Raw genomic sequence first — 55,316 nt, forward strand, 5'->3', positions numbered from 1 at the left:
CCGCGGTTTTGGCACACGCCCGTGCTAAAAACAAGAGTGCCGAAAATCGTGGACGCCGCGCAGCGCCGGCAGGAGATCGTTGGCGCCGTCTGCAGAATCGTCGCCACGGACGGCCTGGAGCGGGCGTCCCTGCGGGAAGTGGCGGAGGAGGCCGGCCTCGCGGTGGGCTCCGTACGGCACTACTTCGACAGCAGCGACGACCTTCTGGCCTACTCCTTTACGGCGGTTTCGGACCGCCTGCTGACGCGCCTGCACGCCGGGCTCACCGGGCTGGGCACTGCAACCGATGACTCGGACAAGAGTCGGGCGGTATTAACACTGCTGGGCGAATTCCTGCCCCTGGACGAGGAGCGCGCCATGGACGCGTGCGCGTGGCTGGCATTCAGGAACGCGGCCAGGATCCGGCCCTTCCTGGCCGCCGAGGCCGACAGGAGCCACCGGGCCGTGGCCGCCGTCGTCGGCCAGGTGATCACCGGGCTTCTGCGGGGGGACGATGCCACCGGCGCCGATGCCGGCGTGCTCGCTGCCGGACCGCAGCTGGTGACGGCGGCCGAACACCTGCTGGCAACACTGGACGGGCTGGCCATGCACGCCCTGCTGCAGCCGGGCTGGATGTCGCCGGAAATATGCCGTGACGTGCTCGAATCCCACATCGAAGGGCTTCGCAGGAGTGTCGGTGCCAGCCATTAACCTCCCCGGGCCGGGGGAATAGACTGAAAGCCGGAGAGCGGGTTGCCGGCACGACGGGGTGGAAAACAAGATGCCAAGGAGGCATACGCATGCAGCACACAGGCGGTCCAGGCTGGCGAATCACTATGGACACGTCGGGGCCCATGCTCATTGCCCTTTATATACGTGATGTTGCCGGGCTCGACGGCGCGGGCTTTCCGGCGCTTTCGCATGCCGCACCGAAGGTCCGACATGTGGACCATGCCCACCTCACCGCCGAAGTAGGCGGCATCGGCGCCCTGAAAACGGAGTGGGAAGCCTGGTGGGAACAGCTGCTGAAGGCCCACCCGCAGATGTCCCCGGAGCTGTCGCCCCCGGGATTCCGGTCCTTCGCCAACTCGCCGGCACTGCGCAAGGTCCTGCAGGCGCACTTCGGGGCGGCCCTGACCTGGGCCCGGGAACGGCGTGCGGAGTACGCCGAGCTGGAAGCCGAACGCGTGGCAGGAGGCTCCGCGCACCTGCTTGAGGACATCGTGGAGGACAGGCTCCTGGAGGTGGGCCGGGACTCACGGGACTTTGCGCTGACGATCATCGAGCTGCCGCTGGATGAGCAGCGGGCCTGGTACCTGGAGCCGGACAAGATCATCATGAGCCACGAGCTGCTGTCCCAGCCCGAGGTGTTCCGCAGCTACGTGCAGCCGGTCGTGGAGATCCTCGTCTAATCTTCAGGGCCGGCCCGAGGGCCAGAACCACAGATTCAAGACCGCAGAGTCAGGAACCGTCGGCGGCCACCGTGATGGCCACCCGGCCGCCGGCGTCCGGTGCATCCTGCCACCCGTTGCGGGCATTCCTGTCCCACCGCTTTCCGGCCACGTCAACGCGTTCCACGGAGAGCTCTTTGGCATTTGCCACCGCCCAGTGGGCCACGGACCAGGCATAGCTGTCGGTGACGTCGACCTGCACTGTCCGGCCGGCGGCGGCGGTGGGAATGCTCCCGTAGGCGGCTTCCAGCTGCGTGAGCACGGCGGCGGTGGTGCCGGCGGTGTCGGGTGAGCGGAGGGTGCAGTTCAAGGCAGCGGGCGTCTCTCCCGTCAGGGCCGAGGCGAAGGACCGTCCCATCGCCTCGTGCTCGGCATACGCAGCCGGGTAGGCGGAACGCTGGACCCGCTGGGCGGCATCGGTGATATCCAGGGTGGCGTAGCCGGGCACCTTCACGAGGGCATCGTAGAAGGCATTCGTGGCGTAGATCGGGTCCATGACCTGTTCCTGGGTGCCCCAGCCCTGGGACGGGCGCTGCTGGAAGAGGCCCCTGGAATCCGGACCGGCGAGATCGCCGTGGCCGATGTTCCGGAGCTTGGATTCCTGCATGGCGGTGGCCAGGGCAATGCTGGCTGCCCGCGGCGGCAGTCCGCGGCGCACGGAAACAGCCGTGATCAGGGCCGCGTTGGCAGCCTGGTCCGTGGCCAGGTCGGCCCGCTGCGAACCGGCGGCGGCGGTGCATTCCTCGGTGATCAGTTGCTCGGAGCGCTGCAGCAATGAGACCGCGGTATAGATGCCGCCGGCGACCAGGGCGAGGGAGAGGCCGGCAATGACAGCCCCGCGCAGCCTGCGTCTGCGTGTCACGTGGTTACTCCAGCAATCCGCCGGCACGCCCGTCGGGGCGTGCCGGCTATGTCCTCACGGTTGGTTGGCGTGCGGTCAGTTGGCGTGCAGGGCGTCGTTCAGTTCCACGGTCTGGCCCTGGCGGGGCAGGACTTCAACTTCACCGGTGGTGGAGTTGCGGCGGAAGAGCAGGTTCGGCACGCCGGACAGCTCAATGGCCTTGACGATCTTGCTGGTGTCCTCGCCGTCGGCGTCCTTGGGACCGGCAAGGCGGACGCGGGTGCCTGCCGTGACGTACAGCCCGGCCTCCACCACGGAGTCGTCCCCAATGCTGATGCCGACGCCGGAGTTGGCACCCAGCAGAACGCGCTGGCCCAGGGCTACCTTTTCCTTGCCGCCGCCGGAGAGGGTGCCCATGATGGAGGCGCCGCCGCCGACGTCGGTGCCGTCGCCGGCCACAACACCGGCGGAAATCCGGCCCTCAACCATGGAGGTCCCCAGCGTGCCGGCGTTGAAGTTCACGAAGCCCTCGTGCATGACGGTGGTGCCCTCGGCGAGGTGGGCACCCAGGCGAACGCGGTCGGCGTCGGCAATCCGGACGCCCGAGGGAACGACGTAGTCCACCATGCGCGGGAACTTGTCCACGCCGTAGACGGTGACGGCACCGCGCTTTCGCAGCTTGGCGCGGGTCAGTTCGAACCCGTCCACGGCGCACGGGCCAAAGTTGGTCCAGACGACGTTCGGCAGCTTGCCGAAGATGCCGTCCAGGTTGATGCTGTTGGGCCGGACCAGGCGGTGCGAGAGCAGGTGCAGGCGCAGGTAGGCATCGGCGGTGTCGGCGGGGGCCTCGTCCAGGTTGATCTGGACGAACACCACCTTCTGCTCGGTGCCGCGGTCGGCGTCGGTGCCGGCGGCTGCGATTTCCGTCAGGGTTTCGTCGGCGTTTTCCACCGCGCGGAGGCTTTCCGCGGCCACACCGAGGGCGGGGGCGGGGAACCAGGCATCCAGCACGGTGGCTTCGCCGTTCCGCGTGGCGATGGTGGCTACGCCGAATCCATAGGCCGAACGGGATTCGTCGGACAGTGTCTGGGCAGCGGGCACGGCGGAAGAAGCGGTTTCAGTCATGCGCCAAGTCTATCGAGACGAGGTGCACGCGCCGAAACCGGTCCGCGCCTTTGCAAGTCGCATTTCGTGGCGTTCCCGGCCCTGGAAACACCCTTGGAACGCCCTGCGCTGCCACCCGGTTGGGACGGGCGGGCGCGGGATACAGTGGGATGGTGATTGCCGAAACAGCCCCCGTAACCCTTGACCTGCGCCAGGACGTGGCACTGCTGACCTCCGCGCTGATCGACATCAACAGCGTCTCAGGCAACGAGCGCCAACTGGCCGATGCGGTCGAGTCAGCGCTCCGCCAGCTGCCCGGCCTCGAAATGGTGCGTGACGGCGACTCCATCATCGCCCGGACCAACCTCGGCCGGAGCGAGCGGGTCATTCTGGCGGGCCACCTGGACACCGTGCCGCTGCCCGTCACGGAAGACTCGCTGGGAACGGTGCCGTCCACCTGGCCGTCTGGCGTCCCCGGCGACGGCGTCCTGTACGGCCGCGGCGCCACGGACATGAAGGGCGGCGTTGCCGTACAGCTCGCGCTGGCGGCGTCAATGTTCGACGGCGGGGCGGAACCGAGCAAGGACGTCACCTTCGTGTTTTACGACCATGAGGAAGTAGAGGCGGTCAAGAGCGGGCTGGGCCGCCTGGTCCGCAACCACGGCGGACTCCTGGGCGGCGACTTTGCCATCCTCCTCGAGCCGACCGACGGCACCGTGGAGGGCGGATGCAACGGCACCATGCGCTTCCACGCCACCACCTTCGGCGAGGCCGCACACTCCGCCCGGGCCTGGATGGGCAGCAACGCGATCCACGCGGCAGCGCCCATCCTGGAACGGCTCGCGGCGTACAGCCCGCAGACCGTGGCCGTGGACGGGCTGGACTACCGCGAAAGCCTGAACGCGGTGAAGATCCACGGCGGCACCGCCGGCAACGTCATCCCGGACCGTTGCGTCGTGGAGATCAACTACCGCTTCGCCCCGGACAAGACCCCTGACCAGGCCGAAGCGCACGTGCGTGAGCTGCTGGACGGGTTCGACGTGGTCCGCACGGACAGCGCCGCCGGGGCCCGGCCGGGACTGAACCACCCTGCTGCCGCGTCCTTCGTGGCCGCCGTGGGCGGCGAGCCGAAACCCAAATACGGCTGGACCGACGCCGCCCGCTTCAGCGAACTGGGCATTCCGGCCGTGAACTTCGGGCCCGGAGATGCGCTCCTGGCACACAAGGACAACGAGCACGTGGAGGCCGAAGCCATCCGCACCTGCCTGCGGGCACTGCAGACGTGGCTCTCCTGAGCGTGCCGGCCTGAGCCGCCAACGCTGGACACAAGCCGATAAGCACGAAGGGTCCGCAGCCGGATGGCTGCGGACCCTTTGCCGTAAATGACTGCCGGTTATGTCACCACAGTTTGCTATTTGACGACCGTGGAGACGCCGGCGGTGGGGGCTTTCGCCACTCCGCCGGCAGCCTTCTTTGACCCGTGCCGCTCGATCCAGATGGCAAGCCGGGACACTGCCAGGTTAATGGCGATGTAGATGGCCGCTGCCACGAAGAATACCGGGAACAGGAACTGCGGGCCCAGGAAGTCAGCCATCACCTGGACTGCGCGCAGCAGTTCGCCGTAGGCCACGATGTATCCCAGTGACGTGTCCTTCAGCAGGACCACCAGCTGCGCCACGAGGGACGGCAGCATGCGGCGGACCGCCTGGGGCAGTTCGATGGTCAGCCGGGACTGGAAGCTGGTCAGTCCGATCGCCAGCCCCGCTTCGCGCTGGCCGCGGGGGAGGGACTGGATGCCTGCGCGGATGATTTCCGCGAAGATCGCCGCGTTGTAGAGGACCAGACCGGCCACCACGGCAATGAACGAGCTGGTGGCGAAGACCAGCAGCACGAACAGCATCATCAGGACCACCGGCATGCCACGGAGGAACTCGAGCACGATCCGGGTGGGAATCCGGATCCAGGCGACGTCGGAGATGCGCATCAGGCACAGCAGGAGTCCCAACGGAAAGGCAATGACCGCCGCAATGGCTGCCGCGCTCAGCGTCGCGCCGATGCCGTTGAAGATCAGCGTCCAGACATCCGCCTGGCCGAAGATCGCCCAGCGCTGCGCCTGGAAGATGCCCTGCTGGGCGAGGGTCATGATGGCCCACACCAACAGGGCCGCGATCAGCACGACGCCGATCACGGACCCGATCAGCGAGGTGCGGCGGGCCTTGGGGCCGGGGACGTCGTAGAGAACCGAACTCATCGTGCGATCGCCACCTTTCGTTCGACCTGGTGGGCGAGGTAACCCAGCGGCACGGTGATCAGGAGATAGAAGAAGGCAACGCCGACCAGCACCCACATGACGGCATCGCCGTGGTCGTTGGCCAGCTGCTTGCCGTAGCCGAACAGCTCCAGCACGTAGAAGGCACCGGCCACGGACGAGTTCTTGACCAGCGCGATGAGGATGTTGATCATCGGCGGGATCACGGTGCGCAGTGCCTGCGGGAGGATGATGAGCGAGAGCACCTGGCCGAACTTCATGCCGATGCTGCGGGCCGCCTCGGCCTGGCCGACGGGAACGCTGTTGACGCCCGAGCGCACCGCCTCGGCGATGAACGCGGAGGTGTAGGCGCTCAGGGCGATGATGGCTGCGACCTCGAACTGCTGGAAGGTCACGCCCAGCCGGGGCAGGACGACGGCCGCGAAAAAGAAGGCGATGGTCAGCGGGGTGTTACGCACCACCTCCACATAGAACATGCTGAAGCCGCGGAGGGCAGCCACGGGGGAAACACGCGCCGCGGCCAGCAGGGTGCCGACAACCAACGCGATGATGCCGGAAACGGCTGCCAGGAACAGGGTTCTGAGAAAGCCGTCCCAGTATTGGGGGAGGCTTTCAATGATGACGTCCATAGGGTCCTTTAGCTGCGTTCAGGGGAATGTGCGGAAAACGGAAGCGGCGGTTACCGGCAGGCTGTGGCATGCACAGCAGCCGGTAACCGCCACGATCGTTTTAGTAGCGGTCGATGGCCGGAAGCTCCGGTGCCGTCTTGATGACCGCGCCGGCCGTGTCTTCCCAGGCCTTCTTGTAGGAGCCGTCCTTGGCGAATGTTTCCAGCTGGTCGTTGATCCAGTTGCGGAACTCGGTGTCGCCCTTCTTCAGGCCGATGCCGTAGGGCTCCTTGGTGAAGGTCTGGTCGGATGCCAGCTTGAACGCGTCCGGCTCCTTGTTGACGAAGCCTGCCAGGATGACGTTGTCCGTTGTCACGGCCTCAACCTGCTTGTTGCGCAGCGGCTCGAGGCAGGCGGAGTAGGTGGCGGCCGGAACCAGGACCGCGCCGTACTTCTCCACGATGGTGGAGGCCGGGGTGGAACCCGTCACGGAGCAGACGTTCTTGCCCTTGACGTCCTCGGGCTTGGTGATGGATGTGTTGTCCTTGTTCACCATCAGCGCCTGGCCGGCTTCATAGTAGGGGCCGGCGAAGTCAACTTCGGTCTTGCGCTTGTCATTGATGGTGTAGGTGGCCACGATCAGGTCCACCTTGCCCTGCTTGATGAACTGCTCCCGGTTCGCGGAGACTGTCTCGACCCATTCGATCTTGTCTGCGGGGATGCCCAGCTTGGCGGCCAGCAGCTTGCCGATTTCGACGTCGAAACCGACGGGCTTGCCGTCCAGGCCCTTCTGGCCGAACAGCGGCTGGTCGAACTTGGTTCCGATGGTCACTTTGCCGGCCGAAGCGAGCTTTTCCATGGTGGTGCCTGCAGCGAAGCTGGGCTTCTCGACCGGCGAGGGGTTGGAGCCGGTCCCGGTGCCGCCGCCGCCGCAAGCGCTCAGTGTCAGAGCGATAGCCGCGGATGCTGCTGCCAGAAGGGATTTCCTTCGGGTCAAAAATGCCTTCATGACATTCCTTTCATTGGGCGGCCGCCCGTGACGGCCTGGGTGCGAAATCGGGGGTCTTGAAGTTGGGGATTGCTGGATCGGTTTGTCAGTGCGTGAGCAGCTTGGACAGGAAGTCCTTGGCTCGGCTGCTCTGGGGATTGGTGAAGAACTCCTCGGGAGTGGCGTCCTCCACGATCTGTCCGTCAGCCATGAACACCACGCGGTCAGCGGCCTTGCGGGCGAAGCCCATCTCGTGGGTAACCACGATCATGGTCATGCCCTCCTTGGCCAGCTGAATCATGACGTCCAGGACCTCGTTGATCATCTCCGGGTCGAGGGCCGAAGTCGGCTCGTCAAAAAGCATGACCTTGGGCTTCATGGCGAGGGCGCGCGCGATGGCCACGCGCTGCTGCTGGCCGCCGGACAGCTGGGCCGGGAGCTTGGGGGCCTGGTGGCCCACGCCCACCCGCTCAAGCAGGGCCATGGCCTCCTTGTCCGCCTCCGCCTTCGCGACGCCCTTGACCTTGATGGGGCCAAGCGTCACGTTTTCCAGGATGGTCTTGTGCGCGAACAGGTTGAACGACTGGAACACCATGCCGACGTCGGCGCGCAGCCGGGCAAGCTCCTTGCCCTCCTCGGGCAGGTGCTTGCCGTCGATGGCGATGTCGCCGTCGTCGATGGTTTCCAGCCGGTTGATCGCCCGGCACAGCGTGGACTTTCCCGAACCTGACGGGCCGATGACCACAACCACCTCGCCCTTGCGGACCTGGAGGTTGATGTCCTTCAGAACGTGCAGCTGACCGTAATGCTTGTTGACGGCATTCAGAGAGACGAGTGCATCGCCGGGCAGTTGAGTAGTCATAAAGATGAATCTAGCGAACATTGCTCGGTTATGACCGGAATCACTCCAACTTCCCGCTGATCGTAATTCAAGAGATACCTGCAGGTCAGCAGGTTAGCCTTGGGGGATGAGCATCAACGCAGATCCGTCAAAATCAGTACAGCCCCGCCGGAAAGGGCCCCTCGAGCTGCGCCGCAAGCAGGCCGCGGTGGAGATGTCGGATCAGCGGCTGCTCGACACCAAGGGGCCCGGGCACTTCATCCACACCGACCCCTGGCGGGTCATGCGGATTCAGAGCGAGTTCGTGGAAGGCTTTGGTGCCCTCTCCGACCTGGGCCAGGCCGTCAGCGTTTTCGGTTCCGCGCGCACCAAGCCCGGCAGCGCGTTCTACGACATGGGTGTCGAAGTGGGACGCAAGCTGGCCGAGGCCGGCGTGGCCGTCATCACCGGCGGCGGGCCGGGCTCGATGGAAGCGGCCAACAGGGGAGCCGTGGAAGGCAACGGCGTCTCCGTTGGCCTGGGCATCGAACTGCCGTTTGAGCAGGGCCTGAACCAGTGGGTGGACCTCGGCATCAACTTCCGCTACTTCTTCGCCCGGAAGACCATGTTCGTGAAGTATGCCCAGGGCTTCATCGTTCTTCCCGGCGGCCTCGGGACCCTGGACGAGCTCTTCGAAGCCATGGTCCTGGTACAGACCCAGAAGGTCACCTCGTTCCCGATCGTCCTGCTGGGCGCCTCGTTCTGGGGGCCGATGATCGAATGGATCAGGGGAACCCTGGTGGCGGAGGGGATGGTCTCGGAAAAGGACCTGGACCTCATTCAAGTGGTGGACACCCCGGAGGAGGCCGTAAACCTGGTCCTCCACGGCCACGTCCGCCCTCCGTCCACCAACGGCGACCAGCGGCCCGAATAGCAGCGCCCCGGTAAGCGGCGGCCGGGGCTGCGTCTGGCACGATGGGTGGTGTGAGTTTTTTCCTCGTTTTCCTCGCCATCGTCCTGATTGGAGCCACCGCCCTTATCGGGACCGACCTCGGAGCGGGCATGCTGCGGAGGAAACGCGCCCGTGCGCCTTTCGCCGGAGACGGGTTCACCGACGGGTTCGATGAACCCGTGGCGTCCCTGCCTCCGGTGCTGCTCCCCGACGACGCCACACCGGCTGACGTCGACCACGTGCGGTTTGCGCTGGGGCTTCGGGGTTACCGGATGGACCAGGTGGACCAGGTGCTGGACGACCTTCGCGACCAGCTGGCCGCCAGGAACGCCGAAATAGAAAGCCTCCGCGGGCAGTTGCGCGCCTCCACCCGCTTGCCTGCCGCCGAACAATTCACAGCCGTCGAACCGGCTGCCGAGCAGCGCGCCGTCGAACCGGCTGCCGGGCAGCCAGCCGTCGAACCGGCTGCCGAGCAGCGCGCCGCCGAGGACCGGACGGCCGCCAAGGACCGGACGTGAGCTCCCCGATGCCGCCTCCCGGCCCCGTGCCGCCTGCAACGGCCGAACCACCGCCGCCCGCGGACGGGACACGGCTGGACCGGGCCTTCCGGACTGCCTCGGCGCGGCTCGGCGGCCGCCTGGCCCGCTGGCCGTGGTGGGCCCAGGTGGCGGCGGTCTACGTGGCCGCCCGGCTGGTCAGCGCCTGCATCTTCATGTCGGCCGCCCTGCACCAGGGATTCAACCCCTGGTTCCCGGCCAAACCCGACTACTGGAACTTCATCAACATCTGGGACGCGCGCTGGTACGAATCCGTAATCACCGCCGGATACCCGTCCGAACTGCCGCTGGATGCTGCCGGCAACGTGCAGGAGAACACCTGGGCCTTCTATCCGCTGTTTCCCACGCTGGGGCGGATGCTCTCCACTGCCACGGGCATGAGTCCCGCCGCCGCCCTCATATCCATTGCGATGCTCGCCGGACTGGCGGCCTCGCTGGTGGTCTGCCTGCTGTTCCGCACCCGGACAGCCCACTGGCCTGCCGTGTGGGGCACCGCGTTCTTCGCCACCTTCCCCGTCGCGCCGGTGCTCCAGGTGCCGTACGCGGAATCCCTGAACCTCCTGCTGCTGGCCGCCGCGCTGCTGCTGGTGGTCAGGCGGCACTACCTGTGGGCCATTCCCGTGGTTCTGGCCATGTGCCTTTCCCGGCCCACGGGCGTGCCGTTCGCTGCCACCGTCGGGATCCTGTTCCTGAACCGCGCCGGTGAGGCCTGGCTCGGGGCACGCAACAACGGGTCGGCCGACGCAGGGAGCCGGGTCCACAGCCGGAACGAACTGTGGTCCCTCGCCGGGCTCGCCGCCGTCAGCTGTGCGGGCGCCCTCGCCTGGCCCGCGATCGCGTGGGCGGCTACCGGCGACATCGCCGCCTATACCAAGACCGAAACCGTCTGGCGCGGGGACGACCTCGTGCCCTTCAAGCCTTGGTTCGATACCGGCGTCCTGCTGTTCGGGCCTGTGCTGGGACCCGTGGCCCCGTTCGTCTTCGTGGCCTTGTTCGGGCTGTTCATGGCCTCCCCGCCGGTGCGCCGGCTGGGAACGGAACTCCGGCTGTGGTGCGTGTGCTACATCGGATACCTCGTGGTGTTCCTGCACCCGCAGACCAGCACCTTCCGCATGCTGCTGCCGCTGTTTCCGCTGGCCCTGGCCGCCGCGCTCGTTTCCCGGTCGCGCGCCTACCGCTGCGCCGTGATCACGATGTTCATCCTGCTTCAGATCGTCTGGGTGGTTTGGCTGTGGGCGTGGGCACAGCTGCCGGGCGGCGGGGACTATCCGCCGTGACAGGCGGGTTTCCCAGATGGGTTTTCCCAGATCAGCCCGCGGCAGGGCGCAGGAATCCACACGTGAACGAATTGTCCATCGATTAGCTACAGACGGGTAATTACAGGATAATAGGTAATAAGCAAGGACAAAAAGCATTCGGATTGTTCAGCCATGGCGGCTGCCGAAAGGACCGCCAGAGCGGCTTTGTTTTGACCACGCGGACTCAGCCCGGCCGGGCTGCTCGGTCCTGGGACTACTGGAGGGGATATTCCTCATGGCGGCTATGAAACCACGCACCGGCGACGGCCCTATGGAAGTAACCAAGGAGGGCCGCAGCCTGATCATGCGTGTGCCGCTCGAAGGCGGAGGCCGGCTCGTGGTTGAACTCAATGCCACAGAGGCGGCCAACCTCAAGGACTGCCTCGTCGGCGTCACCGAATAAGGGCAAGGCAGGGCCCGCAGCCGGAAGGCTGCGGGCCCTGCCTTTTTCGTATGTCTGGCCGGCTTATCTCTTCACCGCCACCAGCAGCCCGTCACCGGTGGGAAGCATGGCGGACGCCAGCCGGTCGTCGTCGCGTACGGCCTTGCCCACCTGGCGCAGCACAACGGTGGTTGCATCCCGGGCCGCAGGGTTGGACACCCGGTCCTTGTCCAGGGCGTCATTGACTATCAGCAGGCCGCCGGTCTTGAGCAGGCGCACGGCCTGCTCCACGTAGCGGGGAAAGTTGGGCTTGTCCCCGTCGATGAATACGAGGTCATAGGCGGCGTCCGTCAGCCTCGGCAGGACATCGCCTGCACGGCCGGAGATGGTGCGCGTACGGTTGGCCGGGCTGCCGGCTTCCTGGAACGCCTCCCGCGCGGCCTTCAGGTGCTCCACGTCCACGTCAATGGTGGTGAGCACGGCCTGGGGGCCGAGGCCGCGCAGCAGGCAGACGCCGGACACCCCGGCGCCGGTACCGATCTCGACGGCGGTCTGCGCCTTGGATGCCGCGGCCAGTACAGTCAGCACGGCGCCAACGCCACGGCCGATGGGTGTCACTCCAAGCTCGAACGAACGCTCCCGGGCACGAAGCAGGACCTCATCCTCGGCAGGCAGATCTTCTGCATAGGACCAGCTCGTGGACTTATCGGCGCTCATGGATTTCGCTTTCTGGGCGGCAGGGGGCATGTTCTTACAGCGTACTTGGTTGGACGGCACCCGACGGGCAAGTGACGGCGGCGACGCCTGTGATGGCGCATACTGTCACCCGGTGCGGTGAACCGCGGGGACAGTTCCCCGGAACCCGGCGCAAAATTCGGGTGAATAAGTTGCGCTTTCAGCAAAGGGGGGCTCCGCAGTCAGGAAATTCCCAGCCAACTTTGACATGATAATAATCCGCTCATCCAAGTGGTGATCGGCGCCGAACCAATGATGTAAAGCACGTCAGGCGTTATTACATCCACGAGGGGAGTGGACGATGTCAGCATCCATTGCGGCACCTGTCCCTACAACTGAACAGCAAGCCGCCGAGTGGGCCGTGCCCACGTGGGAGGAAGTGGTCACCAACCACTCCGCCAAGGTGTACCGGCTCGCTTACCGGCTCACCGGTAACAAGTATGACGCCGAGGACCTCACCCAGGAGGTGTTTGTCCGCGTCTTCCGTTCCCTGGAGAACTTCAAGCCGGGAACCCTGGACGGCTGGCTGCACCGGATCACCACCAACCTCTTCCTGGACCAGGCGCGGCGCAAGAGCCGCATCCGCTTTGACGCGCTGGCCGAGGACGCCGAATCACGGCTGCCCGGCCGGGAACCGGGCCCGGAGCAAAGCTTCGAGCTCAACAACCTGGACCTCGACGTCCAGGCCGCCCTCGAGGAACTCCCGCCGGACTTCCGTGCCGCCGTCGTCCTGTGCGACCTTGAAGGACTGTCGTACGACGAAGTCGCCGAGGCCCTGGGCGTGAAGCTGGGCACGGTCCGGTCACGCATCCACCGCGGCCGGACCATGCTGCGTGAGAAGCTTGCCCACCGCGATCCGCGGCCGCAGCAGGCACGCAAGCCGCGGCTGAAGATGCCCCGCATCGCCGGCGTTCTCTGATCGGCGACATGCGTCAGCTACATCGCTTGCTGGAGGGGCTCAGGAAGAAGACAGCGTTCTCGCCGCTTGCCGGCGGACGGCACCCGCGGACGCCGGACCATGTCCGCGCGTGCGCCGAATGCGCCAGCGCGCTGCACCGGCAGCGCCAGTACATCGAGCGGCTCCGTACTGCCGCGGTCCCGGCCGCCAGTGACGAGCTGACCGCCCGGCTCCTGCTCCGCACCCAACAGCTGGCCATGGCGCCGGTCCCCGTCTACCGGCCCAGCCGCATGAGGCTGGCCGGGCTGGCCGGCGGAGTAGCCGTGGTGGCGGCTGGGGCCGTGGCCGCCGGAGCGTATACGGTGGCCGGGGAACCCAGGCAGTACGCCGCGGGCACGGCCTCGCTCTACGGCCAGTCAGGGCATTCCCCGGGAACGGACAGCCGGCTCGCCGCCCTGCGGTCCTCCGGCTGGACCTGCCCCGAACTGCGCGCCCTGGGCTTCCACCTTGTTTCGGCCAGCACAACGGTGCTGGCGGGCCAGCCCACAGTCGAGCTGCGCCTCACGGACGGGCAGCACACGGCACGGATCCTGGAACAGCACCAGGGAACGCCGGCGGCGCCCTGGCCGGTCAACCCGCTGACCGGCCACCCGGCGGGAAGCGACGGGTACATCGCCGCGGACCTGCCGGGAACGACGGCGGACGGCCAGGTCTGGGTCAAGGCGGGGCAACCGTGGAGCGCCATCTACCAGACGCCCCGGAGCACCTTCACCTACGTGTCGGACCTGCCTGCCACCTCGGCCGACGACGCCGTGGCCATGCTGGCCGGGGCCGGAGGTGCGGCCGGTCCGGGGCTGGCCGCAGGGACTGACGCGGCCGGCGTCAGCGCCGGAGCCCAGGGACCCGCGCAGGAGACCGCTGTTGACCGGGTGGAGCGCGGCCTCCGTAAAATAGCGCGCCAGTTGGGCCTTTGAGCCGCCTCCCCGTCCCCGCAGAACGGCCCGGCAGGACGCTGGCCGGGATGAAATCGTCACTGCCTCCCCGGAGAGGGTAATCTTCCTAAAGTGTTTGGAATCAACGGCCCGGAGTTTATCCTTCTGCTGCTCATCGGCATTCTGGTGATCGGCCCCCAGAGGCTGCCCGAATACACCCAGAAGCTGGCAAACCTCGTCCGTGAAGTGCGGCGGATGGCCTCCGGCGCGCGGGAGCAGATCAAGGAAGAAGTCGGCATCGACATCGATGACGTCGACTGGAAGAAATACGACCCCCGCCAGTACGATCCGCGGCGCATCATCAAGGAAGCGCTCCTCGAGGACGACACCAAGCCGGTCAGTTCGGCCGGGCCTGCGGCAGTGGCCGGGGCGGCATCTGCCGCCGCTTCCTCTACAGAGGAGCGGCCGGCCCGCGTCATCGAAAGCCTGGGCGTGGGCGAGCGCGCTCCCTTCGATTCCGAGGCGACGTAGCCCGGGTTTCGCTCCCCGCTCAACCAGCTTGGCTGAAAATCAGCGCGGCTGGACGTCCAGCTTCATCCCGGCCAGTCCCCGCGGCCTGGCCGCGAGCTTCCCGGCGATGCCGGAGAGTGCCGCCGCGGCCGGTGTGTCCGGGCCGCCCAGGACGATGGGCTTGCCTGCGTCGCCGCCTTCGCGCAGGAGAATGTCCAGCGGAATCTGGCCCAGCAGCGGCACGTCCGTGCCGGTCGATGCGCTGAGGCGCTCGGCGAGCACTTCGCCGCCGCCGGTGCCGAACAGGTCCATCCGGCCGCCGTCGGGCATTTCCAGGAACGACATGTTCTCGATGACTCCGGCCACCGTCTGCCCTGTCTGGGTGGCGATGGCGCCGGCACGCTCGGCCACGTCGGCCGCGGCGGCCTGGGGGGTGGTGACCACCAGGATTTCGGCCTTGGGCAGCAGCTGTGCCACCGAGATGGCGATGTCGCCGGTGCCCGGCGGGAGGTCCAGGAACAGGGCATCCAGGTCGCCGAAGTAGACGTCCGTGAGGAACTGCTCAAGCGCGCGGTGCAGCATGGGTCCGCGCCAGGCCACGGGCTGGTTTCCGGTGACGAACATGCCAATGGAAATGACCTTCACGCCATAGGCCACCGGCGGCAGGATCATGTCGTCCACGCGGGTGGGGGCCTGGGTGATCCCCATCAGGGCCGGCACCGAGAAGCCGTACACGTCCGCGTCCACGATGCCCACACGCAGCCCCTGCGCGGCGAGGGAACAGGCGAGGTTGACGGTCACCGAGGACTTGCCCACCCCGCCTTTGCCGCTGGCCACCGCAAAGACCTTGGTGAGGGACCCCGGCTGGTTGAACGGGATGCCCCGCTCGCCGCCGGGGCCGCGCAGCTGCTCCTTCAGCGCGTCGCGCTGCGCCTGGGTCATGACCTTCAGGTCCACCTCGACGGCGGTCACGCCGGGTACGCCAAGCAGCGCCGCCTCGGAGTCCCGGGTGATGGTGTCGCGCAGGGGGCAGCCGGCAATGGTGAGCAGCACCGCCAGCCGGACGGTCCCGTCGTGGGAAACCTTCACGGAGTCCACCATGCCCAGTTCGGTGATGGGGCGCCGGAGTTCGGGGTCGATGACGGTTGCCAGGGCAGCGTTGACTGCCTGAACGAGGGTGGTGCTCATGCCGTGGTGCTCAGCTTTCGGGAGAAGTGGGTCGGTGGGCTGGCCGGCCCTGGCGCGTTTTTTCAGACTTGATCTTGGGGATCTGCTGCGTGCGGGGGTTGCGTTGCTTTTCCCGCTTCTCCTTCAGCTTTTCCCGGACCAGTTCGCGCGGCGATTCATGGCTTCCGGGCCCGGACGGCTCGTGCGTGCGGAGCTCCTCCTGGGCTTCCAGCAGGTCCTCCAGGAGGCTGCGCAGTTCCGCCCGGACGTAGTCGCGGGTGGCGACCTCACGGAGAGCGATCCGGAGCGAGGCCAGTTCCCGGGTCAGGTATTCAGTGTCCGAGAGGTTGCGTTCGGCCCGCTGGCGGTCCTGCTGCAGGGATACGCGGTCGCGGTCGTCCTGGCGGTTCTGCGCGAGCAGCAGCAGCGGCGCGGCATAGGACGCCTGCAGGGACAGCATCAGTGTCAGAAGCGTGAACCCGAGTTCGACCTTGTCGAACTGCCAGGCCGTGGGAGCGAAGGTGTTCCAGGCCAGCCAGAAGACACAGAACACGGTCATGTAGAGCAGGAACTGCGGCGTGCCCATGAAGCGCGCGAAGCCCTCCGTCGCATGGCCGAAGGCATCAGGGTTCGGCGAGAACTTGGGCAGCATGCGCTGGCGGCCGCTCAGCGGCGTGTCCAGGCTGCCCTGGGCTGCCGGCTTTCCGCCCGGACGGGTTCCCTTTGACGTGTTCTCAGCCAATGCGGCCACCAAGCTTCCTGACCGGTGCCTCGCCGTCGTTGGCTCGCCAGTCATCAGGCAGCAGATGGTCCAGGACGTCGTCCACCGTCACGGCGCCCACCAGCCTGCCGGCCTGATTGACCACCGGCAGTGAGTTCAGGTTGTACGTGGCGAGCGTGCGGGCCACCTCACTGATGTGGGCATGGTCCGAGAGCGGTTCCAGGTTCTTGTCCACGAGGTTGCCCAGCGACTCGAACGGCGGGAAGCGCAGCAGTTGCTGGATGTGCACCACGCCGAGGAAGCGGCCGGTGGGGGTTTCCAGCGGCGGACGGGCGATGAAGATGGACGAGGCGAGCGCGGGGGAGAGCTCCTCGCGCCGCACGTGGGCGAGTGCCTCTGCCACCGTGGCTTCGGGCGGCAGGATGACCGGAACGGGGGTCATGAGGCCGCCGGCGGTGTCCTCGTCGTATTCGAGCAGGCGCCGGACGTCCTCGGCGCCCTCGGGCTCCATCAGCTGAAGGAGTTCCTCGGCCTGGGCGGAGGGCAGCTCACCGAGGAGGTCGGCGGCGTCGTCGGGGTCCATCTCCTCCAGGACGTCGGCGGCGCGCTGGACGTCGAGGGCGGAGAGGATTTCCACCTGGTCGTCCTCGGGCAGCTCCTGCAGGACGTCCGCGAGCCGCTCGTCCTGCAGTTCGCTGGCCACCTCGAAGCGGCGCTTGTCGCTCATTTCCTGGAGCGCCTCGGCGAAGTCCGCGGGCTTGAGGTCCTCGTGGTTGGCCACGAACTGGGTGGCTGCCTGCGGTTCCGTCTTGGCGCCCTGGTGCGCGTCGGCCCAGTCGATGATCATGGTCTCGTTGCGGCGCAGCCTGCTCAGGGGCGCCAGTGAATGCCCGCGGCGAACGAACAGCTTGCTCACGAACCAGTCGCCCGAGCGGTGCTGGTCCATGGCGATGTCCTCGATGGTGGCGTCGCCGCTGCCGTCCGTGAGGGTGACCCGGCGGTCGAACATTTCGGCCACCACCAGCGTCTCGGCGCCGCGCTGCTCGAAGCGCCGGAGGTTCACCAAACCGGTGCAGATGATCTGGGTCTGGTCGATGGAGGTGATCCGGGTCATGGGAACGAAGACCCGCTTCTTGCCGGGAACTTCGACGACGATGCCCACCACGTGCGGCGCGCCCCGGGTTCCGCGGGAGAGCACGACGACGTCACGCAACCGTCCCAGACGGTCGCCCAGAGGGTCGAAGACGTCCAGTCCGAGGAGGCGCGCGACAAAGACGCGGGTAGGATTCGTGCTCACCTCTACAGGCTACCGAGTCTGCTCTCTTTTAGCTGAATTTTCAGCTCACACCCATCCTTATAGGCAAGAATGAAGACATGGCGAATATTTTTGGTGCTCCCAAGGCTGGACCCAACGGCTCGGACGAATCGAAGACGGTCCCCACGGGGGATACTGTCGGCTCGTACACCTCCTACCTGGACGCCCAGAAGGCCGTGGACTACCTCGCCGACCAGCAGTTCCCGGTGCACCTGGTGTCCATCGTGGGCAACGACCTCAAGATGGTGGAGCGGGTGACGGGGCGCCTCAGCTACCCGCGGGTGGCGCTCTCCGGTGCGCTGAGCGGCATGTGGTTCGGCCTCTTCGTTGGCGTCATGCTGTCCTTCTTCACGCCAGCCGGCGGGACGTTCTCCATCATCAGCTCGGTGCTGATGGGTGCCGCGTTCTTCATGCTGTTCGGGATCGTCACCTATGCCATGCAGCGCGGCAAGCGCGACTTCACCTCCACCAGCCAGGTGGTCGCCACCAACTACGACGTGGTCGTGGCCTTCGAGGCGGCCCATGAGGCCCGCCGCCTGCTCCAGCAGCTGCCGATGACGCCGACCGACGCCACCCCGGGCGGGCACCCGGCGCCGCACAGCCAGCACGATTACCAGAACCAGCACGACTACCAAAACCAGCCCTACCAGCAGCCGGGCCGGCACCAGGGACCCCCGCAGGGACCGCAGCGGGGCCCTTCCCAGGGCCAGGCGCCGCAGCGCCCGGCGGGCTGGAACGACCCCTACGGCCAGCGCAGCCAGGACGCCAACGGGCAGTACGGTGCAGGCCAGCACGTGCAGGGCGGACAGCCGCAGGACCCGCACCAGCAATACGGGACGCAGCAGCAGGGCCAGCCGTACGGCGCGGAGCAGGGCCAGGCAGCAGAAGGAACGCCGGCAGCAGGCCAGCGCCCGGCCTCGGCCGTCCGCTACCCGGACCTCCCGGACGGCCGGCCGCAGTACGGCGTACGGGTGGACCCGAACCAGGCGGAGCAGGGCCGGGACGGACAGCAGCAGTAGCCCGGTCAGCAATTAGGCCGGTCAGCAATTAGCCCGGACCAGCAATAAGGCCAGGCCAGCAATAAGGCCAGGCCAGCAGGAAGGGACGGCCACCGGATCATCCGGTGGCCGTCCCTTCGTGTGTTAGACCGCTTAATCCCTGGCGTCGATTTCCTGGTAGATGCCGGCCATCCAGGCCTCGACGTCGTCCGCGGTGCGGGGCAGCGCCGCGCTGAGATTAACAGGGCCCTCGGCGGTCATCAGGATGTCGTCCTCGATGCGCACGCCAATGCCGCGGTACTCCTCCGGGATGGCGAGGTCCTCCTGCTTGAAGTACAGGCCGGGTTCGATGGTGAAGATCATTCCCTCGCGCAGCACGCCGTCCAGGTAGAGTTCCCGCCGGGCCTGGGCGCAGTCGTGGACGTCGAGGCCGAGGTGGTGGCTGGTGCCGTGCGGCATCCAGCGCCGATGCTGCTGGCCATCCTCGCCCAGGGCCTCCTCGACGGAGACCGGAAGCAGGCCCCACTCGGAAAGCCGCTCCGCGAGAACCGTTGTGGCGGCGGTATGCACGTCGCGGAACTTCACGCCGATCTGGGCGGCCGCGAAGCCTGCATCGGCCGCATCCAGGACCGCCTCGTAGATCTTGCGCTGCACGTCCGAGAACTTGCCGTTGGCCGGAAGCGTGCGCGTGATGTCCGCGGTGTAGAGCGAATCGGCCTCAACGCCGGCGTCCAGCAGGAGCAGCTCGCCGGCGTTGACCTTGCCGGTGTTGCGGGTCCAATGGAGCACGGTGGCGTTGTTGCCGGAGGCGGCAATGGTGTCGTAGCCGAGTTCGTTGCCCGCCTCCCGGGCCCGGGCGAAGAAGGCGCCTTCCACCACGCGTTCGCCGCGGAAGTGCGTCAGCGCGCGGGGCAGGGCCTTGACCACTTCGGTGAAGCCCTCCACCGTGGCGGCCACCGCGAGCTGCATTTGCTCGATTTCCCACTCGTCCTTGGTCAGGCGCAGTTCGGAGAGGGCTTCGGAGAGCTTCTCATCGAGGGCGTCCAGCACTGCCAGGTCCAGGTTGTCCGGATCCTTGGCGGTGTTGTAGCGGGCCGTGTCCACGAGGGCGTCGATGTTCTCATCCACCTTGCGCACCAGGCGGATGGAGATACCGCCGATTTCGGGGGCGCCGACGTTCTTGGTGACGGCCACCTCGAGTTCATCGATGTGGGCCGTGGGGATTCCGAGCCGTGCCTCAAACTCGTCCAGCGTGGGCCGGGGCCCGATCCAGAACTCTCCCGACCGCGCGTCGGCGTAGAACTGTTCGGTGTCCCGTCCGGCCAGCGGCCGGAAGTAGAGCGTGACGCGGTGGCTGCCGCCGTCGTCGCCCTTTCCCTCCTCGACTGGCTCGAAAATGAGCACGGCGTCGGGCTCATGGTCCAGCCCGAGGCCCGTGAGGTGGGCGAAGCCGGAGTGCGGGCGGAAGCGGTAGTCACAGTCGTTGGAGCGGACCTTAAGGGGCCCGGCCGGAACCACCAGGCGTTCGCCCTTGAACTGGTCGGAGATGGCCCGCCGCCTCCTCGCGGCGTGGCTGGCGACGGCGTCCCGTTCAGGGGTCACCTGAGGCGCGGGCGCCCAGTTGCTGGCCATGAAGGCCTTGAAAGCCGCGGAACTGGGCCGCTGGGAGCGGTTGTTGAGTCGCTCTTCCAGGGGCTGGGAAGCTGTATTTTCACCGTTGTGGGTGTTGTCTGCAGAGTTCACGGTCCCATCGTCTCACCAGCCGAGCGGCTTAGGCCAACAACGGCGCGGGGGCAGATTCACGCCCGTCCCGGCCACACGAGCGCGCCATCTACTAGGCTGGGCTGGTGAGGATAGATCTGCACGCCCACTCGAATGTTTCCGACGGCACGGAAACGCCGGCTGAGGTCATGGCAGCCGCCGCGGCGGCGGGGCTGAACGTCATTGCGCTGACGGACCATGACTCCACGGACGGCTGGGAGGAAGCGTCCCGGGCGGCGGCTGACAACGGCGTGGCACTGGTGCCCGGCATGGAGATTTCCTGCCGGACGGAGAACGGGATCAGTGTCCACCTGCTGAGCTACCTGCACGACCCCGCGCACCTGGGCCTGCTCGAAGAGATCACGAAAGCCAGGGAAGCCCGCCTGACCCGCGCCGAACGCATGGTCACGCTGCTCGCCGAGGACTACCCCCTGACCTGGGACGATGTCATCCACCATGTGGCGCCGGGAGCCACGCTGGGACGGCCGCACATCGCCGATGCCCTGGTGGCCGCAGGTGTGGTGGCGGACCGTTCCGAGGCCTTCACCTCGATTCTCACCTCGCACTCGCGCTACTTCGTGCAGCACTACGCGCCGGAGCCGGCCCTAGCCGTCGAACTGGTCCGCGCCGCCGGCGGCGTTCCCGTCTTTGCCCATCCCGTTGCCTCCGCGCGGGGGCGCATCGTGGGCGAACCCACCTACCACAACATGATCGACGCCGGCCTGGCCGGGCTTGAGGTCAACCACCGGGACAACCCGGAGGAGGGCCGGGAATTCCTGCGGAAGCTGGCCGCCCGGCACGGGCTCCTGGTGACCGGGTCCTCGGACTACCACGGCCTAGGCAAGCCCAACCGGCTGGGCGAGAACCTGACCGCGCCGGACGTATTCGAGCGGATCGAGGAGCTGGGGACGGGCACCGCCGTCGTCCGTTAAACCCAACTGACTGATAGTTGTTGTCGTTTTGGGGCCTCAAAACGACAACAACTGTGAGCTAGTTGGGCGGGTAGGACGCGATCTCGGCGTGCGCCCCGAGCCGTTTGGCCATGACGTCGATGGCCGGCCGGTTCTGGTCCACGCAGACGAACCTGCGTCCCATCTTGGCCGCCACCGCGCCGAGCGTGCCGGAACCGGCGAAGAAGTCGAGGCACCAGTCACCCTGGCGGCTGGATGCGGCCACCACCCGGCGCACCAGGCCCTCGGGCTTCTGCGTGGGGTAGCCGGTTTTTTCCTTGCCCGTGGGGGAGACGATGGTGTGCCACCAGACGTCCGTGGGCAGCTTCCCCAGCTCACGCTTGGCCGGAGTCACAAGCCCCGGGGCCATATAGGGCTCCCGGTCCACCTCGGCGCTGTTGAAGTGGTACTTGGCCGGGTTCTTGACGTAGACGAGGATGTTGTCGTGCTTGGTGGGCCAGCGGTTCTTGGCGCGCGCACCATAGTCGTAGGCCCAGATGATCTCGTTGAGGAAGCACTCACGGCCAAAGATGGCATCCAGCATCACCTTGGCGTAGTGCACCTCGCGGTAGTCCAGGTGCAGGTACAGGGTGCCGTCGTCAGCCAGGAGCCGCCAGGCCTCCACGAGGCGCGGCTCGAGGAAGGACCAGTAGTCGCTGAAGGCGTCGTCGTAACGGTGCAGGGCGCCCTTGATCGTGTCGTAGGAGCGGCCTTTGAAGCCCACCCGGTCGCCATCGCCGTCGGCGTTCAGCACCATCTTTGTTTCCTGGCGCTGCTGGGCCCGGCCGGTGTTGAAGGGCGGGTCCACGTAAATGAGTGTGAAGGCGCCGTCCGGCAGCGTGGGGAGGAAGTCCGCGTTATCCGCGTGCACCACCAGGTTGCTGCCGTCCGGCGCCCAGACAGTTTCAGTCATTGAGGCTATGGGGCCTCAGTGCCGGGCTGCGATCCGGTTGCAGCGGATTCGCTGCCGGAGACCACTTCGCCGTTGCGGCGGCGCGTGCGGGTGCGGTTCCGGCGCGGGCGCGCCGGCTGCTCCCCTTCAACGGTCGCGGTGGCAGCGGGACCGGTTCCGGCGTCCGCACCGGACTCCGATGAACGACGGCGGCGCTCACCTGTTCGCTTGCCGGCGTCACCGCCGCGACGGCTGCCTTCCCTGCTGCCTCCATCCCTGCTGCCAGGGCGGGCGGAGTCGCGGCCGCCGGAGCGGGTGTTCTTCTTGCCGGTCTCGCCCAGATCCTCCAGGACCTCGGCGTCGACGCCGGCGAGGGTGCGCTTGCTGCGCGGCAGCCGGCCCTTGGTCCCTTCCGGGATATCCAGGTCCTCGTACAGGTGCGGCGACGAGGAGTACGTTTCGACAGGCTCGGGAACGCTCAGGCCCAGCGCCTTGTTGATGAGGCCCCAGCGCGGCATATCGTCCCAGTCGACGAACGTCACTGCCGTGCCCTTGTTGCCGGCGCGGCCGGTGCGGCCCACGCGGTGCAGGTAGATCTTCTCGTCCTCAACACACTGGTAGTTGATGACGTGCGTGACGTCGTCGACGTCGATGCCGCGGGCGGCGACGTCGGTGGCAACGAGGACGTCCACCTTGTTGTTGCGGAAGGCACGGAGCGCCTGCTCGCGGGCTCCCTGGCCGAGGTCACCGTGGATGGCGGCGGCGGCAAAACCGCGGTCCACGAGTTCCTCGGCAACCTTCGCGGCAGTGCGCTTGGTCTTGGTGAAGATGATGGTGCGGCCGCGGCCGCGGGCCTGCAGGATGCGGGCCACCACCTCGGTCTTGTCCATGCTGTGGGCGCGGTAGATAAGCTGACGGATGTCGCGCTTGGTCAGGCCCTCGTCGTCCGGATCGGCGGCGCGGATGTGAGTGGGCTGCGTCATGTACCGCCGGGCCATGGCAATGACCGGGCCGGGCATCGTGGCCGAGAACAGAAGAGTCTGGCGGACCGGCGGAGTGCCGGCAATCAGGGTCTCCACGTCGGGCAGGAAGCCGAGGTCCAGCATCTCGTCAGCCTCGTCCAGCACGACAATCTTGACGTTCTTGAGCACCAGGTGCTTTTGCTTGTAGAGGTCGATGAGGCGGCCTGGCGTGCCGACCACCACCTCGACGCCCTTCTGGAGCGCGTCGATCTGGGGCTCGTAGGCGCGTCCGCCGTAGATCGTGGCGATCCGGGCGTTGCGCTTGCGGGATGCGGTCTGCAGGTCGTTGGCAACCTGCACGGCGAGCTCACGCGTGGGTACGATCACCATGGCCTGCGGCGCGCCGGGGGCGGGCAGCTTATCGAAGCCGGCGTCGTCGCGGCCCACCACGCGCTGCAGCGCAGGAATGCCGAAGCCGAGGGTCTTGCCCGTGCCGGTCTTGGCCTGGCCGATGATGTCGTGGCCGGACAGCGCGACGGGCAGCGTCATGGCCTGGATGGGGAAGGGGTGCGTGATGCCGGCGTCGGCCAGCGATTCGACGATGTCGGCGCGGACGTCAAAGTCGGCGAACGACTTTTCGGCTATCTCGTGCGGCTTCTCGTCCGAGATGATGGTCTCTTCCGGCTCGATGGTTTCGGTGCCGGTGTCGTCGGAGAGAAGCTGGTGGGTATGCAATTCACTCACAGGGGAGTTTCCTTATTCATTTAGGCATTGGCGCCGCCTGCTCAACGGGGCGGGCGCGGGGGCCGTTCCGGAGCACGCTCAGGCGCGCAAGCAATTCCAGTGGAAGCCGATCGCGGGCTATCTAATTGCCGGCACTGGGGACCGGCGGGTGTGACTCAAGATCGCGTAGGGGCGGGCTTGTTGAATTCAAATCAAGGAAATCAACGACCGGGCATCCATTACTACCCACCCAGTCTACTGGCAAACCCGTGTTTTCCTTGACTCAGGCCCCCGCGGGGACCTGTGGCGGGCGCTGGAGCGGATCAGGCGACGAGCTCAAGGCGGATCTCGCGGGTGCTGATGTCCGAGGAGACCAGCCGGACGCGGACCCTGGTGCCCGGCTCCATTTCGCCCTCGCACCTGGCTGTCACGGCCGGTTCGGCAATTTGGACCACGCCGGAGGGGCCGGATCCGTTGCTTGCCTTGCCGTTCAGGCCCTTGCCGTTGTTGCCGTTGGGGGAGCCGTTCCCGTTGCTGTTCCCTGCGGCGTTGCCGCTAGCGGTCCCGTTGCCGTTTTTGGCCGGTTTTGACCCGGTGAGCACCACGGCATCAAACTCCTGCCCGATGTGGTTGATCAGCAGCGCCGCTTCCACGGTGTCCAGGGCAAGCCGTTCCATCCTTGCCGCCAGCTGGTCGGAGTACGCCATGATTTCGGGGAGCGAGGGGAGTGCCTCGCGGGCCCAGGCCGGCACCGGCCTGTTGTTGCTCAGGGCCTCGCAGATGACCAGGACAAACCGGTCCACGAGCCGGCGCAGCGGTGCGGTGGTGTGCGCGTACGCGGTGCCGATGGCCGACTGGACGGCGTCCTCCGGAACCGTTCCGTCGAAATGCGTATACGCGGCCCCGCGGAAGAGCATGCCGGCCGAATGCAGGATGGCCAATTGCCGGTGGTCGGTGGGATCGAGGCTGCGCAGGTACTCGCCGTAGGTCTCCTGCCCGTCCCACGGCTTGCCCAGCGCGGCCGTCTGCCGCTTGAAGTGGCTCAGCGAGCGTTCATCCGGGGCCGGCATGGTGCGCAGGATCCCCACCTTGCCGTTGAGCATCATCGAGGCGGCGGCCATCCCGGTCATGAGCGAAATCTGGGCGTTCCAGTCCTCCACCGGAAGCTGGGGGACCGCCACGATCCGGTAGCCGCCGTCGGGAAGCTGGACGATCTCCTGCTCCGGCATGTTAAGGCTGGCGCCGCCGCGGGCCCGCTCCAGGTCCACGCGCTTGCGGCCCACCTCGCGCAGCAGCTGCAGCATGGGCGGGGCCGTGCCGGCATCCAGGTCTGCCTGGACGTCCTTATAGTTGAGTTTGGCCCGGCTGCGCACGGCGGCCCGGCGCACCACGACGGACACCACCTCGGCGGCGGCGTCCAGTTCGAACTCCCAGACGAAGGCGGAACACAGCTGCCCGGCCAGCAGGCTGCCGGCATTCTCGCTGATGACTTCCGGATGCAGCGGAATCCGGCCGTCCGGGGCGTAGAAAGTCTGCCCGCGGCGGCGGGTCTCGGCGTCGAGCGCGCCGCCGGGCTCGACGAAGGACGGAACGTCGGCAATGGCGTAGAGGATCCGGTAGCCCCCGGCGCGGCGCTCGATGAAGAGCGCCTGGTCAAGGTCGGTGGACGACGGCGGATCGATGGTCAGAAACTCCACCCCGGTCAGGTCCAGGTCCGGGAATTCCCGGCCGGCCACGGCGGCTTCGGCCTCCTTGAGCACGTCCTCGGGGAATTCCCCGGGCAGCTCCAGTTCGGTCCGCAGCGCGCTCAGGGCATCCGCGAGCGCACTGGTCTGCTCGTGGACGCTGGGCGACAGCCGATGATGTGACACGAAAATCAGGTTAGCCCGAATTGCGCCGTTAGTCTTGGATTATGGGCACATCCTCGGCTGGCACCGCTCGCTATGACCGCTTTGTCGCAGACCTGTTCGGCGTGATGGCATACGGCGAACTGTCCGCGTTCGAGCGGCTCTCCTCCGACGCCCGTTACTCGCCCACGCTGCACGACCGCGCCGTGCTCGGCAGGATCGCCGTCATCGAATTCCGGCACTACGAGCTGGTGAGCGCCAAGCTGGCGGAGATGGGTGTCGACGTCGAACATGCGATGCTGCCGTTCCAGCTGGCCGTGGACCATTTCCACGAACGGACCCGCCCGGCGGACTGGTACGAATCCCTGATGAAGGCCTATGTGGTGGACACGGTGTCCGCCGATTTCTACCGGGCGGTGGCCCGGTTCGTGGATGCCGGAACGCGGGACGTCATCCAGCAGATCCAGTCATCCGATGAGGCCACGGCCGTACTCCGGGATCGGCTCAAGGGAGCACTGGCCGACGACCCCCGGCTCGCGTCCCGGCTTGCGCTGTGGGGCCGCCGGCTGCTGGGCGAAGCGATCACGCAGGCCCAGCGCGTGGGCCATGAACACGCCTTTCTGAGCGAGCTGTTTGTCGAGGCGGAACCGGGCGCCACGGACGCCACCGCACGCGAGCTGGTGCGGGGCATCACCGCCGAAGTCGCGGAAAACCATTCCCGGCGGATGGTCCAGCTGGGCCTCAGCGGGTAGCGGTCTCTCCTTTGGAGGCGGCGGCTTAGGAGACTACGGCCGGCGCCGTTGCGTCCAGGGCGTCCAGCAGTTCGCCCGCAGCGGCCGACGGATCTGTTGCCTCAGTGATGGCACGCACGACGACGATCCGGCTGGCTCCCGCCGCCAGGACCTGCTCCACGTTCGTGCGGTCAATCCCGCCGATCGCGAACCAGGGCAGCAGCAGTCCGCCCACCCGTTCCTCATTCGCGGTGCGGACGGCCTCCGCCGCGTAGCGCACCAAATCGAGCCCGACGGCGGCGCGCCCGGGCTTGGTCGGCGTGGCCCACAGCGGGCCCACACAGAAATAGTCCAGGCCGCTGCGCCCGTGGGCCGCGGCGACGGCGGCGTCCACCTGCTCCGTGCTGTGGGTGGACAGCCCGATGACCGTGGCATCGTGCAGCAGCTTCCGGGCGGCGCGAAGCGGCAGGTCCTTCTGGCCGATGTGGAACACCGGTGCGCCGGCGATGGACGCGATATCGGCGCGGTCGTTCACGGCCCACAGCCGGCCGTGCCTGCGCGCGGCGGCATGGACGATTTCCAGCAGCTCGAGTTCCTCGGCCGCCTCGATGCTCTTATCCCGCAGCTGGATGATGTCCACGCCGCCGGCAAACGCCGCGTCGACGAAGTCCGCAAAGTCCCCGCGCTCCTTGCGGGCGTCGGTGCAGAGGTACAGGCGGGCGGCGGTGTGGACAGAGTGCTGGGTCATGGCAACCACCTTAGTTCCTCTAAACTGGGCAGGTACCGCGGGAGCCGATTGCTGCTGTCATAAAAGACGCAGGGCTGAGAGGGCGTCAGAGCCGACCGCTTGACCTGATCCGGTTAGTACCGGCGTAGGGAAGGAATTGCGTGAACCCTGAAACCAGCGGCGCAAAACGTGCCGCCACTTGTCTTGAGGCGGATGTGGCCGTCATCGGCGGCGGCGTTGTAGGGCACGGGATCGCTTGGGAAGCACGGCGCTCCGGCCGTTCAGTGGTACTCATCGACGAAGCCCCCGGCAGCGGCGCAAGCTGGGCCGCGGCCGGCATGCTCGCCCCGGTCAGCGAACTGCATTACCAGGAGGAAGGTCTCCTGGAACTGATGCTGGAGTCCTCAGCACGATGGCCGGAGTTTGCAGCCACGCTCACCGCCGGCGAGGACACCGGATACCGGACGACGCCGACCCTTGCGGTGGGTGCCGATCCCGCCGACCGCCGCGCCCTGTTGGACCTGCGGGACGTGCAGCGGACCCACGGACTGGGTGTCGAACCGCTGACCATCCGCGAGGCACGTTCGAGGGAGCCGTTGCTCAGCCCCGGAATCTCCTGTGCCCTGGATATCCCGGCGGACCACCAGGTGGATCCGCGCCGGCTCATCCGGGCGATCGCAGCAGGGCTGGCCCGTCATGGCCAGGAGATTGCGGCGGCGGACGGATACGCGGTGCGGGAACATGCCGCCGGCCTGCTCTGGGACGGCGGGCGGGTCTGCGGAGCACGGCTTGCCGGCGGAGGCACCGTCAGAGCCGCCGAGACGGTGGTGGCCAACGGCCTGGCCGCGGCCCAGCTGCAAAACCTGCCCGCCGGCCTGCAGCTGCCGCTGCGCCCGGTCTACGGCGACATCCTTCGGCTTCGGGTGCCCGCACACCTGCAGCCCCTGCTCACCGCGACGGTCCGCGGCATGGTGCGGGGCGTCCCCGTCTACATCGTGCCGCGCCAGGACGGCACGGTGGTGGTGGGCGCCACCCAGCGCGAGGACGGCGTACCCGGCACCAGCGCCGGCGGTGTCTACCAGCTGTTGCGCGACGCCCAGGTCCTGCTGCCGGCCGTCGCCGAGCTCGAGCTTCTCGAAGCCACGGCGCGGGCGCGGCCGGGCACACCGGACAACGCGCCGCTGCTCGGCCGGGTGCCGGCCAGCGGGCCCGGTGCGGTGCAGGACCGCGGCACGGACGTGGCCGGCCTTATCATCGCCACCGGGTTCTTCCGCCACGGCGTCCTGCTGACCCCGGCGGCAGCAGTGATCTGCCGCCAGCTCATGGACGGCACCCGCGACCCGCGCTGGTCCGCGTTCCGCCCGGGCCGGTTTTCCCCCGGGCTCCAGGACACGGGTGAACCTGCCCTGCTGGAATCCGCCGCTGGACGCAGCCCGACCCCTGGCTGATCGCTGCCAGCCAATCTCCGCCATGACCCGCGTCACATTTGACCCGAACAAGGAACCAGCATGAACATCACTCTGAACGGTATCGATCAGGAAGTAGGCGAGGGCGCCTCGGTCACCTCGCTCGTCAGCCAGGTCACGGGGCGCCGCCTGTCCGCCAACGGACAGGCCGCCGACGGCCAGCGGCTGGGCGTGGCGGTGGCGCGCAATGCAGCCGTCGTGCCGCGCAGCCAGTGGCACAGCACCGCCCTCGCCGAGGGCGACGAGATCGAACTAGTCACGGCAGTCCAAGGAGGATGAGCACGATGGCAGAAACATTGGTCGAAACAGCAGACAGCCTGGTCATTGACGGGGTGGAACTGACCTCTCGGCTCATCATGGGCACCGGCGGCGCCCCGAGCCTGGACGGCCTCGGCTCAGCGCTGGTCGCCTCCGGCACCCAGCTGACCACCGTTGCGATGCGGCGCTACTCGCCGGCCGAAACGGGCTCGCTCTTCCAGCTGCTGGTGGACCACAACATCCGCGTGCTCCCCAACACCGCCGGCTGCTTCACGGCGCGGGACGCCGTCATGACGGCCGAGCTGGCCCGTGAGGCGCTGGAGACCGACTGGGTCAAGCTCGAGGTCATTGCGGATGAGCACACGCTGCTGCCTGACGCGGTGGAGCTCGTGGACGCCGCCGAGCAACTGGTCAACCGCGGCTTCAAGGTCTTCGCTTACACCAACGACGATCCCGTCCTGGCACTCCGGCTCGAAAATCTGGGAGCCTCGGCCGTCATGCCGCTGGGAGCACCGATCGGCACGGGCCTGGGCATCCTCAATCCGCACAACATCGAGCTGATCGTGTCGCGGGCCTCCGTTCCCGTGGTCCTGGACGCAGGGATCGGCACAGCCTCGGACGCGGCACTGGCCATGGAGCTCGGCTGCGACGCCGTGCTGCTGGCCACCGCCGTCACGCGCGCGCAGAACCCCCCACTCATGGCCGAGGCCTTCAAACATGCTGTCGCCGCCGGTAGGCTGGCGCGTGCGGCCGGGCGGATCCCGCGCCGTGAGCATGCCCTGGCCTCGTCGGCCATGGAGGGCCGGGCCGAGTTCCTCTAAGCCCGGCAAATCCCTGGCGGCCCGGCGGCGGCAGGCTCAACAGGTCCTGCTTAGGAAGTGCACCGTGGCCGCCAGGGAAGACATCCTCACCCGACCCCAGATCGACGAAGCGCTCGCGGGCCTTCCGGACTGGCGTTACCGGCAGGGCGGCCTGGTCACCGTCTATAAGACGCCGACGGCGGCGGCTGCGCTGGAGCTGATTGCCGCCGTCGGGCGTGTGGCAGAGGACATGGACCATCATCCGGACCTGGACTGGCGCTACAACCGGGTGTTCATCCGGTTCAGTTCCCACGACGTCGGTGGCGAGGTAACCACGCGGGACACGAGGGCCGCGGCAACGGTCAGTGCGGCCGCGTCGGCGGCCGGCGCCGAGGCCCAGCCCGGCCTGTACCGGTCGGTGGACATCGGCATTGACACGGCCGACGCCGCCGAGATTTCCGAGGTCTGGCGCGTGGCGCTCGGTTACCGGAAGGGCCGGTTCGGCGACCTCGTGGACCCCTACGGCCGCGGCCCCGGGGTGTGGTTCCAGGAGACCGCAACCCCCAACGACAACCGCCTGCATTTGGACGTTCACCGCTCGAAGGCCGAATCGGCACCCGTCCTGGAGAAGACGGCGGCAACCGGGGCCTTAATGAACAGTGACCACGCACCCAATTGGGTGGTGGTCACTGATGCCCAGGGGAACCGGCTGTGCCTGTGCACCGAGGAAGGCCATGGGCCCGACCTCAGCGGGTCTTAGATCTTCGGGGTCCTAGATCTTCAGGGCTGCTGTCAGCCGATGCGTGTCCTGTTTGGCCCGCGCACGGCCCAGGTAGACAGCCACTGCGAGGGCGGCAACGGTCCCGGCCACCATGGGAAGGACCCACGGCAGCCACGTCAGGCCCGGCTGGTAGCCCAGCCCTGCCCAGATGCAGATGATCCACGCCAGCATCCCCACCGCGACTGCGGTGCCCGCCGGCAGGAGGATGCCGTACTTGGTGTGGCGGCGGTCATTGGCCCAGACGATGAATCCGGCAGCGGCAGTCACCAGGAGCACGATGACGAGGGACAGCACGGCCCGGCCTACAGTGCGCCGAAGCCGACCCGGCGCACTTCCTCTGCGCCGATTTCGACGTAACCCAGGACGTTGGCCGGGATGATGACCTGGCGGCCCTTCTCGTCGTTCAGGCGGAGCTCGCTGCCCTTGGCGATGGCCTCGGCCACTACTTTGGCCACGGCGTCAGCATCCTGAGCCGATTCCAGCACAATTTCACGGCCGACGTTCTGAATGCCGATCTTTACTTCCACAGCAAGGCCTCCCAGCCAGTCAAGGTTGAAATTTCAAAGGTAGTTTCAGTTGTAGTCTAGGTCTCTTTGGGGAAGCGAGAGATTCCGCGCCAAGCTAAACGGTAAATGAGGTCACTGGCCACATCGAGGTCGAGGTTGCCGTCCGTCTCGAGCCAGTAGCGGGCACTGACCTGGGCCATGCCCGCCAGCCCCCGTCCCAGGAGCTGGGCTTCCAGCAGCGGCAGCTTGGTGTCCTCGGCGATGATCCGCGCAATGGCCTCGGCGAACGTCTTGTTGAACGTCTCCAGGCGAGAGCTGACATCGGCGTCGTTGATCAGGTCGGACTCGAACACGAGCCGGTGCGCCTGGTCGTCGCTGTCAATGAAGCGGAAGTAGGCGCGCATCACGGCCTGCACGCGCTCCTTGTTGTCCGTGGTGGAGTTCATGGCTCCGAGCATGAGCTCGGTCAGCGCCTCGAGGTGGGCGTCCAGCAGCGCAAGGTACAGCTCACGCTTCGACGGGAAGTGCTGGTACAGCACAGGCTTGCTGACGTGGGCCGTTTCGGCGATCTCGTCCATGGCGGCGCCGTGGTAGCCGTTGGCGACAAAAACCTCCTGGGCTGCGGCCAGCAGCTGGGCCCGGCGCTCGTCGCGCGGCAGCCTGGCGGAGCGCTGGCCGGCGGAGCGGGCCTGGCCGGGATTGGAATGCGCGGCCTGAGTTCGATCAACCGGTGCATGATGAACCACTGTTGGCCTTCTTTCCATTGCAGTTAACTTCACTTTACCCGGGGGTAATATGACCGCGCGGTATCTTCAGGCATACATTGAAGTATGGCTTCTCCGTCCACCGCAAATACAGTCCGCACGCACCCGGGCCCCCTGGTCGATCCCGCGCCCGGGCTTTCCACCGAAGAGGTGGAGCGGTATTCCCGGCACCTCATCATTCCCGAAATCGGGGCCCTCGGCCAAAGGCGCCTGAAGAACGCCCGCGTGCTGGTCATCGGCGCGGGCGGCCTGGGCGCTCCGGCGCTGCTTTACCTCGCCGCCGCAGGCGTGGGAACCATCGGGATCATCGACGACGACGCCGTGGACCTGAGCAACCTGCAGCGGCAGGTCATCCACGGCGTCCACGACGTCGGCCGTCCCAAGATCGAGTCCGCCCGGGACGCCATCGCGGAGCTGAACCCGCTGGTGGACGTCCGGCTGCACAACGTCAGGCTCGACGCCTCCAACGCCTTGGAGCTCTTCGCCGGCTACGACCTCATCCTGGACGGTGCGGACAACTTCGCCACGCGCTACCTGGTCAACGACGCCGCCGCCATCCTCGGCAAGCCGTACGTGTGGGGCTCGATCTTCCGTTTCGACGGCCAGGTCAGCGTCTTCTGGGAGCAGCACGGGCCCACCTACCGGGACCTGTATCCGGAGGCGCCGCCGGCGGGTTCCGTACCGTCGTGCGGGGAGGGCGGCGTGTTCGGCATGCTGTGCGCGGCGGTCGGATCGCTCATGGTGACGGAGGCCGTCAAACTGATTACCGGCGTCGGGCGTTCCCTGCTGGGCCGGGTGGCCCTGTACGACGCCCTGGGCGGCAGCTGGCGCGAGATCCGGGTGTCCAAGGACCCCGACGCCCCGCGGGTCACCGAGCTCACCGACTACGAGGCTTTCTGCGGCATCGCCCCGGCCGAGACAACCGACACGGAACACACCGTGACGGCCACGCAGCTGGCAACGATGCTGGCCTCGCGGCAGGCGGGGCTGAAGGACTTTGACCTCGTGGACGTGCGTGAATCGGGGGAGTTCGACATCGTCCGGATCGACGGCTCGGTGCTGATCCCGCAGGGGCGCATCCTGTCCGGCGAGGCCTGGGGCGAGCTGCCCCAGGACAAGGACATCGTGTTCCACTGCAAGGCCGGGACAAGGTCCGCAGCCGTACTGGCCGCCGCCCGGAAGGCCGGCTACCAGCGCGTGAGCCATCTGGACGGCGGCATCCTCGCGTGGGTCAGGGACGTGGAGCCGCAGAAACCTGTGTACTGAGGGAAACCTTCCGGGGGACATGTCCGTGGTTGGCACGGGTCAGAGCAGGCTCACGGGGACACCTTCGCCACCGTTAACAGCGGCAGGGCGAGGGCCTGTGGGGCGTTGTCCTCCAGGCCCGTGTACTCGATCTCCATGGCCACGGAATCGTGCGGAGCCAGATAACTGATCCAGACCTGTTCGGTGGCTCCGGCGGCTATCGTGCCGGGGCCGCGGTCGGCGTCCTGCGGGGCCACTGTGATGCCGGAAGGCAGCAGCTTGAGGCGCAGCTGGCCCGGGCTGAACAGGACCGGCTCGGGCCGGACATTGGTGAGCGCCACTTCGAGCACGACGACGTCGCCCCAGGTGAAGTTCCCGGGTTGCGGCCAGCCGGAGTCCAGGAGGGGGTCGCCGTGGTGGTCATCCACTCTGCTGCCCTGCCGGCTGGATACGCGCTGGATTCCGGGCTGACCGGCTGCGGCGGCCCGCCGCGTACCGTCCGTGACCTGCGATACCGCCGAGGCGAGCGGAGTGGCAGCGGGCTGGCCCTGTGCATCAAGCCTGGCCAGGCGTCCGGCGTCCACGAGTGACAGTGTGCCGAAGGCCGTGGAAAGCCCCGCTCCGCCGCCGGGTCTGCTGCGGGACACAATGCCGTAGGTCCCGCCGCCTACCAGCAGAAGTGCTCCGCCTCCCAACAGAAGTCCGAATTGCCGCCGGCTCAGAGGGGCGATGGCAGGGGCCGGTGAAGGAAAATTCATGACTGCTCCCCAATTTGGATTTCACGGGCAACGTCAATGCTGCTCGGGAAGCCTATGGAAAGCTTGCGGGGTCCTATTTGTCAGGACATATGCCGGTTAGGCGGTGTTCCTGCGTGACTCATCTTCCTGCGGCAGGTTGCCTTCGGCGACGGCGCTGTGGTCCACGGGGCACTCGGCCTTGGAAGCGGCGGCCGGCTGCTCCACGGTGATGCCGTACAGGGTTTCCAAAGCAGCGACGTAGTCGTCCTGCTGGCCGTTGGAGGCCAGTTCGCGCGCGCGCACCGTCGGGACATGGAGCAGCTGCTTCACCATGCGGCGGAGCGCGAACTCCACCTCCTCGGCAGCGGCGGTGCAGCCGTGGCGGGCCCGCACCTTTTCCATCTCCGCGTCCAGCACGCTCATGGTGTGGCGGCGGAGGGCCACAATGGCCGAGTCCACGGACCGCGCCTCGCGTTCCTGTTCAAACGCCTGGGCGGCGCCGGAAACCATGGTGCTGGCCTGGGCAAGGGACTCCGCCTGCTCCTGGGGCGCCGCGAGCCGCACGGACTCCAGCGTCAGCAGCTCCACGCCGTCGAGCTCTCCGACGGCGGGATCAAAATCGTGGGTGAGCGCCAGATCGATGGCGATCAGCGGCTGGGCGGAGCCGGCGCGGACGTGGGCGAGCTCGTCGGCTTCCACCCTCGTGTCCGAGCCGCTGCACCCGATCATGACGTCGGCAGCCGCGACGGCGGCGTGCAGGGAGTCGCCGTCGAGGGCGGTCCCGCCCCGCGTTGCCACGAAGGTGGCCGCGCGTCCCGACGACGAGAACACCGAGATGTCGCGGCAGCCGCGTTCGCGAAGGAGCGCCATGGTGGCGCCGGCGTAGGCGCCGGTGCCGAACACCACGACCTTCTTCTTCGACCAGTCGGTCTCTTCGGAAAGGTCGGTGGCGAGGTCGAGTGCCACCGAGACGATAGACAGGCCGCGGGAGCCGAGCGCCGTCTGCGCGCCGACGTCCTTGGCGGTCTTGGAGGCAGCCTGGAACAGACGGACCAGCCCGGCGCTGGCCGTGCCTTCATGCTGGGCGGTGATCAGGGCCCGGCGCACCTGCCCGGCGATTTCACGTTCGCCGACCACCGCGGAGTCGAGCCCGGAGCTCACTGCGAAAAGGTGCTTGGCGACCTCGGGGCCGGTGTTCGTGCTGAACGACCGGGACACCAACTGCTCGCTGAGCCCGCTCGATTCGCTGATCTGGCCCACCAGGGCAGCGCGTGCGGCCTCCACGTCGTCGGCGTGCGGCGCCTCGCCGTAGATTTCGTAGCGGTTGCAGGTGGCAAGGACAACCGCGCCCTTGACCGCCGGCGAACCGGCGAGGGCGGACGTGGCAATGCCAGAAGAACCGTTGCTCAGCTGAGCAACGGTTTCGAGGTCGATGTCGGCGTGTGTAGCCACCAATGAGAAAAGAACCACAGCAGGACAATCATAGCTTTTTCGCACCGGCGTAGAACAACCCTTCAAACGGATAGGGGCTTCCGGCGCCTGTGATTCTTGCCACCGGCCGACGCGGCCGCCGCGGGATGACACGCTGTCGTTATCTTTTGGGGGCGAATTTGGGCACAATCAAAGGCATGACTTCTAGCGCTTTAACACCCGCCGGTACCGGACTCGACGCAGGCCACCCGCTTCGCGACGGACGCACTGCGGACTCTCCGCTCATCACGGCGTACCGCGGCGGCACGCCCAGCCGCCGTCCGGTGTGGTTTATGCGCCAGGCGGGGCGTTCCCTGCCTGAGTACCTGAAGGCGCGCGAGGGCGTCGCCATGCTGGACTCCTGCCTGCGGCCCGAACTTGCCTCGGAAATCACCCTGCAGCCGGTGCGCCGGCACGATGTTGATGCGGGCATTTTCTTCTCCGACATTGTGATACCGCTGAAGCTCGCCGGCGTCGGCGTCGACATCGTGCCCGGTGTCGGGCCGGTCCTGGACAAGCCCGTGCGGACCGCCGCCGACGTCGCGGCCCTGCCCCGCCTCACCGAGGAGTCCCTGGAACCCATCAGGGAAGCGGTCCGGCTGACCGTGGACCAGCTCGGCAAGACCCCGCTGATCGGCTTCGCCGGCGCACCCTTCACGCTGGCCGCCTACATGGTGGAGGGCCGGCCCTCCCGCGACCATCTTGGTCCGCGCACGATGATGCACGCCGACCCGGAGACCTGGACGGCGCTGGCCAACTGGGCCGCGGACGCCTCCGGCCTGTTCCTGCGCGCCCAGCTGGAGGCCGGTGCCTCGGCCGGCCAGCTGTTTGACTCCTGGGCGGGTTCACTCGGCCTGGCGGACTACACCCGCTTCGTCGCCGCGGCCTCATCCCGCGCGCTGGACCACGTCCGCGACCTTGGCGCCCCGCTGGTCCATTTCGGTACCGGCACCTCCGAACTTCTCGTGGCCATGCGCGACGTCGGCGTGGACGTCGTCGGCGTGGACTACCGGCTGCCGCTGGAGGAGGCCAACCGCCGGCTGGGAGGCACCGTTCCGCTGCAGGGCAACATCGATCCGGCGCTGCTGTCCGCCCCGTGGGAGGTCCTTGAGGCGCACGTCCGCGAGGTCATCGCGTCGGGCGCGGCAGCTCCCGGCCATGTCCTGAACCTCGGCCACGGCGTGCCGCCGGAAACGGACCCGGACGTCCTGACGCGCGTCGTCGAACTCATCCACTCCATCTCTCCGGAGTAGAGGGCCGTGGCTGCGGGCAGTCAGCCGGCTTCCGGACGCACGGCGCTGGTGGTGGGCGGCGGCATCTCCGGGCTCCTGGCCGCCCGGGAACTGGCCCGGGCAGGCTTCAAGACCACTGTGCTGGAAGCTGCCGGCGCGTGGGGCGGCTGCGTGGGCCGGCATGACGTCGCCGGGCTGACCCTGGACAGCGGTGCCGAGTCGTTCGCCACACGTTCCACTGCGGTGGCCGACCTGGCGGCCGAACTGGGGCTGGGCGGGCATATTGTTGCCCCGCGGCCCGGCGGTGCCTGGGTGCAGCTGCCGGGCGGACCTCGTGAACTTCCCAAGACCGGCGTGTTGGGCATCCCGGCCAATCCCTGGGATCCGGAGGTCCGGCGCTCGCTGGGCCTGGGCGGCTCGCTCCGCGCCTCGCTGGACAAGCTGCTGCCCGCCTCCGTAGGGACCACCGCCGAGGTTTCCAGCGTGTCCGCGCTGGTGCGGGCCCGGATGGGACGCCGCGTCCTGGAACGGCTGGTGGAACCCGTGGTGGGCGGCGTGCATTCTGCTGATCCCGGACTGCTCGACGTCGATATGGTCGCCCCCGGGCTGCGCGCGGGCATCACCCGGCACGGTTCGCTGGCGGCCGCTGTGGCCGCCCAGCGCAAGGGGGCCGAAACCCGGGCCACGCGAGCGCTGGGTTCCGCAGCGCAGACTCAAGGCAAACCCGCCAAGGCGGGCTCCGCCGTCGCCGGCCTGCGGGGCGGCATGCACACCCTCGTCACGGAGCTCGTGGCGGACCTCCGGGCACGCGGCGTGCGGCTGCTGGCCGGTACGGCGGCCACCGCCGTTGCGCGCACACCGCATGGCTGGGAGGTATCGGCGGGGGAGGGAAGCTTTGCGGCCGACGTCCTGGTGGTCGCCCTGGACGGGCCGTCCGCCGTACGGCTCCTCGGGGAAGCGGTCCCCGCCCTCGCCGGGCACCAGCCCGGACCCGGACCCCTGGTCAAGCTTGTGACACTCGTCGTTGATCTCCCCGCGCTGGACCGGCGGCCGCGCGGCACCGGAATCCTGGTGGCGCCGCAAACGGAGGGAATCCGGGCGAAAGCCCTCACCCACGCCACCGGCAAATGGGACTGGGTGGCGGAAGCGGCCGGACGCGGCAGGCACGTGCTGCGGCTCTCATATGGGCGCAGCGAGGGCGGATCCGCCGTTGCGGCCGCTGCTGGGCCGGGGCCGGAACCGGCGTCTGACGAAGAACTGCTTGACATGGCTTTGCAGGATGCGTCAGCGCTGCTGACTGTGCCCGTCACACGGGAGGCGCTGGTGGACTGGGACGTTGTCAGCTGGGCCGGAGCCCTGCCGTTTGCCGCTGTGGGCCACCGCCAGCGCGTTGCCGAAGTGCGGCAGGTGTGCGCGGGCATTGACGGGCTACTGCTGGTGGGCGGCTGGCTGGCCGGCAATGGGCTGGCCGCTGTGGTGGCCGACACGAAAAAGCAGCTCGCCGCCTTCCTGGCGTAGCGCGGCCGCGCCTGGCGCGGGTCGCCCGCAGACAGGTTCCCTGCCCCCGCGATACCTGCTGGCTGGCCTGACCGCAAGTTTTCCCCGGCGCGAAAATGTGTTTAGGGTCGATGACTATGGTCAATCAGAAGTCCGATGGTTTTCGTTCGCTGACTGGTTTCCATGGGGGTCTTCGGCGCGGCACGGCAGCAGCTGCGTTCGGAGCGGTACTGGTCTTGTCCGCAGGTGTGCCTGCATCCCACGCTGCTGCCTCCGAACTTCCGGCGTCCGACCTGCTGGGGGATTCGGGCCAGTCCGGCACTGCCGGGACGGGGCTCAGCGCCACCGTAGATGCCGCCGGCCTTGAGGCCTGGGCGGCGGCCGCGCTGTCCAACGATCACAGCCCGGGTGATCGCAGCAGGGATGATCGAAGGTCAGGGGAACCCCGGCCCTCGGAACAGCCCTCGCCATCGGTGCCGCCGTCGCTGGCGCCCGTGGTCCCGATTCCGACGCCGGATCCCTCAGTGACCATCTCAGCCGGTCCGGCGCCCGCCGTTCCCGTGCCTTCGCCTTCTGTTCCGGTCCCGTCCGTTCCGGTTCCGACCTCGCCGGTTCCCTCAGTTCCGGTCCCGTCAGTGCCGCTACCGACCACTCCCGCCCCGTCATCTCCCGCACCGGCGTCCCCCGCCCCGGCGCCAAGCCCGTCCGGAAGTTCGGCGCCGGCCCCGACCCGGTCGGCGAGCCCGGCAGCCCCGTCCTCGCAGGGAACGGCATCGCAGCAAACGGCATCGCCGTCGGGAACGGCAGCAGGAACCGGAGGCTGGTCCGGGTCCTCAACCGGCACCGGCAGCACGCCTGCCGGCACGGCCCCGGGCACTGCCCCCGGAAGCACCGGGACCGGAACTGCCGGGTCCCAGGCGCCGGCGGGCGGCGGCTCGGTAGACAGTGCAGCTGCCACGGAAACCCCCTCCGCGGACGGCACCCCGTTCGCGGAGATCGCGGGGCTGTCAGGCGGAGCCGGCCTGCGGGGCCGCTCGGCCGCGGGCGTAGCCGGCGGTGTCTGGGGTTCCGCGGAGCTTTCGGGACCCAACAACATGGCCACGATCAGCTCGCCCTTCACGCGCGGACCGGCCGAAAGCGCTGTCATGGGCGTTTCGCGCAGCGGCACCATTGAGCCTCAGGTGTGGTGGGGAGCAGGGCTGCTGGCCCTTGCCGGCGCGGCAGGCGTGGCGGCGGTCCGGATCCGGCGGTCGCTGTGAAATAAACCACTTCTACGCGGTGTAGAAGTTGAGTTTTTCGACTTAGGCCGCATCGAAGGGGCAGGATAGTAACCATGAGCCACACTCCTGCCGAATCTGTCACTAAAACCGAAGAATCAGCCGAGCAGTTCTTCACCCTCTGGACCGTTTTCAAGCGCTCCGCCGAGGTCCTCCGCAGCGCCGATGCTGCCGAGGACTTCGACGCCCTGGTGGCGCGCCTGGCCGAGGGAGGGGTGACCCACCGCGGAAGCTACGACGTTTCCGCGATGCGCGCCGATGCCGACGTCATGGTCTGGCTCCACGGCCCCAAGCCCGAGGCCCTGCAGCAGGCCATCCGTGACATCCGCCGCAGCAAGCTGTTCGCAGGGACCGAACTCGTCTGGTCGGCCATGGGCGTCCACCGTGAAGCTGAGTTTGCCAAGAACCACACCCCGGCGTTCTCCCGCGGTGTCGAGCCGGCCGAATGGCTGTGCGTCTACCCGTTCGTCCGCTCCTACGAGTGGTACCTGCTGCCGGACAACGAGCGCGGCAAGATGCTGCGCGACCACGGCCTGCTGGGCCGCGACTTCCCGCAGGTCATCTCCAACACCGTGTCCTCGTTTGCCCTCGGAGACTGGGAATGGATCCTCGGCCTGGAGGCACCCGAGCTCGTAGACCTCGTGGACCTGATGCGGCACCTGCGCTCCACCGAAGCGCGCAACCACGTCCGCGAGGAAATCCCGTTCTACACCGGCCGGCGCATCACCTCCGGCGAGATCGCCGAGGTCCTCGCATGAGCCCGCTGGATCCCCAGGAAGGCGTCGTGAACCCCGTCACCGAGGCCGGCCGGATGGCGCCCAAGGAATACGACGGCATCCTCCTGGCCTCCTTTGGCGGCCCCGAAGGCCAGGACGACGTCATCCCGTTCCTTCGCAACGTCACCCGCGGCCGGGGGATTCCCGATGAGCGCCTCGAAGAGGTGTCCCACCACTACCGCGCCAACGGCGGCATCAGCCCCATCAACCAGCAGAACCGCGAGCTGAAGGCAGCCCTGGAAGCTGAACTTGCGGCCCGTGGCATCGAGCTGCCCGTGCTGTGGGGCAACCGCAACTGGGACCCGTACATCCCGCAGACGCTCCAGGACGCGTACGACGCCGGCCACCGCCGGCTGCTGATGCTCACCACCAGCGCGTACTCCTGTTACTCCAGCTGCCGCCAGTACCGTGAGGACATCGGCATGGCCCTGACCGAGACCGGGCTCGACGGCAGGCTGGAAGTGGACAAGGTCCGCCAGTACTTCGACCACCCAGGCTTCGTGGAACCCTTCATTGCCGGGACCGCCGAGGGAGTCGCCAAGGTGCGCGAGCAGCTGGCCGCCGCCGGTAAACCTGACGCCCCCATCCACGTCCTCTTCGCCACCCACTCCATCCCCACCCGGGATGCCGTGGCCGCCGGACGTTCCGGGGATGAACCCCGCGAGTTCGCGGAGGATTCCGCCTACGTGGCCCAGCACCTCGCCAACGGCGCAGAGATCATGCGCCGGGTGGAAGCCGATTCCGGCCTGTCCGCCCCGTGGTCCCTCGTCTACCAGTCCCGCTCCGGCGCCCCGCACATCCCGTGGCTCGAGCCGGACATCAACGACGCCATCGGGGACCTCGCCAAGCAGGGCGTCGCGGGCATCGTGATCGTGCCCCTGGGCTTCGTCAGCGACCACATGGAGGTCGTCTGGGATCTCGACACCGAAGCGCTGCAGACCTGCCAGGAGCTGGGCCTCGCCGCCACGCGCGTGCCCACGCCTGGGACGCACCGCCGTTTCGTCGAGGGGCTCGTGGAGCTGATCTGCGAACGCACCGTGGCCAACAACGTCGCCGACCGCCAGGCCGTCACCGGCCTGGGCCCCTGGTATGACGTTTGCCGTCCGGGCTGCTGCGAAAACTTCCGCGGCGAAAAGCCCACTATCGCCGGCGCCGACACCACCGTCGGCCAGGGACATGATCCCTACCCGGCCGCCGGACAGGACATGAAGTGACGGTACGGATCGGCACTAGGGCGAGCAAGCTCGCCCTGACCCAGACGCAGCAGACCGCCGACCGGCTGGCCGCCGTCGGGGGTTTCGACGTCGAACTCGTCCATGTCAGGACCGACGGCGACGTCCTCACCGGCTCGCTGTCCCAGATGGGCGGAACCGGCGTCTTCGTCGCCGCGCTGCGCGACGCGCTGCTGCGCAACGAGTGCGATGTCGCCGTCCACTCGCTGAAAGACCTGCCCACAGGTTCCGCCCCGGGCCTGGCGCTGGCCGCAACCCCGCCCCGGGTGGACGTCCGTGACGTGCTCTGCGCCCGGGACGGCCTTAAGCTGGCAGACCTGCCCAAGGGCGCGCGCGTGGGCACCGGCTCGCCCCGCCGGGCCGCGCAGTTGCGCGCCGTCCGCCCCGACCTGGACATCGTGGACATCCGCGGCAACGTGGACACCCGGCTGGGCCGGGTGCCCGGCCTGCCGGGCAACGCCACAGACGCGGTGGTTGACGGGAAGTCGTGCGACCTCGACGCCGTCATCCTCGCTGCCGCCGGGCTGGAGCGCATTGGCCGCCTCGACACCGTCACCGAATACCTGGAGACGGACGTCATGCTCCCGGCGGCCGGGCAGGGATCGCTGGCCATCGAATGCCGCACCGCCGAGGCCCCCCGCCGTGCCGGCTCCACCGAGGGGTCCCAAGGCGTGCTCGCCCAGGCGCTGGCCGCCCTCGACGACGCCGACACCCGGCTTGCGGTCACGGCCGAACGTGCGCTGCTGGCCCGGCTCGAGGCTGGCTGCGCCGCTCCGGTGGGCGCCTACGCCTACCGCAAGGGCAGCATGCTCCACCTGGAAGCCGTGGTGTGTGCCGTCGACGGCACCGCCTCGGTCCGCGACAAACGGGCCACGGACGGACTCACCGAAGTGGGCGCCACCCTGCTCGGAATCGAACTGGCCGAGGTCCTGCTGGCAGCGGGGGCTGCGGATATCGCGGACCTGACGGCGTCCTGACCGCAGCCGGCCGCATGGGAACGACGAACGGACAGTACCCGGCGGGCGGACGCCCGCTGGAAGGGTGCCGCGTCCTGGTGACGCGAAGCCCCGACCGGTCCGGACCCCTCGCGGAGGCGCTGCGGCAGACCGGCGCCGTTCCCCTGCTGCTGCCCCTGACGGCCGCCGAACGCGCCCCGGACCAGGCCGCGCTGGACGACGCCTTTGATGCGCTGGGTGCGGGCCGCTATGAGTGGCTCGTGGTCAGCAGCGCCACCACCGTCCTGGCGCTGCAGGAAAAGGCGGCAGAGCGGGCCGTGGAACTGCGCGACTGGCTTCCGGCCGGCATCCGGGTCGCCGCGGTTGGCCCCGCCAGCCGCAGGGCGCTCCAGGCAGCCGGGATCGACGTGCACTTCGAGCCGCAGCATGACCACTCAGCGGCCGGGATCGTCAGCGGATGGCCGGGCGGTCCCGCGGACGTGCTGCTCCCGCAGGCCGACATCGCCGCCCCGGCACTATCCCGAGGACTGGAGGCTAAAGGCGCCCGGGTCCGCACCGTGGTGGCCTATTGCACGGTGGACTTCCCGGCCGAGCCGGCGCGGCGCCTCAGCCGGACTGTTGCTGACGGCAGCGCCTCGCTGCCGCTGCTGACGCCCGCCGAAGCGAAAGCGGAGGTCGACGGCGGCACGCTGGCCGCCGTCGTCGCCTCCTCACCCAGCGCCGTGAGGCGCATTGGCGCAACCCTGGCGCCCCTCGGCTCCTGCCGTCTCGTGGCCATCGGCCCGGCCACGGCGGCCGAGGCGGAAGCCCTCGGACTCGCGGTGGCAGCCACGGCCCGGGAGGCCACGCCGGAAGGGCTCGCCGCCGCCGTCATCCGGGCGCTTGCCCCCTAAGCATCCACTCATCAACAGCAGGCCCACAGTGAAGGACAGGACATGAGCTTTCCGCACCACCGCCCCCGGCGGCTCCGCACCACCCCCGCCATGCGCAGGCTCACGGCCGAGTACCGCCTCGCCCCGGCAGACCTGATCCTTCCGGCGTTCATCCGTGAGGGCCTGTCGGAACCCAACCCGATCGTCTCCATGCCGGGCGTCGTGCAGCACACGACGGACACCCTCAAACGGGCAGCGGCCGAAGCCGTGGAACTGGGCGTCGGCGGCATCATGCTGTTCGGCATCCCGGAGACCCGGGACGCGGAGGGAACGGCGTCCCTGGACCCGGACGGCGTGCTCAACAAGGCCATCCGGGACGTCCGCGCGGAGGTGGGGGACAGCCTCGTGGTGATGAGCGACGTCTGCCTCGACGAATTCACCGACCACGGCCACTGCGGCGTCCTCGACAGCGACGGCTATGTGGACAACGACGCCACGCTGGAGATCTACGCGAAGATGGCGGTGGCCCAGGCCGACGCCGGCGCCCATGTGCTGGGCCCGTCCGGAATGATGGACGGACAGATCGGCGTGATCCGCCAGGCCCTGGAGGACTCCGGCCACGTGAACACCGGCGTGGTGGCCTACGCCGCGAAGTACGCCTCGGCTTTCTACGGCCCGTTCCGGGAAGCAGTGGACTCGCAGCTCAAGGGCGACCGCAGGACCTACCAGATGGACGCAGCCAACCGCCGGGAGGCCATCCAGGAGGTGGAGCTGGACCTCGCCGAGGGGGCGGACATGGTGATGGTCAAGCCGGCCATGAGCTACCTCGACATCCTGGCCGACGTCGCTGACATGAGCCCCGTGCCGGTGGCCGCCTACCAGATCTCCGGCGAGTACGCCATGATCGAGGCGGCCGCGGCGAACGGCTGGATCGACCGGCGGGCTGCCATCACGGAGTCGGTCCTCGGCATCCGCCGCGCCGGGGCCAACCTGGTCCTCACGTACTGGGCCAGCGAAATCGCCGGCTGGCTCAAGGAATCATGATGCCGGCCGCGCGCCAGCCCGCCGGACCCACCGCTCCGGTGGGTCCTGGGCGGATCCTGCTGGGCCTGAACACGTTCGGCGACGTTGGCGTGGACGGGACAGGCGAGCCGAAACCGCATGCCCGGGTGCTGCGGGAGCTGCTGGACCAGGCGGTCCTGGCTGACGCCGTCGGCCTTCATGCTTTTGGGGTGGGGGAGCACCACCGCCGAGACTTCGCTGTGTCCGCCCCCGAGGTGTTCCTGGCGGCCGCCGCCGCCAGGACCACCAGCATCCGGCTGGGCTCGGCGGTCACCGTGCTCAGTTCCGACGACCCCATCCGCGTGTTCCAGCGCTTCTCCACCGTGGACGCGCTGTCCGGCGGCCGCGCCGAGGTGATGCTGGGCCGCGGCTCATTCATCGAGTCGTTTCCGCTGTTCGGCCTGGACCTGGCGGACTACGAGGTGCTGTTTGAGGAGAAGCTCGAACTCTTCGACAGGGTGCGGGCACAGAAGCCGGTGCACTGGGAGGGGCGCACGCGGCCTTCGCTGGCCGGGCTGAGCGTCTACCCGCCGCTGGAGCACCACCTGCTGCCGGCCTGGATCGGCGTGGGCGGCACCCCGGAGTCCGTCCTGCGGTGCGCGCAGTACGGCTACCCGATCATCTTTGCCATCATCGGCGGCCAGCCCCGTTCGTTCGCCCCGCTGGTAGACCTGTACCGCGAAGCGATGGCCAAGTATGGCCAGCCCATGCAGCAGATCGCCACCCATTCGCCCGGCCACATTGCCGAGACCGACGAGGCGGCCCGCGATGAACTCTTTCCGCACTGGCTTGCCCAGCGGAACAGGATCGGCGCCGAACGGGGGTGGGGCCCGGGGAACCGCCGCGAGTTCGACGCCATGTGCGGACCCGAGGGCGCGCTGTACGTAGGGTCTCCCGAGACGGTGGCGCAGAAGATTGCGCTGCTCAAGCGGAACCTTGGTGTGGACCGCTTCGACCTGAAATACGGCAACGGCACGCTGCCGCACGAGTCCATGATGCGCTGCATCGAACTCTTCGGCACCGTGGTGGCACCGCGGGTGGCCGAGCTCCTGACCGGCAACCCCGTCCGGTGACGCTGTCCGGCGACACTCCCGCAGACTGAAAGAATGGGACCCATGACTTCCAGTACCCCTCGCAACGAGGAACTTTTCGACCGCGCCCGCCAGCTGATGCCCGGCGGCGTGAACTCCCCGGTCCGCGCCTTCGGTTCCGTCGGCGGCACGCCCCGCTTCATGGTGGCGGCCAGGGGCCCGTACCTGACCGACGCCGACGGCAACGACTACGTTGACCTGGTCTGCTCCTGGGGCCCGGCCCTGCTGGGGCACGCCCACCCGGCCGTCCTCGAAGCCGTGCACGCCGCCGTGGACCGCGGACTCTCCTTCGGAGCGTCCACCCCGGATGAGGCCAACCTCGCGGCCATCGTCAAGGAACGCGTTTCCGCCGTCGAACGGCTCCGCATGGTGTCCACCGGAACCGAAGCCACCATGACGGCCATCCGGCTGGCCCGGGGCTTCACCGGCCGCAACCTGGTCATCAAGTTCGCCGGCTGCTATCACGGGCACCTGGACGGGCTGCTCGCCTCCGCCGGCTCCGGCGTAGCCACCCTTGCCCTGCCCGGTTCCGCCGGCGTCACGGCAGCCACCGCTGCCGAGACCCTGGTGCTGCCCTATAACGACCTCGACGCCGTCGAGGCGGCCTTCGCCGAGCATGGGCCCAACATCGCCGCCGTCATCACCGAGGCCGCGCCCGCCAACATGGGCGTGGTCACGCCCGGCGAGGGCTTCAACGCCGGCCTTTCGCGGATCACCACAGCCCACGGCGCCCTGCTGATCGTCGACGAGGTCCTGACCGGCTTCCGCACCGGCTACTCGGGCTACTGGGGGCTCACCGGGGGCGCCGCGGACGCCACGGAACAGTGGACCCCGGACCTGCTGACGTTCGGCAAGGTGATCGGCGGGGGCATGCCGACGGCGGCCCTCGGCGGCCGTGCCGACGTCATGGACCACCTCGCGCCGCTCGGTCCTGTCTACCAGGCCGGCACCCTGTCCGGTAACCCGGTGGCCATGGCAGCCGGCGTCGCCACCCTGACGCACGCCACCCGGGACGTGTACTCCTTCGTGGACGCGCGGTCGCTGGAACTGTCCGGCGCCCTGTCCGCGGCCCTGGACGCGGCAGGCGTGGACCACTCCATCCAGCGCGCCGGCAACCTGTTCTCGGTGGCCTTCGGCACGTCCGAGCACGGCGTCCACAACTACAGCGACGCACTGAAGCAGGAGTCGTTCCGCTACGCGCCCTTCTTCCACTCCATGCTGGACTCGGGTGTCTACCTCCCGCCGTCCGTCTTCGAGGCCTGGTTCCTGTCCGCGGCGCACGACGACGCCGCGATGAACCGGATCTTCGATGCACTGCCAGCCGCAGCGGAGGCCGCCGCCGCGGCGAAGGCCTAAACCGCCGTCGGGCTTTTCCCTCACAAAAAAACTCTGGCACCCGCCGCGGCGGGTGCCAGAGTTTTTTGCTGTTGCGGGGTTCCGGGCGGCCTCTAGAGGACGTCCGAGAGGAAGCCCTGCAGCCGCTCGGTCCGGGGGTTTTCAAAGACCTGCCCGGGCGGGCCCGACTCCACCACCACGCCGCCGTCCATGAACGTCACGGTGTCCGAGACGTTGCGCGAGAAGCCCATTTCGTGGGTCACCACCACCATGGTCATGCCGCCCTTCGCGAGGTCCGCCATAAGTGCCAGGACACCCTTGACGAGCTCGGGGTCGAGGGCGGAGGTGGCCTCGTCGAAGAACATGACTTCCGGCTTCATGGCGAGGGCACGGGCGATCGCCACCCGCTGCTGCTGGCCGCCGGAGAGGGTGGCGGGGCGGACATCGGCCTTGTGCTTGAGCCCGACGAGGTCGAGCTGGCTCAGGGCCTCCTCGCGCGCCTGCTCCTTGGGCAGCTTCCGCAGCTTGCGCAGGGCGAACGCGACGTTTTCGCCGACGCTCTTATGCGGGAAGAGGTTGAACTGCTGGAACACCATGCCGATCCTGCGCCGCAGCTCATCGGGGTTTTCCTTCAGGACCGATTTGCCGTCCAGGAGGATGTCCCCGGCGTCCGGTTCGATCAGACGGTTCATCACGCGCAGCAGGGTCGACTTGCCGGAACCGGACGGCCCGATCACCGACGCGGTGGTGCCGGCCGGGACGCTGAGGTCGATGCCGCGGAGGACCTTGTTGTGCCCGAAGGCGAGATGGACGTTTTTCGCTTCGAGCGAGCCTGACGTGAACGTGCTCATGAGTGGGCTCCCTTTCCGACGACGGCCGCGGCCTCGTCCGGTTCCATCTTCTGTGGCCGGCCCGTGCGCAGGCGCGCGTCGATCCAGTTGACCAGGTGCGTCAGCGGGACGGTCATCGCCAGGTAGAACACGGCGGCCGCGACGTAGCCGGACAGGTTGCCGCTGCGGGCGGCTGCGTCCTGCCCGATCTGGAACAGCTCCCGCTCGGAGGCCAGGAGCCCCAGGGTGAAGACCAGCGAGGACTCCTTGATAAGCGCGATGAACTGGTTCACCAGCGCCGGGAGCACCCGGCGGATGCCCTGCGGCACCACGACCATCCGCAGCGAGGGGCCGTAGCCGAAGCCCAGGGCCCGTGCGGCCTCGAGCTGGCCCTTGTCCACGCTCTGGATGCCGGAGCGGAAAATCTCCCCGATGTAGGCGCTGGACATGAGCGAGAGCGCGGCGATGCCCATGGGGTATGGGCTGGTGACCCCGGTCAGCTCGCGGAAGATCGGGCCGAATCCGAGGCCGATGACGAGGATGGTGAGAACCGCCGGGAGTCCACGGAACACGTCCGTATACACCCGGGCGGCCCACCGCGCCACAGGATTACGCGAGATGCCCATCAGGGCCAGCACCATGCCGGCCACGCAGCCAATGATGCCCGAGACGATTGCGAGGACGAGGGTGTTGGGCAGTCCGACCGAGAACATGGCCGGGAGTACCTCGGCGATGGCCTTCCAGTCGAGGAAGGTTTCGGCGAGCCTGTTCAGATAATCCATGTGGCGCCTGTCAGTTGGTTACTTCGTGGGGACCTGGACGGCCTTGCTGCCCGGCTTCCAGCCCTCAGGAGTCTGCTCCTTGATGGTCGGGCGGTCCGTGTACCACTGGGTGGTGAGCTTGGTCCAGGTTCCGTCGGCGATCACGGCGTCGAGCGCCGAGTTGAGCGCGTCGGTGAGGGGCTGGTTGTCCTTGGCCACTGCGTAGGCCGTGAAGTTCTGGGTGTTGACCTTCTTCTCGGCGATCTTCGTGCCGTCGCCCGACTTGACCTGGCCCTCGGCCTGCTGCGAGGGAGCAACCCAGGCGTCGATCTGGCCGCTCTTCACGTTGGCGTAGACAGTGTTGTAGTCCGGGAAGCGGACGGGCTCGAGCTTCAGCGTGTTGGTGACGAAGTCGTCCTGGACGGTGCCCTGGACGACGCCGATGCGCACACCCTGCTTCAGGTCGTCGAAGGTCTTCACCTTCGCGTCATCCTTGGTCACGATCGCCATGTAGCCGAAGTCGTAGCCGTTGGTGAATGCCACGGTCTCGCGGCGGGCGTCTGTGGTGGAGATGGAGGACGATCCGACGTCGAACTGCTTGTTCTTCACCTGGGCCAGCAGGCTCTGGAACTTGGTCGATGCGAACTCCACCTTGAGGCCGAGCTTGGCCGCCATGGCCTTCAGGAGTTCGTTGTCATAGCCCGTGAAGTTTCCATCCTTGTCGATGAAGATGTTGGGCGGGGCGTCGGACAGGGTGCCGACCTTGAGGACGCCCGGAGTGATCAGGCCGAGCTTGGACTTGTCGATCTTGTCCAGGGCGGTGACGTCCTTGGTGGTGTACTTGTCCAGCGCCTGCTGGTCGCTGCCGGCGAGGGCATCAGTCGACGAGCCACTGGGAGCAGCGGTGCCTCCACCGCAGGCAGCCAGGGATACGGCCATGACTACGGCCACGGGAACCGTGGACAGCCACTTCAAGGCTTTGATTTTCATCGCGCATCACTTTCATTGGGATAAACGGGGGCGGGCAGTCAAGCCGTCTTTGGCCGGGATCCGGCGGTGCAGAGGGCGCGCCCGCAAAACTTAATTGTCTCACTGCCCTTAACCTGGCAGTTATGTGGCGTAATGAGCGGCATTGACCGCTATTTGCCGAATATAATGCGGCATAAGTGGCGACGGTTGGGGCAATAGCAATGAGGGGAGTTGCTATTACAGAATCAGCAAGGCGCACGGGCCCGTTGGCAGGGCGGGCCCGGTTTTGTGAAATGCGTCGCACCGGTTTGAGGCCCGGACCAGTCCGAAGCCGGATCAGGTGCCGCTTAGGTCAGAAACCGCGCTGTCAGAAGCCGCCGCGGCTGGCATCCTCAGGAGGAAGTACCGGCCAGTCACCTTCGATGACGGCGGCGGGTTTGGTCTTGCGGAGGTACTGCTGGAAGTCGGCGGCCTGGCTGACGGCCCAGTCCACCTGAAGCTGGTGGAGCTGGCCGGCCGGCATGCTCAGTTTAGGGAACTTGCCGGCCATGGCGTCAAGCATGCGGAGGGTTGCCAGCGCGTCCGCGGCCGACGTGTGGGCGTTTTCCAGCTCCACACCGTACTCCTCGCACAGGGCGGTCAGCGTCCTCTTGCCCTTGCGGAACCGGTCCACCTGCTTGTTCATGATGTAGGGGTCCAGGACGGGGAACCGGCTCAGCTGCGGCACGCCGTAGCGGGCCGATTCGGCGGCCAGGACCGTGAAGTCGTAGCTGGCGTTGAATGCGATCACGGGAACGCCGTCGTCGAAGAGCCCCTGGAGCACGGCAGCGACTTCCCTGGTGACCTCGGCCGCAGGCCGGCCGTGGCTGCGGGCGTGTTCGGTGGTGATCCCGTGCACGTCGCTTGCCTCCTGGGGAATCTCAACCCCCGGATCAGCCAGCCATTCATGCTCCCGAACCACGTTCCCGGAGCTGTCCACCAGGGTGATGGAAGCCGTGACGATCCGTGCGGCGCGGGAGTTGCGTCCCGTGGTTTCGAGGTCGAACGCGGCCCGGGGGAGAGTGTTCCAAGTGCTCATGGCTCCAAATTACCCGGAGGCACCGACAGTAACGGTGCTTGCCCCGCGCGTGTCCGGCATGCTGTGGGAAGACGCGGTGTGGGAAGACGCACACGGCGCCCGTCCTGACGGCTGACGTCGCGTGCCGCCGATAGTCTGGGGACATGCGGGCGGAGTACGTGGAGGCGGTTTTGGCGGTGGTCGACCTTATCCCGGCCGGCTCGGCGGTGGCCTACGGGGACGTCGCTGAACTTCTTGGGGCCGGAGGGCCGCGGCAGGTGGGGTCCGTGCTGAGCCATTACGGCAGCGGCGTTCCGTGGTGGCGGGTGCTGCGGGCCAGCGGACTTGCCCCGGACGGCCACGAGTCCGAGGCCCTCAACTACTACCTGCAGGAGGGCACACCCCTGCGCGGCGACTTTCGCGGGTATGCCCGGACGGGCGAGGGGCGGTGGCGGGTGGATCTGACCGCTGCGCGGTGGGCCCCGTCCGACGCTGATTTCGACGCCCTGGACGTGATCGCCGAGCGGCTGGAAGCGTCGCTGCGAAAATTGTCAGTGCCGGATGATGGAATGTCCGTGTGACCGCAACACTCGATCAGACCGCCCACCCAGCGTCAGTCCATCCGGCATCCGCACCCACTTCGGAACGGGTACATCCGGACTCTTCCTCCGCCGCCCCGTTCCCGGCCACCGGTCTTCGTTTGCTGCCACCGCGCCAGGTGCACTCCCGCGTTCCGGTCCTCACGGCGGACCAGCTGGCCGCCGTCGAAGTGCCCCGGGGATCCGGCCCCGTGCTGGTTCCCGGAGCGCCCGGCACCGGAAAATCCACCGTGCTCATCGAGGCGGCCGTCCGCCGGGTGGAGGCGGAAGGGGTGGACCCCGAGCGGATCCTCATTCTCGCCCCTGGAAGGCTTGCGGCCGACACCCTCCGTGACCGGTTCACCGCCAGGCTGAACCGGAGCCTGAGCACCACGCCGGCGCGCACCTGGGCAGCCTATGCCTTCGACCTCATCCGCCGTGCCAAGGCAGAGGGGCTCTTGCCGTTGTCGAAGGCTCCGCGGCTCCTCTCCGGCCCGGAGCAGGACCTCATCATCAAGGAACTGCTGGAGGGCCACGCCCTGCCCGGCCTTGGGCTTCCCTGGCCCGATGACCTCACCGCGGCGCTGCCCACGCGTGGCTTCCGGCACGAGGTCCGCCAGCTCTTCGACCGGATCACGGAGACGGGCCGCACCGCCGAGGACCTGGCCGGCCTGGGCCATGCCTGCGGACGGCCGGACTGGATTGCGGCCGCTGCGCTGTATGCCGAGTACCGCGACGTCCTGGACTTGCGCATGCCCGAGGCCTTCGATCCCGCGGGCATCATCACCGCGGCCCGCCAGCTCTTCCAGGATTTCCCGGACTTCCTGGCGGCGGAACGGGACCGGCTCCAGCTCGTTCTTGTGGACGATATCCAGGAGGCCAATCCGGCCGTCTTCGAGCTCCTGGCCGATGTCGCCGCCGGCAAGGATGTCTACGTGACGTCCGCGCCGGACACGGTGGTGCAGGGGTTCCGTGGAGCGCGGCCGGATCTGGTGGCAGAGCTCCCGGGGCTGCTGGGCGGCGAGGAGCGGACAGTCGTCGAGAAGCCGCTGTCCCATGCCCACCGCCATCAGCCGGCCGTGGCCCAGGCCTGGCTCGGGGTGGCGGACCGGATCTCCCTCCGCTCCGGCGGCCAGCTCGCCCGCCGCCTGGACCCCGTTGGCTCTGCCGACGCTGCTGACAATGCCGGGAACCCCGGTGACGCTGCGTCGGCTGATGCCGCTTCAGGTGATACCGCACGGCGGGCAGGCGGCACGGTGGAGGCGCACCTTTTGCCCTCGGCCGTCCATGAGTTGCGGTACGTCGCGCAACGCATCCTCGAGGCACATCTCAGGGACGGCCGTCCGCTCGAGGACATCGCCGTCATTGTCCGGAACGGCGGCCAGCTGAGCCAGCTGCAGCGCTACCTCTCCGGCCAGGGGATTCCGGTCCGGGTTCCGGTGGCTGAGTCCGCCGTCCGCGATGAGGTTGCCGTCCGTCCGCTGCTCGACGCCTATGCGGTGGCCCTGGACCCGGGAGTCCTTACGCCGGAGTCGGCCGTGTCGCTTCTGACGTCCCGGATCGGCGGGGCGACGTCACTCGAACTGCGGCGGCTCCGACAGTCGCTGCGGCGGGAGGAGCTGCTGGGCGGCGGGGGACGCTCCAGCGATTCCCTGCTCGTGGAGGCGCTTTTGGAGCCCGGCGCGCTGGGCACACTGGGCATCGAAGGCCGGTCGGCCCGCAGGGTGGCCCGGATGATCCAGGCCGGGCGGAAAGCCATTGGGGAACCCGGGTCCAACGCCGAGACAGTGCTGTGGGCGCTCTGGCACTCCACCGGGCTCGCGGCGGCGTGGACGGCGGCGGCCCTTGCCGGCGGACTCGTCGGGGCGCGGGCGGACAGGGACCTGGACGCCATGATGGCGCTGTTCCACACGGCCGAACGCTACGTGGACCAGATGCCCGGGTCCGGCCCTGAGCAATTCCTGGAGTACCTGCTGAACCAGGAACTGCCCATGGACACCCTCGCGGCACGGGCGCAGGTTGACGACGCCGTGGAGCTCATGACGCCGGCCAGCGCCGCGGGCCGGGAATGGCCGTTCGTGATCGTCGCCGGGCTCCAGGAAGGCGTCTGGCCCAACACCCGCCTCCGCGGCGAGCTGCTGGGCAGCACACTGTTCGCGGACGCCGTCGAACACGGCGTGGAGTACGCCCTCCAGCTTGGCCCGCTGAGCCGGCTGCGGGAGATCCGCTATGACGAACTCCGCAGCTTTTCCACTGCGGTGTCCCGGGCCAAGGAGGTGCTGCTGTGCACCGCCGTGTCTTCCGAGGATGAACAGCCGTCCTCCTTCCTGGATTACGTTGCACCGCTGCTGCCCGGCCAGGAGGGCCGCGGCTACACGCCGGTGGAACGGCCGCTGACGCTGCGTGCGCTGGTGGCGGAACTCCGCCAGTACGCCCAGTTGGACGGCAGGCTGGGCGCCGAGGCGGATGAAGCCGTGCGTGTCCTGGCCCGCCTTGCCACGGCCGAGCCTGCCGTTCCGGGAGCCCATCCGGATACCTGGTGGGGGCTGGCCCCGCTGACGTCCGTGGACCGGGTTGTGCCTCCGGGCGGCACCGTCTACGTCTCGCCGTCCAAGGTGGAGTCGGTGCAGAAATCTCCTCTGGACTGGTTCATCCAGGCCGCCGGCGGCGAAGCGGCAACGGATTTCGCCCGCAGCCTCGGCACCCTGGTGCACGCCATCGCCCAGGACCTACCCGATGCCAGTGGCGCGGAATACCTCGCCGAACTCGTCCGGCGCTGGCCCGCCCTGGGCATGAAGGACAACTGGGAAGGCAAACTGGACTTCCGGAGGGCCGAAGCGATGGTCCGGAAACTGGCGCAGTACGTCCTGCTCATGCGCAGCGAAGGCCGGCGCCTGGCGGGCGTCGAACAGGACTTTGAAGTGATCCTGCCCGAGCCCGCCGCCGTTGCCCGCGGCGACGTTCCCACCGATGAGGGGCCCCGGTCAGCCGTCCTGCGCGGACAGGTGGACCGGCTGGAGATCGACGCCGAGGGCCGGCTGGTGATCGTTGACCTTAAGACGGGCAAACGGCAGCCGGGCAAGGCGGAACTGGGCCGGCACCCGCAGCTGGGCGCCTACCAGGCGGCCGTGCTGGCCGGGGGCTTTGGTGCCGCCGAAGCTTCCGACGCCGGGGCTCCCGACGCCGGGGCTCCCGACGCCCGGGCGCGGCCCGGCGGAGCGGTGCTTGCCCAGCTGGGCACAACCACCAAGACTCCGGGGATCCAGTACCAGGAGCCGCTGGACCCGGGGGACAACTGGGCGATCGAAATGGTGAACGACGCAGCCGCCGTGATGTCCGGCCACGAATTCGAGGCAAGGCATGATCCCGCCAAGACCGGTTACGGCGGCCTCGGCTGCCGGCTGCCGGAGGTATGTCCGCTGTGTTCACGGGGAAAGCAGGTTACCGAATGAGCCGGACGGCAGAGCTGCCCGAGCCCAGATTCAGTCCCGAAGAGTTGTCCGCCCTGCTGGGCGAGAAAAACCTGCCGACGGCGGAACAGTCGGCCATCATCTCATCGCCGCTAGCGCCACGGCTGGTCATCGCCGGCGCCGGTTCAGGGAAGACGGCCACCATGGCCGACCGCGTCGTCTGGCTCGTCGCGAACGGCTGGGTCAAGCCGGAGGAAGTCCTGGGTGTCACGTTCACCAGAAAGGCCGCCGGTGAACTCGCCAGCCGCATCCGCGCCAAGCTCAGTGCGCTGCAGCGGACGGCCATCGGCGGCGCCGGCGGCACCGGCAACTCCGGTGGTGCTGCCAACCCTGGAGGTGCTGGGGCAGGCGCGCTGCTCAGCGCCGACGCCTTGGAGCCCAAGGTCTCCACGTACCACTCGTTTGCCAGCGGAATCGTCTCCGATTACGGCCTGCGGCTCGGGATCGAGCGGGATGTCGTGCTGCTGGGCGGGGCACAGGCATGGCAGCTGGCCAGTGAGGTGGTTGAGGCGTTCGACGGCGAGTATTCGCATTTCAGGGTGGCCAAGTCCACACTCGTCAAAGCAGTCATCCAGCTCGCGGGGGAGTGCGCGGAACACCTGCAGGACCCCGACGGTGTGCACGGCTGGCTGATGCAGCGGCTTGCCGAGTTCGAGGCCCTGCCGTACGTGGCCGGGGCCAAGAAGAACCCCACCCAGGCCGCCGGCGAACTTGGCGCCATGCTCCGCACGCGGGCCAGTGTGGCAGAGCTCGTAGGGCGCTATGCCGAAGCCAAACGGGCACGCGGAGCCCTGGACTTCGGTGACCTCGTGGCGCTTGCCGCACGCGTTGCACAGGAAGTGCCCCTGGCCGCAGAGATGGAGCGCCAGCGGTACAAGGTGGTGCTGCTGGACGAATTCCAGGACACCTCACACGCCCAGCTGGTGCTGTTTTCCAGGCTTTTCGGGGATGGCCACGCCGTCACGGCCGTCGGTGATCCGAACCAGTCCATTTACGGCTTCCGCGGCGCGTCGGCCGGACAGCTGTTCCACTTTGTCAATGAGTTTCCGGTATGCGTGGCGGACAGGCAGTCAGCACCCGCGTCCCGGCGTCCCGCCCCCGTTTCGTACCTGACCACGGCCTGGCGGAACGGCCGCAATATCCTGGCCGCCGCCAATCTCATCTCCGCTCCGCTGA

At 68.1% G+C, this 55,316-nt stretch carries 56 protein-coding genes and 1 riboswitch (1 of these 57 cut by a window edge); of the genes, 31 read left to right on the top strand and 25 right to left on the bottom strand.

What is annotated here, in order from left to right; translation table 11 throughout:
* The first annotated feature begins 36 nt into the window (after window positions 1-36).
* Complete coding sequence (locus ACFTSA_RS03465) at window positions 37-690, top strand: TetR/AcrR family transcriptional regulator (RefSeq protein WP_377949636.1); 654 nt, start codon at window positions 37-39, stop codon at window positions 688-690.
* 89 nt (window positions 691-779) lie between these two features.
* Window positions 780-1,391, top strand: a complete 612-nt coding sequence (locus ACFTSA_RS03470) for a hypothetical protein (RefSeq protein WP_214853796.1) — start codon at window positions 780-782, stop codon at window positions 1,389-1,391.
* Window positions 1,392-1,440: 49 nt separating this feature from the next.
* On the opposite strand, the gene ACFTSA_RS03475 is transcribed toward ACFTSA_RS03470, so the two are convergent.
* Both ACFTSA_RS03475 and dapD read right to left on the bottom strand, forming a co-directional pair.
* A complete protein-coding gene (locus tag ACFTSA_RS03475; RefSeq protein ID WP_377949638.1) occupies window positions 1,441-2,292 on the bottom strand; it encodes a hypothetical protein in 852 nt (283 codons plus the stop codon).
* Between the two features lie 75 nt (window positions 2,293-2,367).
* Window positions 2,368-3,396: a 2,3,4,5-tetrahydropyridine-2,6-dicarboxylate N-succinyltransferase gene (gene dapD, locus ACFTSA_RS03480; RefSeq protein WP_377949640.1), complete on the bottom strand. Its 1,029-nt coding sequence runs from the start codon at window positions 3,394-3,396 to the stop codon at window positions 2,368-2,370.
* A 149-nt stretch (window positions 3,397-3,545) separates the two neighbouring features.
* Here dapD and dapE point away from each other — a divergent pair, with 149 nt between their 5' ends.
* A complete protein-coding gene (gene dapE, locus ACFTSA_RS03485) occupies window positions 3,546-4,670 on the top strand; it encodes a succinyl-diaminopimelate desuccinylase (RefSeq protein WP_377949642.1) in 1,125 nt (374 codons plus the stop codon).
* Window positions 4,671-4,786: 116 nt separating this feature from the next.
* On the opposite strand, the gene ACFTSA_RS03490 is transcribed toward dapE, so the two are convergent.
* The 4 genes from ACFTSA_RS03490 to ACFTSA_RS03505 form a co-directional block, all read right to left on the bottom strand.
* Complete coding sequence (locus tag ACFTSA_RS03490) at window positions 4,787-5,626, bottom strand: amino acid ABC transporter permease (protein WP_377949644.1); 840 nt, start codon at window positions 5,624-5,626, stop codon at window positions 4,787-4,789.
* Window positions 5,623-6,273, bottom strand: coding sequence for an amino acid ABC transporter permease (locus ACFTSA_RS03495; protein WP_377949646.1), 651 nt, complete (start codon window positions 6,271-6,273; stop codon window positions 5,623-5,625). Before ACFTSA_RS03495 ends, ACFTSA_RS03490 begins: the two co-directional genes overlap by 4 nt.
* A gap of 100 nt (window positions 6,274-6,373) precedes the next feature.
* Complete coding sequence (locus ACFTSA_RS03500) at window positions 6,374-7,261, bottom strand: glutamate ABC transporter substrate-binding protein (RefSeq protein ID WP_377949648.1); 888 nt, start codon at window positions 7,259-7,261, stop codon at window positions 6,374-6,376.
* A gap of 85 nt (window positions 7,262-7,346) precedes the next feature.
* Complete coding sequence (locus ACFTSA_RS03505; RefSeq protein WP_377949650.1) at window positions 7,347-8,102, bottom strand: amino acid ABC transporter ATP-binding protein; 756 nt, start codon at window positions 8,100-8,102, stop codon at window positions 7,347-7,349.
* A gap of 106 nt (window positions 8,103-8,208) precedes the next feature.
* On the opposite strand from ACFTSA_RS03505, the gene ACFTSA_RS03510 reads away from it, so the two are divergent.
* The 4 genes from ACFTSA_RS03510 to ACFTSA_RS03525 all read left to right on the top strand — a co-directional run bounded on the left by ACFTSA_RS03510 (window position 8,209) and on the right by ACFTSA_RS03525 (window position 11,270).
* Window positions 8,209-8,994: a TIGR00730 family Rossman fold protein gene (locus ACFTSA_RS03510; protein WP_377949652.1), complete on the top strand. Its 786-nt coding sequence runs from the start codon at window positions 8,209-8,211 to the stop codon at window positions 8,992-8,994.
* 50 nt (window positions 8,995-9,044) lie between these two features.
* Window positions 9,045-9,530 (top strand): DivIVA domain-containing protein, encoded by a 486-nt coding sequence (locus ACFTSA_RS03515; protein ID WP_377949654.1) that lies wholly within the window; start codon window positions 9,045-9,047, stop codon window positions 9,528-9,530.
* Complete coding sequence (locus ACFTSA_RS03520; protein ID WP_377949656.1) at window positions 9,527-10,846, top strand: hypothetical protein; 1,320 nt, start codon at window positions 9,527-9,529, stop codon at window positions 10,844-10,846. Before ACFTSA_RS03515 ends, ACFTSA_RS03520 begins: the two co-directional genes overlap by 4 nt.
* 256 nt (window positions 10,847-11,102) lie before the next feature.
* A complete protein-coding gene (locus ACFTSA_RS03525) occupies window positions 11,103-11,270 on the top strand; it encodes a DUF3117 domain-containing protein (protein WP_003805139.1) in 168 nt (55 codons plus the stop codon).
* Between the two features lie 63 nt (window positions 11,271-11,333).
* Here ACFTSA_RS03525 and ACFTSA_RS03530 read toward each other — a convergent pair whose 3' ends face one another.
* Complete coding sequence (locus ACFTSA_RS03530; protein WP_331575711.1) at window positions 11,334-11,966, bottom strand: O-methyltransferase; 633 nt, start codon at window positions 11,964-11,966, stop codon at window positions 11,334-11,336.
* A 319-nt stretch (window positions 11,967-12,285) separates the two neighbouring features.
* On the opposite strand from ACFTSA_RS03530, the gene sigE reads away from it, so the two are divergent.
* From sigE to ACFTSA_RS03545, 3 genes are all read left to right on the top strand, one after another.
* Window positions 12,286-12,903, top strand: a complete 618-nt coding sequence (gene sigE / locus ACFTSA_RS03535; RefSeq protein ID WP_377949659.1) for an RNA polymerase sigma factor SigE — start codon at window positions 12,286-12,288, stop codon at window positions 12,901-12,903.
* Between the two features lie 8 nt (window positions 12,904-12,911).
* Window positions 12,912-13,856 carry an anti-sigma factor gene (locus tag ACFTSA_RS03540; RefSeq protein WP_377949661.1) on the top strand — a complete coding sequence of 315 codons (945 nt, stop codon included), beginning with the start codon at window positions 12,912-12,914 and terminating at the stop codon, window positions 13,854-13,856.
* Window positions 13,857-13,946: 90 nt separating this feature from the next.
* Window positions 13,947-14,345 carry a twin-arginine translocase TatA/TatE family subunit gene (locus tag ACFTSA_RS03545; RefSeq protein ID WP_377949662.1) on the top strand — a complete coding sequence of 133 codons (399 nt, stop codon included), beginning with the start codon at window positions 13,947-13,949 and terminating at the stop codon, window positions 14,343-14,345.
* A 39-nt stretch (window positions 14,346-14,384) separates the two neighbouring features.
* On the opposite strand, the gene ACFTSA_RS03550 is transcribed toward ACFTSA_RS03545, so the two are convergent.
* From ACFTSA_RS03550 to ACFTSA_RS03560, 3 genes are read right to left on the bottom strand one after another with little or no spacing between them, the layout of a single operon-like run.
* Window positions 14,385-15,512 carry an Mrp/NBP35 family ATP-binding protein gene (locus ACFTSA_RS03550; RefSeq protein WP_377949664.1) on the bottom strand — a complete coding sequence of 376 codons (1,128 nt, stop codon included), beginning with the start codon at window positions 15,510-15,512 and terminating at the stop codon, window positions 14,385-14,387.
* Between the two features lie 10 nt (window positions 15,513-15,522).
* On the bottom strand, window positions 15,523-16,242 hold the full coding sequence (locus tag ACFTSA_RS03555) for a DUF1003 domain-containing protein (RefSeq protein WP_377949666.1): 720 nt from the start codon (window positions 16,240-16,242) through the stop codon (window positions 15,523-15,525).
* The gene (locus tag ACFTSA_RS03560; protein WP_377949668.1) at window positions 16,226-17,509 is read right to left on the bottom strand and encodes a magnesium transporter MgtE N-terminal domain-containing protein; all 1,284 of its coding nucleotides are present in this window, start codon (window positions 17,507-17,509) and stop codon (window positions 16,226-16,228) included. Before ACFTSA_RS03560 ends, ACFTSA_RS03555 begins: the two co-directional genes overlap by 17 nt.
* A 77-nt stretch (window positions 17,510-17,586) precedes the next feature.
* Between ACFTSA_RS03560 and ACFTSA_RS03565 the strand changes: the two genes are divergently transcribed.
* Entirely contained in the window at window positions 17,587-18,546 is a 960-nt protein-coding gene (locus tag ACFTSA_RS03565) for a general stress protein (RefSeq protein WP_377949670.1), read from the top strand.
* 132 nt (window positions 18,547-18,678) lie between these two features.
* On the opposite strand, the gene ACFTSA_RS03570 is transcribed toward ACFTSA_RS03565, so the two are convergent.
* Entirely contained in the window at window positions 18,679-20,268 is a 1,590-nt protein-coding gene (locus ACFTSA_RS03570) for an aminopeptidase P family protein (RefSeq protein ID WP_377949672.1), read from the bottom strand.
* A gap of 104 nt (window positions 20,269-20,372) precedes the next feature.
* Between ACFTSA_RS03570 and ACFTSA_RS03575 the strand changes: the two genes are divergently transcribed.
* Window positions 20,373-21,218 carry a PHP domain-containing protein gene (locus ACFTSA_RS03575; RefSeq protein WP_377949673.1) on the top strand — a complete coding sequence of 282 codons (846 nt, stop codon included), beginning with the start codon at window positions 20,373-20,375 and terminating at the stop codon, window positions 21,216-21,218.
* A 58-nt stretch (window positions 21,219-21,276) separates the two neighbouring features.
* Here the strand turns inward: ACFTSA_RS03575 and ACFTSA_RS03580 are convergent, their stop codons facing one another.
* From ACFTSA_RS03580 to ACFTSA_RS03590, 3 genes are all read right to left on the bottom strand, one after another.
* Window positions 21,277-22,149: a DNA-methyltransferase gene (locus ACFTSA_RS03580; RefSeq protein ID WP_377949675.1), complete on the bottom strand. Its 873-nt coding sequence runs from the start codon at window positions 22,147-22,149 to the stop codon at window positions 21,277-21,279.
* A 5-nt stretch (window positions 22,150-22,154) separates the two neighbouring features.
* A complete protein-coding gene (locus ACFTSA_RS03585) occupies window positions 22,155-23,834 on the bottom strand; it encodes a DEAD/DEAH box helicase (RefSeq protein WP_377949677.1) in 1,680 nt (559 codons plus the stop codon).
* A 302-nt stretch (window positions 23,835-24,136) separates the two neighbouring features.
* The gene (locus tag ACFTSA_RS03590) at window positions 24,137-25,684 is read right to left on the bottom strand and encodes an RNB domain-containing ribonuclease (protein ID WP_377949678.1); all 1,548 of its coding nucleotides are present in this window, start codon (window positions 25,682-25,684) and stop codon (window positions 24,137-24,139) included.
* Between the two features lie 41 nt (window positions 25,685-25,725).
* On the opposite strand from ACFTSA_RS03590, the gene ACFTSA_RS03595 reads away from it, so the two are divergent.
* Complete coding sequence (locus ACFTSA_RS03595) at window positions 25,726-26,412, top strand: ferritin-like fold-containing protein (protein WP_377949680.1); 687 nt, start codon at window positions 25,726-25,728, stop codon at window positions 26,410-26,412.
* Window positions 26,413-26,437: 25 nt separating this feature from the next.
* On the opposite strand, the gene thiE is transcribed toward ACFTSA_RS03595, so the two are convergent.
* Window positions 26,438-27,139, bottom strand: a complete 702-nt coding sequence (gene thiE, locus ACFTSA_RS03600) for a thiamine phosphate synthase (protein ID WP_377949682.1) — start codon at window positions 27,137-27,139, stop codon at window positions 26,438-26,440.
* Window positions 27,140-27,166: 27 nt separating this feature from the next.
* Window positions 27,167-27,288, top strand: a riboswitch (TPP riboswitch).
* Between thiE and thiO the strand changes: the two genes are divergently transcribed.
* The 4 genes from thiO (at window position 27,280) to ACFTSA_RS03620 (ending at window position 30,402) form a co-directional block, all read left to right on the top strand.
* Entirely contained in the window at window positions 27,280-28,566 is a 1,287-nt protein-coding gene (thiO, locus tag ACFTSA_RS03605; RefSeq protein ID WP_377949683.1) for a glycine oxidase ThiO, read from the top strand. Its footprint overlaps the riboswitch before it by 9 nt.
* Before the next feature lie 60 nt (window positions 28,567-28,626).
* Window positions 28,627-28,863: a sulfur carrier protein ThiS gene (gene thiS, locus ACFTSA_RS03610; RefSeq protein WP_377949684.1), complete on the top strand. Its 237-nt coding sequence runs from the start codon at window positions 28,627-28,629 to the stop codon at window positions 28,861-28,863.
* A 5-nt stretch (window positions 28,864-28,868) separates the two neighbouring features.
* Window positions 28,869-29,663, top strand: coding sequence for a thiazole synthase (locus tag ACFTSA_RS03615; RefSeq protein ID WP_377949686.1), 795 nt, complete (start codon window positions 28,869-28,871; stop codon window positions 29,661-29,663).
* Between the two features lie 64 nt (window positions 29,664-29,727).
* Window positions 29,728-30,402 carry a 4a-hydroxytetrahydrobiopterin dehydratase gene (locus ACFTSA_RS03620; protein ID WP_377949687.1) on the top strand — a complete coding sequence of 225 codons (675 nt, stop codon included), beginning with the start codon at window positions 29,728-29,730 and terminating at the stop codon, window positions 30,400-30,402.
* A gap of 12 nt (window positions 30,403-30,414) precedes the next feature.
* Here the strand turns inward: ACFTSA_RS03620 and ACFTSA_RS03625 are convergent, their stop codons facing one another.
* Genes ACFTSA_RS03625 through ACFTSA_RS03635 form a run of 3 tightly spaced genes read right to left on the bottom strand, consistent with a single transcriptional unit; the run spans window position 30,415 to window position 31,693 of the window.
* Window positions 30,415-30,717 carry a hypothetical protein gene (locus tag ACFTSA_RS03625; protein ID WP_377949689.1) on the bottom strand — a complete coding sequence of 101 codons (303 nt, stop codon included), beginning with the start codon at window positions 30,715-30,717 and terminating at the stop codon, window positions 30,415-30,417.
* 8 nt (window positions 30,718-30,725) lie between these two features.
* Window positions 30,726-30,950 carry a DUF3107 domain-containing protein gene (locus tag ACFTSA_RS03630; RefSeq protein WP_377949690.1) on the bottom strand — a complete coding sequence of 75 codons (225 nt, stop codon included), beginning with the start codon at window positions 30,948-30,950 and terminating at the stop codon, window positions 30,726-30,728.
* Window positions 30,951-31,006: 56 nt separating this feature from the next.
* Window positions 31,007-31,693 carry a TetR/AcrR family transcriptional regulator gene (locus ACFTSA_RS03635; RefSeq protein ID WP_377949692.1) on the bottom strand — a complete coding sequence of 229 codons (687 nt, stop codon included), beginning with the start codon at window positions 31,691-31,693 and terminating at the stop codon, window positions 31,007-31,009.
* 66 nt (window positions 31,694-31,759) lie between these two features.
* On the opposite strand from ACFTSA_RS03635, the gene moeB reads away from it, so the two are divergent.
* Complete coding sequence (gene moeB, locus ACFTSA_RS03640; RefSeq protein ID WP_377949693.1) at window positions 31,760-32,959, top strand: molybdopterin-synthase adenylyltransferase MoeB; 1,200 nt, start codon at window positions 31,760-31,762, stop codon at window positions 32,957-32,959.
* 50 nt (window positions 32,960-33,009) lie between these two features.
* Here moeB and ACFTSA_RS03645 read toward each other — a convergent pair whose 3' ends face one another.
* Both ACFTSA_RS03645 and ACFTSA_RS03650 read right to left on the bottom strand, forming a co-directional pair.
* Window positions 33,010-33,696, bottom strand: coding sequence for a hypothetical protein (locus ACFTSA_RS03645; RefSeq protein ID WP_377949695.1), 687 nt, complete (start codon window positions 33,694-33,696; stop codon window positions 33,010-33,012).
* A 96-nt stretch (window positions 33,697-33,792) separates the two neighbouring features.
* The gene (locus ACFTSA_RS03650; RefSeq protein ID WP_377949696.1) at window positions 33,793-35,145 is read right to left on the bottom strand and encodes a glutamyl-tRNA reductase; all 1,353 of its coding nucleotides are present in this window, start codon (window positions 35,143-35,145) and stop codon (window positions 33,793-33,795) included.
* Window positions 35,146-35,303: 158 nt separating this feature from the next.
* Here ACFTSA_RS03650 and hemE point away from each other — a divergent pair, with 158 nt between their 5' ends.
* Window positions 35,304-36,398 (top strand): uroporphyrinogen decarboxylase, encoded by a 1,095-nt coding sequence (hemE, locus tag ACFTSA_RS03655; protein ID WP_377949697.1) that lies wholly within the window; start codon window positions 35,304-35,306, stop codon window positions 36,396-36,398.
* Between the two features lie 6 nt (window positions 36,399-36,404).
* The gene (gene hemG / locus ACFTSA_RS03660; RefSeq protein ID WP_377949699.1) at window positions 36,405-37,895 is read left to right on the top strand and encodes a protoporphyrinogen oxidase; all 1,491 of its coding nucleotides are present in this window, start codon (window positions 36,405-36,407) and stop codon (window positions 37,893-37,895) included.
* Window positions 37,896-38,271: 376 nt separating this feature from the next.
* On the opposite strand, the gene ACFTSA_RS03665 is transcribed toward hemG, so the two are convergent.
* Window positions 38,272-38,832: a hypothetical protein gene (locus ACFTSA_RS03665; protein ID WP_377949701.1), complete on the bottom strand. Its 561-nt coding sequence runs from the start codon at window positions 38,830-38,832 to the stop codon at window positions 38,272-38,274.
* A gap of 136 nt (window positions 38,833-38,968) precedes the next feature.
* Between ACFTSA_RS03665 and ACFTSA_RS03670 the strand changes: the two genes are divergently transcribed.
* From ACFTSA_RS03670 to hemL, 8 genes are all read left to right on the top strand, one after another.
* On the top strand, window positions 38,969-39,133 hold the full coding sequence (locus tag ACFTSA_RS03670; RefSeq protein WP_354258211.1) for a hypothetical protein: 165 nt from the start codon (window positions 38,969-38,971) through the stop codon (window positions 39,131-39,133).
* Window positions 39,134-39,207: 74 nt separating this feature from the next.
* A complete protein-coding gene (gene hemQ / locus ACFTSA_RS03675; RefSeq protein WP_331575767.1) occupies window positions 39,208-39,909 on the top strand; it encodes a hydrogen peroxide-dependent heme synthase in 702 nt (233 codons plus the stop codon).
* Complete coding sequence (locus tag ACFTSA_RS03680) at window positions 39,906-41,141, top strand: ferrochelatase (RefSeq protein WP_377949702.1); 1,236 nt, start codon at window positions 39,906-39,908, stop codon at window positions 41,139-41,141. Before hemQ ends, ACFTSA_RS03680 begins: the two co-directional genes overlap by 4 nt.
* On the top strand, window positions 41,138-42,136 hold the full coding sequence (hemC, locus tag ACFTSA_RS03685; protein WP_377949703.1) for a hydroxymethylbilane synthase: 999 nt from the start codon (window positions 41,138-41,140) through the stop codon (window positions 42,134-42,136). Before ACFTSA_RS03680 ends, hemC begins: the two co-directional genes overlap by 4 nt.
* Window positions 42,137-42,150: 14 nt before the next feature.
* A complete protein-coding gene (locus ACFTSA_RS03690; protein ID WP_377949705.1) occupies window positions 42,151-43,008 on the top strand; it encodes a uroporphyrinogen-III synthase in 858 nt (285 codons plus the stop codon).
* Window positions 43,009-43,050: 42 nt separating this feature from the next.
* Window positions 43,051-44,031 (top strand): porphobilinogen synthase, encoded by a 981-nt coding sequence (gene hemB / locus ACFTSA_RS03695; protein ID WP_377949707.1) that lies wholly within the window; start codon window positions 43,051-43,053, stop codon window positions 44,029-44,031.
* Window positions 44,028-45,122: an LLM class flavin-dependent oxidoreductase gene (locus tag ACFTSA_RS03700; protein WP_377949708.1), complete on the top strand. Its 1,095-nt coding sequence runs from the start codon at window positions 44,028-44,030 to the stop codon at window positions 45,120-45,122. Before hemB ends, ACFTSA_RS03700 begins: the two co-directional genes overlap by 4 nt.
* Window positions 45,123-45,164: 42 nt before the next feature.
* Complete coding sequence (gene hemL / locus ACFTSA_RS03705) at window positions 45,165-46,496, top strand: glutamate-1-semialdehyde 2,1-aminomutase (protein WP_377949709.1); 1,332 nt, start codon at window positions 45,165-45,167, stop codon at window positions 46,494-46,496.
* Between the two features lie 92 nt (window positions 46,497-46,588).
* Here the strand turns inward: hemL and ACFTSA_RS03710 are convergent, their stop codons facing one another.
* The 4 genes from ACFTSA_RS03710 to ACFTSA_RS03725 form a co-directional block, all read right to left on the bottom strand.
* Complete coding sequence (locus ACFTSA_RS03710; protein WP_377949710.1) at window positions 46,589-47,326, bottom strand: amino acid ABC transporter ATP-binding protein; 738 nt, start codon at window positions 47,324-47,326, stop codon at window positions 46,589-46,591.
* Window positions 47,323-48,087, bottom strand: coding sequence for an amino acid ABC transporter permease (locus ACFTSA_RS03715; protein WP_354258232.1), 765 nt, complete (start codon window positions 48,085-48,087; stop codon window positions 47,323-47,325). Before ACFTSA_RS03715 ends, ACFTSA_RS03710 begins: the two co-directional genes overlap by 4 nt.
* An 18-nt stretch (window positions 48,088-48,105) precedes the next feature.
* The gene (locus ACFTSA_RS03720; protein WP_377949712.1) at window positions 48,106-49,056 is read right to left on the bottom strand and encodes an ABC transporter substrate-binding protein; all 951 of its coding nucleotides are present in this window, start codon (window positions 49,054-49,056) and stop codon (window positions 48,106-48,108) included.
* Window positions 49,057-49,402: 346 nt separating this feature from the next.
* Entirely contained in the window at window positions 49,403-50,113 is a 711-nt protein-coding gene (locus tag ACFTSA_RS03725) for a 3'-5' exonuclease (protein ID WP_377949713.1), read from the bottom strand.
* A 143-nt stretch (window positions 50,114-50,256) separates the two neighbouring features.
* Here ACFTSA_RS03725 and ACFTSA_RS03730 point away from each other — a divergent pair, with 143 nt between their 5' ends.
* The 3 genes from ACFTSA_RS03730 to ACFTSA_RS03740 form a co-directional block, all read left to right on the top strand.
* Window positions 50,257-50,673 (top strand): MGMT family protein, encoded by a 417-nt coding sequence (locus tag ACFTSA_RS03730; RefSeq protein WP_377949714.1) that lies wholly within the window; start codon window positions 50,257-50,259, stop codon window positions 50,671-50,673.
* A 137-nt stretch (window positions 50,674-50,810) separates the two neighbouring features.
* The gene (locus ACFTSA_RS03735; RefSeq protein WP_377949820.1) at window positions 50,811-54,122 is read left to right on the top strand and encodes an ATP-dependent helicase; all 3,312 of its coding nucleotides are present in this window, start codon (window positions 50,811-50,813) and stop codon (window positions 54,120-54,122) included.
* Window positions 54,119-55,316 carry the start of an ATP-dependent helicase gene (locus ACFTSA_RS03740; protein ID WP_377949716.1) on the top strand. 2,309 nt of this gene lie beyond the right edge of the window, so only the first 1,198 of its 3,507 coding nucleotides appear in the window; it begins with the start codon at window positions 54,119-54,121; its stop codon lies beyond the right edge, outside the window. The genes ACFTSA_RS03735 and ACFTSA_RS03740 overlap by 4 nt, the downstream gene beginning before the upstream one ends.

The organism is Arthrobacter sp. NPDC057013, from assembly GCF_042674585.1.
Classification (GTDB): Bacteria; Actinomycetota; Actinomycetes; order Actinomycetales; family Micrococcaceae; genus Arthrobacter.

What these genes read in the sequence shown, in the direction of transcription:
- ACFTSA_RS03470 (WP_214853796.1), top strand. Translation starts at nt 780, where the DNA reads ATGCAGCACACAGGCGGTCCAGGCTGGCGAATCACTATGGACACGTCG.
- dapD (WP_377949640.1), bottom strand. Translation starts at nt 3,396, where the DNA reads ATGACTGAAACCGCTTCTTCCGCCGTGCCCGCTGCCCAGACACTGTCC.
- dapE (WP_377949642.1), top strand. Translation starts at nt 3,546, where the DNA reads ATGGTGATTGCCGAAACAGCCCCCGTAACCCTTGACCTGCGCCAGGAC.
- ACFTSA_RS03490 (WP_377949644.1), bottom strand. Translation starts at nt 5,626, where the DNA reads ATGAGTTCGGTTCTCTACGACGTCCCCGGCCCCAAGGCCCGCCGCACC.
- ACFTSA_RS03495 (WP_377949646.1), bottom strand. Translation starts at nt 6,273, where the DNA reads ATGGACGTCATCATTGAAAGCCTCCCCCAATACTGGGACGGCTTTCTC.
- ACFTSA_RS03500 (WP_377949648.1), bottom strand. Translation starts at nt 7,261, where the DNA reads ATGAAGGCATTTTTGACCCGAAGGAAATCCCTTCTGGCAGCAGCATCC.
- ACFTSA_RS03505 (WP_377949650.1), bottom strand. Translation starts at nt 8,102, where the DNA reads ATGACTACTCAACTGCCCGGCGATGCACTCGTCTCTCTGAATGCCGTC.
- ACFTSA_RS03510 (WP_377949652.1), top strand. Translation starts at nt 8,209, where the DNA reads ATGAGCATCAACGCAGATCCGTCAAAATCAGTACAGCCCCGCCGGAAA.
- ACFTSA_RS03525 (WP_003805139.1), top strand. Translation starts at nt 11,103, where the DNA reads ATGGCGGCTATGAAACCACGCACCGGCGACGGCCCTATGGAAGTAACC.
- ACFTSA_RS03530 (WP_331575711.1), bottom strand. Translation starts at nt 11,966, where the DNA reads ATGAGCGCCGATAAGTCCACGAGCTGGTCCTATGCAGAAGATCTGCCT.
- sigE (WP_377949659.1), top strand. Translation starts at nt 12,286, where the DNA reads ATGTCAGCATCCATTGCGGCACCTGTCCCTACAACTGAACAGCAAGCC.
- ACFTSA_RS03540 (WP_377949661.1), top strand. Translation starts at nt 12,912, where the DNA reads ATGCGTCAGCTACATCGCTTGCTGGAGGGGCTCAGGAAGAAGACAGCG.
- ACFTSA_RS03550 (WP_377949664.1), bottom strand. Translation starts at nt 15,512, where the DNA reads ATGAGCACCACCCTCGTTCAGGCAGTCAACGCTGCCCTGGCAACCGTC.
- ACFTSA_RS03565 (WP_377949670.1), top strand. Translation starts at nt 17,587, where the DNA reads ATGGCGAATATTTTTGGTGCTCCCAAGGCTGGACCCAACGGCTCGGAC.
- ACFTSA_RS03580 (WP_377949675.1), bottom strand. Translation starts at nt 22,149, where the DNA reads ATGACTGAAACTGTCTGGGCGCCGGACGGCAGCAACCTGGTGGTGCAC.
- ACFTSA_RS03595 (WP_377949680.1), top strand. Translation starts at nt 25,726, where the DNA reads ATGGGCACATCCTCGGCTGGCACCGCTCGCTATGACCGCTTTGTCGCA.
- thiE (WP_377949682.1), bottom strand. Translation starts at nt 27,139, where the DNA reads ATGACCCAGCACTCTGTCCACACCGCCGCCCGCCTGTACCTCTGCACC.
- thiS (WP_377949684.1), top strand. Translation starts at nt 28,627, where the DNA reads ATGAACATCACTCTGAACGGTATCGATCAGGAAGTAGGCGAGGGCGCC.
- ACFTSA_RS03615 (WP_377949686.1), top strand. Translation starts at nt 28,869, where the DNA reads ATGGCAGAAACATTGGTCGAAACAGCAGACAGCCTGGTCATTGACGGG.
- ACFTSA_RS03635 (WP_377949692.1), bottom strand. Translation starts at nt 31,693, where the DNA reads ATGGAAAGAAGGCCAACAGTGGTTCATCATGCACCGGTTGATCGAACT.
- moeB (WP_377949693.1), top strand. Translation starts at nt 31,760, where the DNA reads ATGGCTTCTCCGTCCACCGCAAATACAGTCCGCACGCACCCGGGCCCC.
- ACFTSA_RS03645 (WP_377949695.1), bottom strand. Translation starts at nt 33,696, where the DNA reads ATGAATTTTCCTTCACCGGCCCCTGCCATCGCCCCTCTGAGCCGGCGG.
- hemE (WP_377949697.1), top strand. Translation starts at nt 35,304, where the DNA reads ATGACTTCTAGCGCTTTAACACCCGCCGGTACCGGACTCGACGCAGGC.
- ACFTSA_RS03670 (WP_354258211.1), top strand. Translation starts at nt 38,969, where the DNA reads ATGGCCACGATCAGCTCGCCCTTCACGCGCGGACCGGCCGAAAGCGCT.
- hemQ (WP_331575767.1), top strand. Translation starts at nt 39,208, where the DNA reads ATGAGCCACACTCCTGCCGAATCTGTCACTAAAACCGAAGAATCAGCC.
- ACFTSA_RS03680 (WP_377949702.1), top strand. Translation starts at nt 39,906, where the DNA reads ATGAGCCCGCTGGATCCCCAGGAAGGCGTCGTGAACCCCGTCACCGAG.
- ACFTSA_RS03690 (WP_377949705.1), top strand. Translation starts at nt 42,151, where the DNA reads ATGGGAACGACGAACGGACAGTACCCGGCGGGCGGACGCCCGCTGGAA.
- hemB (WP_377949707.1), top strand. Translation starts at nt 43,051, where the DNA reads ATGAGCTTTCCGCACCACCGCCCCCGGCGGCTCCGCACCACCCCCGCC.
- ACFTSA_RS03700 (WP_377949708.1), top strand. Translation starts at nt 44,028, where the DNA reads ATGATGCCGGCCGCGCGCCAGCCCGCCGGACCCACCGCTCCGGTGGGT.
- hemL (WP_377949709.1), top strand. Translation starts at nt 45,165, where the DNA reads ATGACTTCCAGTACCCCTCGCAACGAGGAACTTTTCGACCGCGCCCGC.
- ACFTSA_RS03710 (WP_377949710.1), bottom strand. Translation starts at nt 47,326, where the DNA reads ATGAGCACGTTCACGTCAGGCTCGCTCGAAGCGAAAAACGTCCATCTC.
- ACFTSA_RS03715 (WP_354258232.1), bottom strand. Translation starts at nt 48,087, where the DNA reads ATGGATTATCTGAACAGGCTCGCCGAAACCTTCCTCGACTGGAAGGCC.
- ACFTSA_RS03720 (WP_377949712.1), bottom strand. Translation starts at nt 49,056, where the DNA reads ATGAAAATCAAAGCCTTGAAGTGGCTGTCCACGGTTCCCGTGGCCGTA.
- ACFTSA_RS03725 (WP_377949713.1), bottom strand. Translation starts at nt 50,113, where the DNA reads ATGAGCACTTGGAACACTCTCCCCCGGGCCGCGTTCGACCTCGAAACC.
- ACFTSA_RS03730 (WP_377949714.1), top strand. Translation starts at nt 50,257, where the DNA reads ATGCGGGCGGAGTACGTGGAGGCGGTTTTGGCGGTGGTCGACCTTATC.